The sequence below is a fragment of the Streptomyces sp. AM25 genome (assembly GCF_058146165.1).
In genome coordinates this window covers 56,424-102,809 of sequence record NZ_JBKIWN010000034.1, presented here as the reverse complement: position 1 = coordinate 102,809, position 46,386 = coordinate 56,424, and the positions used below count along the sequence as shown (strand labels likewise).

Below are 46,386 nucleotides of genomic sequence, written 5' to 3'. Positions count from 1 at the left end.
CATGATCTGGACTCCAGACAGGACCTAGTGCCGGTGGCGGTCTTCGAGGAGACCGTCCGGCCACTGAGCGCGGCTCCTGGGGAAGAGGTCGAGCAGGCCATGGTCCGGCTCGACGTGCACCAGGCGATCGCCGGCCTGCCCGACCGCCAGCGCACCTGCGTCTTCCTGCACCACATCCTCGGGTGCTCCGCCGAGGAGATCGCCGATATCACCGGCCTGGCCGCCTCCACCGTGCGCTCCCACCTGGCGGCCGGACGCGCAACGCTGACCAGCCGTCTCGGCGCCCCGGCCGACGGCCCCGCCACGTCTGAGGAAGGAACGCTGTGATCGACCGCATCCTGCATGGCATGCAAATCCGCACCCCCGCCGAGGCCGGCATGCATCCCGCCGATGAACTGGACCGGCTGCGCGAGCGGATCGAGCGCGCCGAGCAGCGGCGCGCGGCTCTCGCGCGGACACCGCAGGGCTGGCTCAGGCCCGATTCCCCCGAACTCGCGGGCCCGGCCACCGGGCAGGGGGAGCAGACGGTACTCCGGCAGAGGCGGCACCGCGTGTGCGGTGACGTGCGGGCGTTGTGCCACGCCGTGCTCGCTGCCCCCGGAGCAGGAGCGCGGGCAGGACGGTTCGTGATGTCCGAACACCCCACCGACCCGGTCGGGGCCCGCGGCCTGGGCTGCCTGCTCTACCTCATCAGCGGCGAGGGCGAAGGTGCACGGTTCTGGTGGCGCTACGCCGCCGGCATCGGCGACGGCACAGCCGCCTACCTCACCTTCCTCGAAGCCCTCCTGCGCGGGGAACACCAGGAAGCGGCTCACTGCTACCACGCTCTGCACGCCGAGGAGTTCCTGTGCGACGACGACTTCGAGGCCGTCCAGCCGAAGACCGGCCCGGCCGCGTCCCCCAGCTCGGCCCCGGGCCCCGACCGTGCCGAGGACTGGGTCCCCGTGCGCTTCGAGGGATGCCTGCACGACGTCATCGCCGTTGCCGGCAAAGAGCTCACCGCCGCTGCCTGAACCGTCACGTGCACGTAGGTGATTGTGGCGGGGTGGAGTGGTTCCGCGCGCTGAGGAGCAGCCCGACCGCGTCAAGATCCTCAGCGACTGCGAGCCCTTCCGGCATCTTGCAGCAGCCCGGGGCCGCGGCGCCGGCCTGGTCTCCCGGTATCGCACTCGCCGTTGGGCTGGGCGAGCGATGCCGGTGGCGGTAGGGCGGGTGCCGCCGTGCTCTCGCCGCCTGTGCACCCGGCCGTCCTCGCTGCGAGATCGAGGTGGGCGGGGGATCGGCGCGGGCTTCTTCGGCAAGGGCCACCACGTCTAGGAAGTCGTCGACGACTCCATCGACGAGCTCAGCCAGCTTCTCGGGGAGCCCGAGGTCCCGTCGTCGTTTCTCGCCCCGGCAGCGAAGTGCCTGGTCGGCAACGGGCGTCCTCGCGGGGCGCGTTGGCTGTCGACGGGGGCCGGTAATGTGTTGCGGTACCAAACGCCTTGCCGGGACCGTTCGGTGCTTCGTGGGTCATGTCCTCCCATGGGGTCCACGAGCGCTGGGCCCCGGAGAGGGGGTACCCGATGGGCTACGGTCCGGAGGGACACCGCGGCGACAGGTGGGACCGGCTCTACCGCTGGGCCCGCTGGCTCGGCCCGCTCCGTGCGGTCATGCTGACCGTACGGGACTGGTTGTAACCGGAGCCTGCAGCACAAGAGCCCCGGCCTGACGGCCGGGGCCCGGACGCGGTGCTGGTAACGGCCTCGTCCCCGACAGCTTGGCCGGCAACAGGGGGCGGGGCCTCTCGCGCGTCTGCGCCCTTGCTTCCTTTCAGAATGAAAGGGCTTGTCGTTGCAGGACGACGACAAGGAGCGCATCCCATCTAAGCAGCGCGCCTCCTCGATGTCGAAGGCAACCTCGCCACCCTGAACAAGATGAGGCTGTCCGCCCCGCCGGGTCTAGCCGGCGGCTTCAGCTTCCCCACCTGCTCTGACACGGTCGAGGACGGTCTCGTGGAGGGCAGCGATGCCGCCGGCTGGCACGGGCAGGGGGCTGCCCTTGAGGGTGTACCACTCCTCCGCGCCGGTGTACTGGATCGCGATGTGGGCGTGGCCGCCGGGCAGGGCGGTGGTGGCGACGGTGAGGTCACCGGTGACCACCCCGACGGTGCCGGTCTCGGTCATCACCCCGCCGGGCCCCGTCGTGACGTTGTCCACGTGCTGTTCGGCGGACTGCTTCACTGCTCGCACGTGTCCAGCATGTCGGCCAGGGCTTCCTGTTCGGGCTGCGTGACGCTGAGCCGGTAGAGGCTCTTCACGTGGGTCCAGGCCCGAGAGTAGGTGCACCAGTACGTGTGCAACGGTGGCTTCCACTGGTCCGGGCTCTTGTCGCCCTTGCTCCGGTTGGACGCCGCTGAGACGGCGATCAACTGCGGGTTGGTCAGGTCGTTGGCGAAGGCCTTGCGCTGGTCGGTGGTCCAGCCGTCGGCCCCGCTGCGCCAGGCGTTGGCGAGGGGGACCATGTGGTCGACGTCGATCTGGGCGGCGGAGTTGAGGACCTTGCCGTCGTAGGGGCTGGCCCAGGTGCCGGCGGTGGCCCGGCACTGTTCGTCGGTGGTCACGTTCTTGCCGTCGCGGACCAGGACGGTCTCGCGGGTGTCGCAGGTGCCCTGCTGGCGGATCCAGTGCGGGAACTTCGCGCGCGAGTAGCCGGTCATGGCGTGCGGGGCTTCGACGGTGAGGTCGGCGAGCTCTTGCCTGGCAACGTCGGCCGACGGCGGCTGCGGCAGATCCCGCTTGGCCGGCAGGACCGGGGCGGGAGCCGCGGCGGACGCGGGGCCGGCCGCAGATGCGATGACGGCGGACAACGACAGAACGGCAGCAGCGGCGACGCGACGCCATCGGATACGAGTGATCACCCACCAACCGATACTGCCCACAACCGCCCGTGCCGGGGATTGTCACCCGGATCACGGCGCGGCACACCAAGCCGTTGACCCGGGGACGACCATCTGGGCAGCGGCCCACCCCGACGGCGATGACCACCCTCGGGGTTGAGATCCACCGGCGGCCAGCGCCGCCCGCGGGCGTTGAGTCCCGGGGGCGGCGGGATCGGAAGCCGCCGCATCAGCGCGCGCAACCACCCGGAAGGCTGGGAGCCAGCGATGGGGCCCACGCGCAATTCGGCCGCCGGCGGGCAGGGCGGGCGCGGCGTGGGGGGACGTCAGTGCCCGATCCAGAAGGCTCCGCCCAGGGACCCGAGAACGGCCGTGCCGAGGGCCAGGAGCCGGGGGGAGAGCTGCTGCACGGTCAGGTGCAGTCCTCCGATCCGCAGTTCGAGGAACGGCACCGGCTCCGGACGGGCGGTGCGTGCGGGGGCCTGGGGCTTGCTGGGCATGTGCGTCTCCGTTCGCTTGGCGGCCCGCCGGATGCGGGCTCGGAACCGAGCGTCGGGAAGTCGCGAGCGATGCGGTAGCGGCAAGGGCCCTTGCCCGTGGACTGGCAACGTTCCGGCGCCTGCAGGAGTCCCGGGGAGAAAGCGCTGATGCCCCCTCGCTGGTGGGGTGCCTTTGGAAGGATGGTGGCGGGAAGGCTGATGCGAGATGAACGACTGTGCGGGGGGCCGCGGCAGCACGGGACCGGACGCTGCCCGTCGGTACGGGGACGCGCTCAAGAAGCACTTCCAGCGGGCTAAGGCCTCCCAGGCCGCCTTCGCCCGCGCCATCCCCATAGATCCGTCGGCCATCACCCGGTTCTTCCAGGGAGAACGAATCGCGCCGAAGGACTTCCTCACGGCCCTGGGCGCCTTCCTCACAGCACGGAACGTGCCGTTGACGCAGGAAGAGCTGGACCACCTGGACGAGCTGCGGATGACCGCTCTGCAGACCAGCCCGAAGCTCAAACACCAAGTCCAGTACTGGAAGGAGCGGCACGACGCCCAGGAGCATGAGGCACGGGCACTGCGCCAGCAGGTGCAGAACCTCGGCGAAGGGCCGGCGCAGGCCGTTCCGGAAAACGTTGCCGGGGCGGCAACGCCAGTCGCCCCGGCCAGCGTGCATACCGACGACGCGTCCGAGACGGGCGGCGAAGCCGTCTCCGAGGCTTCCTCGCGGCAGGGGGACACTCCAGTCACGACCGGCGAGGACTTCGAGGGTCTTGCCCGGCACGGCAGCGTGGACGACGTGCTCAAGACCTTGTCCGTACTGCACAGGCGCGGTCGTTGGGACTCCAACGACCTTGTGAGGAGCCTGGGGCAGTACCGTCCGGTGGACGAGCTGCCCCACCTGCTGGCCCGCCTGCGGGTCGGCGAGCATTTCGAAGATTCATGGCGGGTCGCCTGGGCAGTGGGCGAGCACCGTCCGGTGGACGAGTTCCCCGCAGCCATGGCCGCCCTGCCGGAGGAGAACTCATGCGTCACGCTGGGTGCGGCAGATCGCCCCGTCGAGGATCTGCCGGCCTTGGTCCAGGCCCTGCGCAGGGCGGGAATGAGTTCCGAGGCCGAGGATCTTCTCCGTACCATCGGTGGCTACCGCGACCCTAAGGACGCCGGCGCGACGGTGGCGGCGCTGCGGACGACCGGGCAGGATCCCGATCTTTATCTCTACCTGGACGGCATGGCCTCAAGCTCCGACGAGGCTGACGTCGCGGAGAGGATCGCCGGGCTCCGCCGAGATGGGCATCAGGTCGAAGCCGATTACGTCGTCAGCGTTGTGCCCGCAGAGCAGCGTCAGAATGTCCTGCGGAAGGTACGGCCGGTGCCCGACAACGCCCGGCGGAAGAAACAGCCGAGACCCGGCACCACCTGGCGCAGGCTCGCCCGCGGCATGGTCCAACTCGCCCGTGGCGCGGTCCTGCTGGTTGCATACGCCGTGCCGGTGCTCACCGTTGCCGTCATGGCCGCCGCGCTCCGGGACGGCGCCCCGGGGATGGGGCACGGGATCATCCTGCTGTACGTGGTGCTGGGATCTCTTACCTGGGGTGTTCTGAAATGGCCCTTCGGCTGGATCGTCGACCTCGTGACGTGCTTCAGCCCGCCGGTGTCTCAGTCGACAGACAATTACCTGCACCTGCTCGCCCTGGCAGCCGGGCTCTTCTTCCCCGGCTCGCTCGGCCCGGTCAGCGCCCTGGGCAACGGGCTGGCGCACTTCCTCCTCAACCTCGTGTGACCGCCCCTGCTCCGGCGGGCTCCGCTGAGTTGAGCTACCGGAGCAGGTCCTCGGTAGTCGCAAGAACCCCGCCGAGAACCTGCTGCTCACCAACAGTTAGACCCATTGGATCCAACAGGCCCGAGGGGGCGTACCGACCGTTTTCCTAATGCGACAGTTTTGGGCGTTTTCCCCTTGTTCGATCTGAACAAGGGGGCCGTAGCTTCGGGGGTTACCTGTCCTGCGGGCGGAACCCCTCGACACCGGCCGCGGCGGGGTCGGGCGCCGGGGCGATGTATTCGGCTACTGCTCGCCGGGCCCATGCGGTTGTGCCGGGGCTGCGCCGCGCCTCGATCTCGCCATCGAGCTGCTCGTTGGCGATGCGTTCGGCGTCCGGCGGCAGCAGGTGCCGGTCCATCAGGTTGTCCAGGGTGTGACGGACCGCTGTGCGCTCGGGGCCCTCGGGCAGGGCGCGGCGGGCGGTGTGCAGGGCACGGGCGATGGCGGCCTGCCCGACGGCCAGGAAATCGCGGTACGTCTGGCCGCCCTGGGCGAGACGGGCGGCGGCCTGGTCCCGGGTGAGGCCTCCTCGGTCGGCGATGGCGTCCACCAGGGCGTCCTGTCGGTCCTGGCGTGCCGCGTCGATCCGCTCGGTCCGTTCCGACCAGGTCGGCTCGCGGAACAGGTTGTGCAGCTCGCGGCCTTCCTGGGTCCAGTCGTGCAGGTCCCGGTCGGGGTGGCGCGGTCCCCAGTCCTCCGCCCACTGGTACGGACCGCCGGCGCCGATGCCGAGCGCGGCCGCGATGTTCGAGGTCTGCCAGTCGGTCCAGATCAGCGTGCGCCAGCCGGTGCCGGTCCACACGATCAGCGAGGAATGCGGCGGGTTGCCCGTGCAGTCGTACCAGGCGGGCTCGGGGATCTCGGACCTGCCGGGGGAGGCAGGGCGCGGACCCTCGGCAGTGGAAGAGCGGGGGCGCTCGGGAGCATCGGGGGCCGGGAGGAACGACTCCACGGTGAGGGAGACGATGCCGTTGTCGGTCCCGTGCTCGACGACGTCGGCGCGGGCGTAGGGGCCGCGGTGCGCGGTGTAGGCGCGGGCGATCTGACGGGCGTCGTCCCGGCTCGTGCACCAGCCGACGGTCTGCCAGTCCGAGGTGCCGCCGCCGTAGTCCTCGCCCACCACCTTCTTGCCCTCGTGTCCGAGGTCGAGCCAGACCGTGACCTGCCAGCGCAGCCCTGGCGCCGGCGTGAACTCCTGCGGCGGGTCCACGATCTGACCGGGTGCCTCCACCGGCCAGCCGGTGTGCGCCCAGATCCACCGGCCCTCGTGCGCCCACGCCCACTCGGGCATCGCCACCACGCTCACGGTGCCGTCGGCCGCACGCACCGGCACCGGCACACGCGGCCCGCGATTGGTCGAGCTGTAGCCGGAGCGGTGCGGCCCGTACTGCGTCTCGCGCAGCACGTAGCCGTCGACGGCCGCTTCCACCGACGCCCACCGCCGCCACTGCGGACGGACGCCCTTCTCCTGCGCCCGCATCCGCGCCTGGACCACCTCCGGGTCCGGCTCGGCCAGGCGGACCGGCAGCGGCCCACCCGCGGCCGCGAGCGCCCGCAGACCCTCGACGACCAGGCGCTCGCCCTCGGGCAGCACCTGGTCGTCGAAGAATTCGAGATGAGGCGGAAGTTGGTGACCGGTGGCCTCGCGGCGGAGGGCGGCGGTGTACTTAGCGCCGGCACGGGCATCGGCGCGGGCCCGCTTCGCTGCGGTCGACTGCTTCTTCGGCACGACGTCTCCCGGGCCGGACAGGCCCCACGCTCCTCCGGCCCATCCGTCAGGGGCCACAGCAGGAGAACGAACAGCACAGCACGCTCACGGGCGAGCTGGATGGTGAACTGCGCGGGCCCCTGGAGACCTTGGCCGCCCCCGTTACGGGGCTGCCCGCGGCGTGGGCGCGGGCTGAGCGGCGACCGGCGGTACGCGGCTAGCCGGGTGGTGCACCATTAGGGTAGTGGGCGGCGCTGACAGGGCGCCGGACCTCGAGCGCACGAGCGGTACCCCCTACTGCTCAGCGCCCGGCCCGCTCTCCCGGGCCAGAGGGGCGAGCAGCCGTGCCAGCTCGTGGAGTCCGTCGCGGACGATCAGGTGGTCAGCAGCAGGCAGGCGGGCCGTACGCCCGTCGCTCAGTTCGGCCTCTTGATGCGCGGTCTGCTTCGTCAGCCGGACCGTGGCCGCCTGGCCGTCGTCGAGCAGCAGCTCCGCCGTCACCGACTCGACCACCGGCAGTCCCTCCTTGAGGCAGCTCTCGATCAGTTCGGAGTTCCGCGCGTTGAGGTCCCCTGTCGGCACCTTGGCGGCCATGTGCTCGTGCACGTGGAGGGAGGCCCGGCGCAGCCGCTCCACGACTTCCTCCCCCTGGGCGAGCTGGTCGTCGGTGTCGGCCGCCACCAGCTTGGCGAACTCGGACAGTGCGATGGCGAGCTGGGCGCCAGCCTCGCCCAACGGTTCACGCTCGGGCCCGGTGGCTGCAGGCATCAGCACGTCGCAGGCGTGCTGAGCGAGGCCGCGCAGTGCCTGCGGGTCCAGGGGTGCGTAGGGCTGAAGCTTCCCGGGCTCGGCCGAAGTCTGATAGGTCGTCATCGGTGTGTCCCCTTCGTGGTGGTGGATTGCCAAGCTGCTTACCGCGTGCCCCGGACGGAGGTCACGCGGCCGGAGTGGATGCGGTGGGCCTTGCGGCCGGCGGGCGACTGCAGCAGCGCGGCCGCGGAGTGCTCGACCATCGCCGTGTGGACGCTGACCGGCGCGGTGACCCGTACCAAGTGGCCCTGCCCCCGGCGGATCGTCTGCCCGGCGGCCAGCGCCTGGCGGACCACGTCGTCGACGACGGCGGCCAGGTGCTCGGCGACTAGGCCGGGCACGTCGACCACCACGACCGGATCGACCTCGACGGCCTGGTCCTGGCCGTCGGTGACGTCATCGTTCAGGAACTGGGTGAGGTCGGGCGAGGTGCGCGCTCCGGCGGAGTCAAGCGCCCGGCGGATCACCTTGGGGTCCACGTCGTAGTGACGGGCGAGCGCCTTCACCGCGCTGCCGCGCTCGTAAGCGGCGACGATGTCGGCGGCCTGCTGGGCGCTGAGCCGGGCGGGGCGCCCGAGGGTCTTGCCTTCCGCGCGGGCGGCCGCAACCCCGTCCCGCGTGTTCTCACTGATCATGTCCCGCTGGAACTCCAACACCCCGGCGAGCATCGTGACGAACAGCTTCGTCATCGGGTCCTCGGAGGTCAGGTCCATGCCCGCCCAAGCGCCGGAGGCGATGCGCAGATGCAGCCCCCGGCGCCGCAGGACGTCGCGGACATCGAGGACGTCCTTGACCGAGCGGAAAAGCCGGGCGGCGTCCGCGAGGCGCACGACGTCGCCGACCGCCGCCTCGTCCAGCAGGTGCACGAAGCCGGGCCGTTTGAGCGGGTGCAGACGATTGGAGGTTGCCGGGTCCTTGTAGGCCGGGGCGCCGGCGTTGAGGTAGGACGCGAGGTGGTGCTTCTGGCGGAGGTTGGTCTGCTTGTCCGTCGAGTGCCGCAGGTACAGCCGGTCAACCACGGCCGCCGTCCTTGTCGAGCGGGGTCACGGTCCCACCGATCAGGCGCTCGGTGGCGTCCATGGCGTGGGCCTTGCAGGCGAGGAAGGACCCCCCGGCCGTGTCGGTGACCTTGTGGGTCAGCGGCTCGCCGCACGGGACGCCCAGCCGGTCGTAGTTCCACGAGCGGTGGCAGTCCGGTTCCTGGCACTGGGTCCGGCCGCCGCTGGTGGACAGGGTGTTGCTGTGCTCGGGACAGACGCCCCAAGGCACCGCGCACACCGAGCCGTCGCGCACCGCCCGGACCCGGGCGAGTTCGCTTGCAGTATCCGCCAGGGCCTCGCTCACGTTGGCGATCTGCCCGGCAACGAAGTCCATGCGGAAGACGAGGTGCTCGTCCTCCTTGCTGGCACGCAGCCGTCGCTCGACATCGCGGATGCGCTCCTGCAGCGCGCAGGCCTCCGCCATCAAGGCTCGGATCTCGGCCGGGGTCGGCTCACGATCGTCGGCGGCGGGCTCGCCATCGCGGGCGCCGGCCTCCCACCGGTCGAACCCCCGCTCGCGGACGTGCTTCCAGGCCTGCTTGGTGCCGATGACGCCGTCCGCCCAGTCGAGCGCCGACTCGATGTCGGCGTTCTCGTCGTGCGGGTGGAACAGCTTGTGGCACTCGATGATGTGCTCGCCGCTCTCGCGGTCGCCGGTCAGCTCCCAGCCGGGCACGTCGACGTCGATCGGGCCGGGGACGAGCGTGAAGCGCGGGAAGGACATGATGCCCCCTCGGGATGGGCCGGGCCGTGGACGGTCCCGGTGGTCGACGGACAGCCTAGGGAGGCAAAAAGGGGAGGCGCAAGCAAAATGCGGTACTGATTGGCTAGCGATCGCATTTCCGCAGGTCGCCCATTGGATGATCCGTTTAGAGGTCATGGACGGCCGTGGGGACCAACGGAACAGCCAGTATCGGTGAGATTGATCTTGGACACCGTGGAGGTGATCCTCTAGCACCGGCCGCCCGTTTCCGATGGACGTTCGCTGAAAGATCCGCGCTCGCTCGTGGCGGGTGGTTACGTCCGCCGTATGCCAGTCGAATTTCTGACCGATGAGCAGGCCGAGGCGTACGGGAAGTTCTCCGAGGAGCCGACACGGCCCGAGCTGGAGCGGTTCTTCTTCCTGGACGACGTGGACCGGGACCTGATCGCGCTGCGGCGTACGAAGCATCACCAGCTCGGGTTCGCTCTCCAGATGTGCACGGTGCGGTATGTGGGGTTGTTCCTGGGCGAGGACCCTTTGGGTGTGCCGTGGCCAGTGGTCGAGCATCTGGCCGAGCAGTTGGGGATCGAGGACGCGTCGTGCGTGAAGCGGTACACGGAGCGGCGGCAGACGGTGTACGACCACGCGTGGGAGATACGCGACGCGTACGGCTACCACGCGTACGAGGACCACGAGATGGGCCGGAAGTTCCGGGCGTTCCTGCATGGGCGGGCGTGGACGGCGCACGCGGAGGGGCCGAAGGCACTGTTCGACCATGCGGTGGGCTGGCTGCGCCGGAACCGTGTGCTGCTGCCGGGTGTCTCGGTGCTGGCGCGGGAGGTGGCGGAGGTCCGTCGCATCGCGGAGAAGCGGCTGCACACCATGGTCGCGAAGGCCGCGTGGCGGGCGGATCCGTCGCTGGCTGGGGACTTGGTGGCGCTGCTGAAGACGCCGGAGGGGAAGCGGTACTCCTACCTGGAGCAGCTGCGCCGGCCGCCGACGCGGACCACGGGCACCGCGATGAAGAACGCGCTCCAGCGGGTGGATGAGATCGCCGCGTACCGGCTGGGGCGGGTGAAGCTGAACAAGGTCCCGCCGAACCGGCTGGCCGCTTTGGCCCGGTACGGGCTGGGTACGAAGGCGCCGAAGCTGGAGCGGACCTCGGAGCCGAAGCGCACGGCGATGCTCACCGCGGTGATGCGGCACCTGGAGGCGAAGGCGATCGACGACACTCTGGACCTGTTCGAGATCCTGATGGCCACCCGGCTGATCAGCACCACGAAGCGGGCCACGGACAAGGAACGCCTGTCCACCCTGCCGCAGTTGGAGAAGGCGTCGAGGATCGTCGCGCGGGCCTCGAAGGTGTTCATCGAGGAGCTGGAGCTGCTGGAGGAGACCGGCTGCGATGTCGACGTGGCCGCACTGTGGCGGGCGCTGGAGGAGGTCGCGCCCCGGGCCGCGCTGTCCAGCGCGGCGGCCACGGTGGTGAGCCTGGTCCCGGAGGACGACGACTCGGCGGAGATCGCCATGCGGAACGCGCTGGCGTTGCGCTACAACACCGTCAAGCCGTTCCTGGCACTGCTGGGCGAGACTTCGGCGCTGGGCGCGGCGACCGGCGGCAAGCGGGTGCTGGCCGGGGTGAAGCGGCTGCCCGCCCTGGCCCGGCGGCGGGTGAGCGAGAAGTCGTTACTGCCGCGCGAGATCGACGACAAGCTGGTGCCGCCGATGTGGCGCAAGGCGGTGTACGCCAACGCCGACCTGCCGGCAGGGGCGGTGGACCGCGACGCGTACGTGGTGTGCGTGCTGGAACAGCTCTTCCGCGCCCTGAAGCGCCGGGACATCTTCGCCTCCCCCTCGCACCGCTGGTCCGACCCACGCGCCCGGCTGCTGGACGGCAAGGAGTGGGAGGCCGTGCGGGAGGATGTGCTGGCAGGCCTGAGCCTGGACGCGGACGCCGAGCAGCATCTGAAGGACCTGGTCGCCGTGCTGGACGCGGCGTGGAAGCAGATGGCCGAGCGTCTGGAGGAGGCCGGCGACGACGCGAAGATCAGCATCGAGGTCCAGCCCAACGGGCGGGCGAAGCTGAACGTGGAGAAGCTCCACGCGCTCGGTGAGCCAAAGTCGCTTGCCTGGCTGCGCAAACGGGTCGAGAAGATGCTCCCGAAGATCGACCTGCCGGACCTGCTGTTCGAGGTGCACACCTGGACCGGCTTCCTGGACGCCTTCGTGCACCTTGGCGACGGCAAGACCCGCATGAAGGACCTGACGACCTCCGTGGTCGCCCTGCTCGTGAGCGAGAGCTGCAACATCGGGCTGACCCCGGTCATCAACCCGAACATCGAGGCCCTCACCCGCTCCCGCCTCGTCCACGTCGACCAGTACTACCTGCGTGCAGACACCATCGCCGCCGCCAACGCCGCTCTGATCGAGGCCCAGGCGAAGGTGCCGATCGTCAAGTTCTGGGGCAACGGGCTGCTTGCCTCCGTCGACGGCCTGCGCTTCGTCGTCCCCGTCCGCACCATCAACGCCGCCCCCTCGCCGAAGTACTTCGCGAAGAAGAAGGGCATCACCTGGCTGAACGCAATCAATGACCAGGTGATCGGGATCGGGCAGATGGTGGTGCCCGGCACCCCGCGCGATTCCCTGTTCATCCTGGACGCGCTGCTGAACCTGGACGGCGGGGTGAAGCCGGAGATGGTCGCCACCGACCACGCCTCGTACTCGGACATGGTGTTCGGCATCTTCAAGATGCTCGGCTACCGCTTCTCCCCGCGGTTCAAGGATCTCGAAGACCAGCGGTTCTGGAAGGCCCAGATGCCTGGCGCCGAGGCGGCGGGCGGCTACGGGCCGCTGGAGGCCATCGCCCGCAACAGGGTGAGTGTGAAGAAGGTGCTTACCGCGTGGCCGGACATGCTGCGGGTGGCCGGCTCCCTGGTCACCAACCAGGTCCGCGCCTATGACCTGCTGCGGATGTTTGGCCGAGAGGGCCACCCCACCCCGCTGGGGCAGGCGTTCGCCGAGTACGGACGCATCGCCAAGACCCTGCACCTGCTCGCCGTCGTCGACCCCATGGACGACACCTACCGCCGCCAGATGCACAAGCAACTCACGGTCCAGGAGTCACGTCACAAGCTCGCTCGGGACATCTGCCACGGCAAGAAGGGCACCATCCACCAGGCATACCGGGACGGGATGGAAGATCAGTTGGGCTCGCTGGGGCTCGTTTTGAATGCGGTCGTGCTGTGGACGACTCGCTACATCGACGCCGCTGTCGCCCAGCTCCGTGCCGAGGGTCACGAGATCAGGGACGAGGACGTGGCCCGGCTGTCCCCGCTCAAGCACCGGAATCTGAACTGTCTGGGCCGCTACAGCTTCACGGCCTCCACTCCGGCGGCCGGTGCCCTGCGGCCCCTGCGCGACCCGGACGCGGTCGAGCTCGACGACGACGAGGACGGCGCGGAGGACTGACATCCGCGGGGCCACCAGGTGTTGGACGAGGACGCCGGGCGGTTGTTCCCCTCAACGCTTGCCAATCTCAGCTGCCTTGGCTGCTATAGCTTCCGGGCCTCCCAGCCTCTTGATGGTGGCCTGCGTCCCCTGCGTGATACGGCCACGACCGATGCCGAGGAAGACGAGGACGCCTGGCTGAGGACCTCTGAAGCGTGAGTGCCGGGAAGATTGCGATGTCAGCCAAGGAGGATAGGAATGGACGATCGGATTGCCGCTGGGCTGGCGGGGACGATCCAGGCGCTCCGCGCGGAGCTCACCGCTGCGATGAGCAGTGGACGCGACGAGGCTATGCGGTTCGAGCTGGGAGCCGTGGAGTTGAACGTCACACTGGCGATATCCCGAGAAGCCACAGGGGACGCCGGGGTGCGGTTCGGCGTCGTGCGAGTTCCTCCCGCTCGGCATCCACCAGTTCGGTTGAGAGCATCGGGGTTCTTTCAGCTGGTGCTGGGTCAGTGCGGGGGTGTGCGTGATACGTGGAGGATGCCGAAGCGTTCCCACAACTCCTCGGCGCGGCGCAGCCGTTCGGTGGTGTGCTCGGGGCGGTGCGCGGCGAGTTGGGCGCACAGGGCCTGGGCCAGGGCGAGGGCGGCGGTGAGGGAGGGGAAGAAGGCGGTGCCTTCGGCGGGGACGGTCAGGACATGATGTGCGGTGCGGGCGAGGGTGGTGGTGGCCGAGTCGGTGATGGCGCACACCGTGGCGCCGCGTTCCCGGGCGGCTTGCGCCGTGCGGACGGTGTTCTCGTAGAGGCGCCAGAGGCTGATGGCGATGACGGTGTCCTGCGGGCCGATGTTGGCGAGGGTGTTGAGAGTGTCGGGCCGGCCGTGGTCGCCGAGCAGTTCGACGGGGTACCCGGCCAGCGCGGCGTTGTGCGTCAGGGCCAGGCCGATCGCGGCGTAGCTGCCTTCGGCGCTGACCAGAGTGCGTCGGCTGGTCACGATTGCGGCCACCACCTGCTGGGCGGTGGCCGCATCGAGGTGCCGGTTGGTCAGGGCGACGGATTCCAGGTCACGGCGCAGGGAGTCGGCGAAGACGCCGTCTTGCCGGGTGTGGTGTTCGGCGGCGATCTCGGGGACGCTGAGTGAGGTCAGGTAGCGGGCCCTGAGTTCGTTCTGGAGGGCGGGCCAGCCGGAGAAGCCGAGTGCCTGTGCGGTGCGGGTCACGGTGGCCCCGTTGACGCCGGCTGCGTTCGCGATCTGCTGGGTGGAGCCGTAGGTGCTCATGCGTGGCTGGGTCGCCAGTACGTCCAAGACGGCCTGCGCCTTGGGACTGAGCGATGTCCGGGAGGCCTGCTCGCGCAGCCACTGCCCGTCCACGGCGGAGGCCGGATCCTCCGGATCCCGTGCTTTCGCCTCGTCCTCGGGTCGCTCCACCGTATTTCCTTCCGTTTCCCGTGTGTGCTGTGCTGGCTCACCGCATCATCCATCGCTGACGTGGCAAGTGCGCCGACTGCGTTGGCCCGTCCAGCGGTCTGCAAAGTTCTGCATCAAGTGTTGCAGATGGCGATTTATGCATTTACCGTTGCATGGCATGTCGCGTTTGTCCGCCATAAACGCCGCCCCGACGGATTCCGTGGCCCCGACGCCGCCGGGGCCACGGTCATAGCCGGGCCGGCCGGCATCCCTGTCCACCTGTTGATTCGCCGGCATCTTCAGGCCGGCCATCGCCGTCCTCGCCGCCAGGGCCATCAGCATCCCGGCCACCGCCCGCTGGAACGCATTGTTTCTGCTCACGCCCAGACGGGCCGCACCACCATTACCGCGCAAGGAGCACTTTGCCCATGACCACCGGCCTTCCCTCCGCTGCCCCGCTCCTGCTGCGCAACGCCCGCATCCTCGACCCCGAATCCGGCACCTACACCGAGGGCGACCTGCTGGCCGTCGACGGCCGGGTCGTCGAGCGCGGCACCCGGCTGAGGGCCCCCCGGCATGCCGAGACGCGCGACATGCGCGGCTCCTACGTCCTGCCCGGACTCATCGACGCGCACGTCCACGTCACCGCCATCACTGCCGACCTCGCCTCGATCGCCACCACCTCCCCCCTGTACGTCGCCGCGCACACGATCAAGATCATGGGCGGGATGCTCGACCGCGGCTTCACCACCGTCCGCGACCTCGGCGGCGCTGACTACGGAATCGCCGCGGCCCAGGCCGAGGGCACCGTCCGAGGCCCCCGGCTCGCCTTCGGCGGCCGGGCCCTGTCCCAGACCGGCGGCCACGGCGACTACCGAGGCCCCGGCACCCACCTGCGGGACGACCACCCCTGCTGCGGCGACGACTCCCGCATCGCCGACGGCGTGGACGCCGTCCGCGCCGCCGCACGCGACGAACTGCGCAAGGGCAGCCACCACCTCAAGGTCATGGCCTCCGGCGGCGTCGCATCCCCCACCGACAGGATCGACTCCACCCAGTACTCCATGCCCGAACTGCGCGCCGCCGTCGAGGAGGCCGAAGCCTGTAACCGCTACGTCGCCGCCCACGCCTACCACGCCCGCGCCGTCAACCGCGCACTCGAAGCAGGCGTCCGTTCCATCGAACACGGCAACCTGATCGACGACCGCAGCGTCCAACTCCTCCTCGAACACGATGCCTTCCTGGTCCCCACCCTGGTCACCTACTGGGCCCTGGCGAACGAAGGCCCCGGCTTCGGCCTGCCCGAAGACAGCCACCGCAAGGTCAGCGAAGTCCTGGACGCAGGACTCGCCGCCCTGGAACGCGCCCACCGCGGCGGCGTCACCCTCGTCTACGGCTCCGACCTCCTCGGCGGCATGCACCGCCACCAAAACGAAGAGTTCCGCATCCGCGCCCGCATCCAGCCACCCATCGACGTCATCCGCGCCGCCACCACCAACGCCGCCCAGCTCCTGGGCCAAGAAGGCAGCATCGGCACCCTCACCGTCGGCGCCCGCGCCGACGCCATCGTCCTGGACACCGACCCCCTCCAAAACCTCGCCGCCCTCGCCGACCCCGCCCTGCACATGCCCCTGGTCATCCAGGCCGGCGCCATCACCCACGACAGACACCCAACCACCTGACCCGGACCGGAACAGCCCTCGCCGTGTTGCCCGACCCCGTCGGACACCGCCGACTGTCCGTCAACGGCCGTGGGGACCAGTGGGGCAGCCGTTAACGGCTGCCCGTCTCACAGGGCATTGGGCATTGCCCCGGCCCTCATTGTGCCTCCGTATAGCAGATGTGACGCACGGTCATTCTCATAAATGGGCAAATGAGAAGCCGCCGCCCTGACCCCGCCCGGTGCCCGGCTTGTCCGGACCCCTGGTTCTCAATCGGATTCTTGGAATGCTTTCTTGAAACCACGTCACACCGGTAGCTTTCGAGGCATGACTGACGAGGGGTTCGACGCGCCCGCCGCCATCGAGCGCCACCCGTGCCCGACCTGTGACGTGCCAGCCGGGTCGGCGTGCCGCACCAATATGGGGAAGACCGCGGCGAAGTACCACACGCGCCGCCTCCAGCTCGTGCCCCGAGTCGCCGAGGAACTCCACGTCCTCACCCCGCCCGACCGCAGCCCCGGCAGACGCTGGGTGATCGGACCCGAACCCGGCGGGGCCGAGTCTGCCGAGCCCGTGCCGCTGGCGGCGGGGATCACGGCGGTCCGCATCGGCTACGCCCGCTGCTCGACGGCCACCCAGGAACTCCAGTCCCAGCTCGACGCTCTGGAGCCGGTCTGCTTCGAGGTGTTCCACGAGAAGGTCTCCACCCGCGTCAAGGTCTGGCCCGAGTACGAGAAGGCCGTCGCGGTGGCCCGCCGCTTCAAACGGCTGCACCCGGACGTCCAGGTCGTCCTGACCGTCCACGAATTCCGGCGCCTCGGCCGCGGCACCGACCTCCTCGTGACCGTCGAGGACTTGCGCAAGGCCGGTATCGCCCTGGAGTTCCTGAGCGGCCCCGTCACCGGCCTGTACGACCCGGGCGACCGGCACGGCCAGGGCGCCATCCTCTTCGGCGTCCTCGCTGCGCTGTCCGGCGCCGAACGCACCTACACCCGGGAGAAGACCCTGGAAGGCCAGGAATCCGCCCGCAAGCGTGGCCGCACCGGCGGTCGGCCGCCCTCCCTCGACGCCGACCAGATCGAGTACGCCCTCGCCCTGCGCGCCAAGGGCACCCCCATGAAGGAGATCCAGCAGAAGACCGTCATCACCCGGGGCAAGCACAAGGGAAAACACCCCAGCCTGCCGACGCTGTACCGCACCCTCGCCGACCCCGCCACACAGGGAACGGACGCATGACCACGACTGTGCGCTTGACCTGCTACGCGACCAAGATCAATCTCACCGATACTGGCTGTTCCGTTGGTCCCCACGGCCGATGGAGGCGCAGACGGCCGATTTTGTCTCCGCCGCTGAATGGATCTGGTGACGGCCTCCTGCGCGCGCGTCCAGCCCGGGTGTCAAATCATGTGACAGCAAACTGCACTCTCTGCACGGTTCCTACTCGACCCCCTTATCCGACGCGATACTCGCTCCGAGGCCCCGTCCGCCGGCGCAGCGCGGGGGAGCACCAGGACATCCGGATGATGTCGCACAACCCGGGAGAAACTCCGGAAGCGGCCCCGCCGCACCTTGCGCAAGGGCACACTTCCCGCAGGGAGCACACGGCCCTCCTCTCGGAGGGCGGAGTCGAACCTGCGGGCCCTGGGAGCGCTCCCTACGTGATGGATTCGTGCCGAAGGAGTTGGCGCGCGACCGGGCCCCCTCGGCGCGTCAGCATGCCCATGCGCACCCGCACCCCGCACCTGCTCGGTACCGCCGCCGCCTCCTCGGTGCCGCCCTCCGCACTCGCCCTCACCGGCGCGCCCTGGTGGGCGCTGGCCCTGGCCTCCGCCCCCGGCGCGCTTGCGCTTCTCGTCCAGGCCGCCTTGCCGCAGAACTCCCGTGACCGCCTGGAGTGGTGGCGCGACCGCCGTCGGCACCGCGAACGCCTCGCCCAGGTCCGGCACGGCCGGCATCCCGCCGACTCGGAGGACTCGGCCGCGGCATAGTCGCCCGTCCCAGTTGTCCGGCGTGCCGAACGCGTGGTCTGCTGCGGCCTCTACACCGTCCGGCACGCTCATTCAAGCCCTCGCGAATCGGTGCACGCCTGTCCGGGCACCGGGCAACGCCCCCTGGTCAGGCCTTGAATGAGCGGCGGCTGCGCTGAAGAGCCAGCCCCGGCCGGTTGACGGCAGGCGAGTCGGCCCTGACGGGCACCGGACGGAAATTCGCGAGAAGTGGATCCTGCACGCGATCCGGACAACGGTTGCCCCCGTCCGACCCGCTCCCGAAGGCGCCACGGTGGCGGGGCCGGACGTCCCCCCGGCGTGCGGACAGGCCGTACGCCTCGAAGGAAGGGAACTGCACATGTCCGGCCTCGTACTGTCCCCGCCGGAGGACGACGGCTCAGCCCAGAGGGAGTCTCCCGGCCGCGACTCACTCGCGCTCGGCGCCGGCGCGGCGTCCGCCCTCCCCGCCATGCTGGGGCTCACCACCCCCGCCCCCTGGTGGGCGGTGGCCCTGTCGGGGATACCCGGCGCGATCTGCGCCGTGCTGTCCGTGATGCTCCCTCAGCGCTCCGCGCACCGGCTCGCCTGGTGGCGTGACCGGAGACGCCACCGCGAGCAGATGGCCGATGCCCGCCGACTCCGCGCCGGTGGCCGATGGGCCGACGGTTCCGTCTCCTGTCGTCTCCGCCACGGTGAGCCGACACCCGCACTGCCGACCGTGCTCGCCCGAAGCAAGGTCTGCGGGCACCGTCGAGCCGGGGTCCGGTCAAGGGTTCGCCCGTCGGCCTGCCCGGGAAGCCTGCAGGGCGTGGTCCGTCCGCCGGTTGGACGGTTCGTCAGGTTGGCGGACACGACGGCATCGATCGTGCTGTCCGCCGTGCCCATTGATATGAACGGGCAGTATCGCGCCCGTTGACGCATGAGGACGTTTCGAACTGTCTGACCAGCCGCGATGCCGTTTTATTGGGGTCGCTACTCAGACCTCAATGGTGGAGCGCGTCGATGGCTGCCACCCCCTGGGGCCGATTGCAGGGGTCCATGCAGCGAGATTAGGGCCTGTCGGTACCTTTCCGTCCGTGGCCTGTTGAGCCGTAAAGGCACATGCGGGAGGCTCTCCATTGGTGGCCAGCTGCTCCTGTCCTCCCTGCGCTGGTCCTGTCCGCGCAGGTCATCGGTGGTCTCGCGAGACCGGTCTCGGTCTCGGTCCGGACCACGGTCCGGACGGTCCACAGCGCGGTCCGGACCGCGTTCCACCTGGTTCTCGGTCAACCTGTCCGGATAACCCCAACACCCTGTCCGCGCAGGTCATCGGTGGTCTCGCGAGACCGGTCTCGGTCTCGGTCCGGACCACGGTCCGGACGGTCCACAGCGCGGTCCGGACCGCGTTCCACCTGGTTCTCGTCGCGGACCGAGACCGGTCTCGGTCCACCTGTCCGGACCACCCAACACCCTGTCCGGACGGCCTTCTCGGCTCGATAGAAATTGCATGCGGCCAGGCTCTGTTCTACGTGCCGAAAGTTGCTCCCCCAGTCGCCCATCTCGCCCGCTCTTGGAAAATAATGTTGCGAACTGGGCCGCCAGAGAAGCAGCTGACGAGACAACAGAAATTTCGAAAACGAGACTGGCAGGAAACCATTGACTGTCAGGAAAAAATAAAACCCCGGAGAGAGTTCGGGGCTGCAGCGGGTCCTAGAAATTTAATTAAATGGCCGCGCGTGGTAGCCTAACCATCAGACAGTCCACATGAGTGGACCCCGTGCCCGCCTGCTAGCGATGACACGGGGTCCGTCTTCGGCGGGACTACCGATGGGCTCACCCTGGCCGGGGTGAGCCCATCAGCGCTTTTACAGCGACCAGTCCCTCCAGGAACGTACCAGGTAGTACGCCCCCCTCAGGATGGCCGCCGCCAGCTTGGCCACATCAGTGGCCCGCTGGAGCTTCGTCCGCGCCGGCTGGGCCCCGGGGGAGCCGTCGCCGACGTTTGACACCGTCAGTCACCTCCCCTCGCCGGATGGATCCAGCTGGAGCACCCACCAGGCGACCCACGGGGAAGTGACCTTTACATTACACCACTCGCGGCGTCCGCAAGCCCCCCACGAATGCCCAACTGCCCCTCCGAGGACGCCTCCTGGGGTGCGAATCCATCGGGGGGCTGCAATAAGAGGCTCGACCCTCCTGCGAGCGCGACGTAGACAATTCCCTCAAGTTTTTCTTTCCCCTGGGGGGGATAGTCGCAGGTCAGGGACGACCTCAATTCTTCTGGGTAACAGGAACCTCGGTACTGGAAAGCAACTATCCAGGGCCCTTGCTCCCATACGGTGGAGGGGGCTGGCCGCCCTCTGTGACCTGGGCAACACACAGGCTTCCTGGGCTGGTTGAGGCCTGGCTCCGATGCGGCCCGGCAGTGCGGGCCGTCCCTCGCGACCGGTGCACAGCGGCACGGCCCACAAGAAGCCCCAGGGGCCCGTGAGGCGGCTGGAGGTCCAGTGCGCTGCGGCCCGCGGGGCGTTCTTGCCGACCAGTCGTCAGCGGCGGAACACCTGGACCAGGGGCTGTTTCTGACAGCGGGGTACGGGCAGGGTGCACATGCCCGCTGGAGGGACCAGCGGGAGGGGAGGGGAAGCACCGCATGTCGAACATGACCTACCTGGGGAACCACAGCGAGACCCTGGCCGACCGGGCGGAGACCAGAACTCGGGAGGAAGAGCGCACCGAAGCGATCGGGGCGGGGCTGGCTGCCATCGCGTTCGCGTTGCTGGAGGTCGCCGAAGCGATACGCGAAGCAGGCTCCCAACACCGGTGACAGCTTCGGCGGTACGGGAGAATCGGGGCGTGCCGACGGCGTACGCCTCGATCACCGCGCTGGACCGGCTCCTCGACGACCTCGACGTCGGGGAAGCGCGCCGGCGCCAGCTCGACATGGTCCGCGGCGAACTGCACCGGGCCCTGCTCCGCGGTGCCCTGCCGGTCCAGCCGCGGACAAGTCGGCGGTGCACATCGTGCAGGGGTGTAGAACCTCACGCGTAGCCATAACGGGATGAATGACCAGCACGCCTAGCCGTAACGGCCCCTGGCCCTCCTCCGACGTACGGGCTCAGCGCGAGTGGCAGCAGTCTTGGCGGTGGGTCAGCTTCCGGCGGTCTCGGCCTTCCCACCGTACAACGGCACCTGCTTGAGCGGGTCGCGCTTTCCGACCCCGTGGCGGCGGTCGTAGACGGTGTCGGCGACGTGGGAGTCGCCGGTCCAGCGGCCGGCGAAATTACGCTCGGCGAGTGGCACGTCGGCGTCGATCATGTCGCCGTTGGCGCCCGCGCGCCAGGAGTGGCTGGAGACCTTCTTGCCGTCGATGTAGGGCACGCCGGCCTGCTCGGCGAGGTGCTGGAAGCGCTCGTTGAGGGAGCCGGGGCGCATCCGGGTGCCGCGCTTGCGGTCGGCGGGGTAGGTGACGAGATTGCCGCCGCGGGTCAGGGCGCGGAAGAGCGGGTCGTTGGGGCCTGCGGCGCCGAGCTCGGCGAGGACGGCGAGCCAGGCGCGGGCGCGGCGCACCAGCTGGAGGTCCGCGCGGTCCTCGATGAATCGGCTCGAGCCTTGGCCGGCCTGGTCGGTCTTGGAGGTGGCCGTGGTGACGTGCAGTCCGGTGTCGTAGACCTTGACGCGCTTGATGAGCTGGTCGGCGAGCTCGGATTCGCGGTGGAGGTTGGAATAGGCGAGGGCGGCGAGGAAGGCATCGCGTTTGCCGATGTTCGTGGACTCGTCGATGGCATCGATGATGCGCAGGTTGTACGCGATGGTGACGGCGGCCGCGCGGTCGACGGTGCCGCCGGAGCGGGCCCATTCCTTTCGCCAGGCGCGGAGACGGCCCTTGATGCGGGTGTCGTCGGGCCGGTAGTCGACGGGCTGCCAGTTCTTGATCCGGCTCATGTACTGGCCGACGGTGTCCGGGACGTACGCGCCCGTTTTACCTTCGCGGACCAGGTGCAGCCCGTAGGCGGTGTAAGTGGCGGTGGTACACGGGTAGGCCAGCCGCGGCGGGTCCTGCGCCGCACACCATGCCTCGAACGCCTTCACCGTGGAGTCCCGGTTGACCAGGGTGTTCTCCGCGAGGTCCTCGTCGGCCAGGTCCTCGAGGTCTTCCTCCGACAGCCGGAAGTCGGCGTCGGTCCACGGCGGCCGCCAGTCGGCGCGCTGCGGCAGCTGGCCGGGGCCGAGCATGGTGTGCTGGGTGATCAGGTAACGCGGCCCGGTGTGGGCAGCGCCGAGCGGTCGCAGGGCTGGCAGGACGTCGTCGGCCGGGAGGAGCTCGGCGTCGATGGGCTCGCTGTCGGTCGTCACAGCTGTCTCCTTTGTCAGCTGGGGGGTTAGAACCTGTCGAACCTGTCCGCGAGGCAGTCGTCGCACATGCCGCTCTCGTCGGGCACTATGAGGTCGTTGCAGCACCCGCACTCGGCGAGTTCCTCGAAGGAGCCGCCGCAGCCAAAGCACAGTGATCTGGGCGTCCCGGGCGCCGCCGCCACCAGGACGTTGTCGAGGATCAGCGTCGGCTGGGCGCACTGCGGGCACCGGTAGGTGCCGGCGGGGTCCTGATCCCGCCCGCGGGCGTAGTCGGCAATCGCATCTGAGACGGTTGGCCAGAGCTCGTGGCAGAAGAGGCAGTTGGGACTGTCCTCCTCACCGAGGAGCATGGCCCACTCGCCGCAGTGGGGGCATTCCACGGTCTGGTACTGGAGGGCCTCGAGCTCGCCGCGCAGGCGGTTGCGCCGCTCGGTGAGGAAGGACTGGATGCCCCGGACGGCCTCGCCGACCTTGTCGAGGCCGAGGCGGATGCCGCGGGCTTCGTCGTCGGTGAGCTGGGGGAGCAGGTGGTTGTGGACGAAGGCCAGCAGGAAGTCCAGGACGGTGGCGGCGCGTGCCTCGACGGCGCGGACCGGGGCGGTCAGGCCGTAGTGCTGGAGGGCGTTGCGGGACTTGGCCAGAGACTTGAGTCCCTTGGCGGCTTCTTCGCTGATCCGGAGGCCGGCGATGTGCCGCAGCCGGTCGACGGCGGCTTCGGTGGTGCAGCTTTCGAAGTCGCCCTGCTCGAAGCGCTCCCGGGTGGCCCGGCCCGGGTCCTTGAAGACCAGGCTCCAGTGCTCGCGCTGCAGGCGGGCCTTGAGGAGGACCTCGGCTGCGGCCTGGAGGTGGAGCACGGCGTACTTCACGTCGCGGGGGAGGGGGGTGCCGTCTCCGGCGAGATGCTCGACCACGCTGACGAGGTAGTCGACGCCGTTCTCGACGGGCGGGAAGTCGATCTTGTGGTGGTGGCCCGGCATCTCTGAGGGCAGGACCGGTCGCGGTGCGGGGAGGATGAGCGGTTCCGCGTCGGCCGGATCGAGCCAGACCGTGACCGATGTCGGGTCATCCGTCTCGTTCATGCGCTTCTTGCCGTTGTGTCCGCTCACGCGCCCCCCTGCGAGTGTCATGCCCGCGCCGTTTCCGAGTTGGCGGTTATTCCTGAAAGAATACCCGGCTACCCGTCAGTAATCGGTGAACAGGGGCTGGTTGAGGAGGGCGAAACCTTCAGACGGCCCGCTGACGGTCTGTCGGGGGCGTCCGCACCCGATCACACCATCCTGTGCGCGTTCGGCCGCGAGAGGGCCGGTTCTGCGGGTCGCTTTTCTGGCCGCCTGGGCGAAAAATCATTCAGCGCCCAGTGTGCCGGAGTCCGACGGCAGCTTCCGCAGAGCACCAGCGGGCGTGACATCGCTGGGCGGCGCCGGCGCCCGGGACGGACGGGCGCGTCCCACTTCGGCGTCAGGCAGGTGTGGACGCTCGAGGACAGTCCGCGGCGCGGAGAATGCCGCACGTCGACCTGGTATTGCCCCGTCAGGAGCTTTTTCCCTCCAGGGGATTGAGGAAAAAGAACGCGCGCCCCATGCATACATCAGTAAAAGGGCGCGCGTTGGAATTCAGGAAGCTCGGGGCTGCTTGGGATAAGCGCCGTAAGCGGCGGGATCTCCTCATGCAGCAGATTCCTTTGACGTCAGGTCCAGCACCTTCGGCAATGGCTGACCCCACGTTGCCCACTGTTCCAGCTGCTCGGACTCAATGAGGTGAATGGTCTGACTCTCGGCGAATCGCCTGGCGGGCAGGGAGAAACTGCCGTTCGTCATCGCAATCACCACGTCTGCCCCGTGTACGGGACGCGCAGTGCCATTCAGGCGTTGCAGCACGGGAGAGCCGACCGTGGCATTTCCCGTGGTGTGCTTGCACTGAATCACAACGATGTCGCCACCAGGGCCCTTAGCGATCACGTCGGCTCCCAGGTCCCCCGCTCCACCCCGGGGGCGGATGACGTTGTATCCGTCCCGTTGCACCAGGTCGGCCGCCAGCCGCTCGAACTCGGTGTGGTGCATCGCGCTGACCTGCTCCAGGCTGACGCTCGCTTCGGACCGGATGAAGGCGATGCGTTGCGCATCGAGCAGGGCTATTCGGTGCAGCTCATTCCGGTCCTTCCTCAAAGCGGCCTTGATGCGTTTCCTAGCCTCCTGGTGCTGGTCCCACAGCGGCATGATGCTCTCGAACAGGGAAGGAGAAGGCGAGCGCTTCGTCTCTTCGTAGATGTCTACAGGGTCGTCGCCATAGCCGCGGCTCATGAGCTTCCAGGCTTTACGGCATTCCAGTCTTGCTTGCTCCGCTTCACGCAATTCCGGCTGCAATATGTCGAGCAGTCGCCGGGCTGCTGCCCGGCAGGCCCTGGCGATGGGTTCGGGCGTGTCATCCAACTGCGCTGTCTGGCGGCGCGTGGCCTCCGACACCTCTCGTTCAAGCTGCTCGGCGCGTTCGGCGATGTTGTTCCATACGGCCTGCGTGAACACACCTTCTTTTGCCCATATCCAGGCTGCCAAAAAGTCGTCAGCAGTCGCCTTCCCGAGTTCATCACCCATGAACCAGCGGAAATCTTTGTCGGCGTAGCGGTGCGGCCGTACCTTGCGGGCATCGTTCACGATCACGCCCCGACCTTAGTGACCACCTCTGACAGCCACGCCCCGCCCGCCCACCGACACTGGCGCCCAGGGCGAAAATCCACAGACGGCCCGCTGACGGCCTGCCGCACCTGCCCGCATCCGATCACCCCGGCCTCCGTGTGTTCGGCCGCGAGAAGGGCCGGTCTGTGGGTCGCCTTTTCTGATGGTTCGTGAAGAGGGTTATTTTTTGCCCGGGTTCGGCGGCAGCTCGCGCAGCACCAGGGTGCGCGACATCGCCGGCGCGGCGCGCCGAGCGAGTTCACGCCGCTTGCCCGGTGCGTCCTCCGCCCGCAGCGCCACCCCGAGCAGCTCCATCCACCGCGCCTCGGCGGCCCGGGCGGCCAGGACCCCGGCCACCGCCTCCTCCACGGTCGGCGGGTGGTCTAGGGGTAGACCACCGGCAGCTGGCGCCGCATCCGACACCGACTGGTCTACAACTGGACCACCCTCCTCGGGGGCGCCCCGGCCCGGCGGGTCGTACTCCTTGTGTGAGCCCCAGCGGAACGGCCGTTCGCCGGTGAGGAGTTCCTCGTGCGCGTCGACGGCCTTGCGCAGCCGGGTGGCGTACCAGTCTGTGTGATGGTCTTCGACTTCCCAGTCCCGGGCCCGCGGCCACCTATCGGCCTCGAACGCGGCGAGCATCGCCACGTACAGCGGGTGCCCCCACTGCCGCGGCCTCGAGCCGCAGTCTTGCTCGCACACCGCGCACATCGTCGGCCACGGGTCCCCGGGCACCCCCTGCGGAAAGTCCTCCGAGTGCACCAGCACGGCCAACACCCCGGCCTCCGGGCGCGCCGCGTCGATCAAGACCTGCATCGACGGGCCGGGCAGCCACGTCTGCACCAACGTGCTCCCGCACTTCGGGCAGTACGGCACCGAGAGGTCCAGCCCCCGTCGGTGGCGCACCGTACTGCCCTCGCTCGCCTTCCGCGCCGCCGACTTCCTCTTCTTCCTCCGAGCGCGCCCGCGCCCAACTCCCTTAGCCACCCCGGTCATTCAACACCACCACCGCACCTGTGGCCCCGTCAGCGATATCCGTCCCGGTGCGCTCGCCGGCGCCGATGTCAGTGGCGGCACGTAAGTTGCCCGTTCATGAACACCAGCACGACCCTCACCGCTGCCGAGATCCGCGAACGGTTCCCAGCACTCGCCCGGAACATCGAGCGCGCGAACCAACCGCTGGAGGAAGTCTTTGCTTTGACCTTCGGCTCGCCAGACAATTGGCCGGAGAGGAACGACCAGGAACACAGAACAGAGGAACCGTTCCTGGCGGATCACGGTGATCCGCGGTTCGAGCACATACGCACGGTGCGGGAAGATGACCGGCTGAGGGCGGCACGGCTGGCCCGACCGCGCTGGCACGTCAGAGATGTATTCCAGGACGAGGCCAGGAACTTCACACCCTGGATCGCCGGAAATCTGTGGATGGTCGAGCGGGCCGCCACAGGGATCGACGAACTGGGCGGCCTGTCCCTGGTGGAGACGGAGCACACCGTCGGCAGGAGCCGTATCGACGTCCTCGCCCGGGTCGAGCGTTCCGGCAAGCGACGCCGCCACGTGGTGATCGAGAACCAGCTCACCCCCTCAGACGCCTCGCACCTCGGCCGTCTCGTCAAGTACGCCCAGCTCGTCGACGCCTACGCGGCGATCTGGATCTGTCCCTCCTTCACCAGCGAGGACCTCGACGCCATCGACGCCCTCCACCGCCACATGCCCGCGCGCTTCGCGGCCGTCCGGTGCGTCGCGACCCAGGCCGAGGGCCCGGACACGGCGTATGTGGACTTCCTTCCCGCGCGTGAGGACCGCCCGCACCGGGACATCGACGACTTCCCGTACGACTACCCTGGCTGATCCCCGGCCGGCCGCTTGCACCGCGGACCCTGCGGAGCACTCTGTGCGCAGCGATCGGTTCCCAGGGGAGTGTCTGATTAGCGGCCGCCACCGACAGCCGTAGCGAAAACGTGCCACCCGTCGGCGAGAACGAGGGCCCGCCCCGGCGCACTCACCCACTTCCCGGGGCGGGCCCGGTCGTTGACCGGTACGTGACGACACTGCCCGTACACGACGTCAAGGTGCTCCTGACCGAGTTCCACGCCGGCGCTTGGACGCCCACCGACGCGGAGAGGGAGCTCGCCGGATCCCTGGCCTTCAGCGGTCTGTCCCCCTCCAGCCTCCGGGCCGGACTGCGCCAGGCCCCGCCCGGCCGCCTCCCGGACGTCCTGGCCCCATGGACCACCGCCATGGAGACAACCGTCGAGATCCCCTCCGCGGAGCTGCTTCCCCTGCGGAAGCTCCTGGACGCCCTCGCGCCGCTGCCGTGACCGGCTCGGTCACCGCCCGGATGCGTGACTTCGCGCGCCGTGGCCCTCACGGTGGTGGGCATGCCGCCAAGGAGGACTAGTCCCACTCCACGCATCATCTGGCAAAACGTGCTGCGGCTGGCCCGCCGCATCGTGGGCGAGTACCCGCCGAGGAGCGTCACCCTTCGACAGGTCCACTACCGCTGTGCAGCGGCCGGAGCGATCCCCAACACCACGTCCGCCTACAAGCGGCTGTCCTCGCTGATCGCCCAGGCGCGCCGGGACGGCACCTTCCCGGACCTGATCGATTCCACCCGCGAAGTGCACCGCCCGCAGGCCTTCGCCGACGTCGCTGACATGCTGCGCTGCATGCCGGACTCCTTCCGTCTGGACCGCAGGCGCGGGCAGCGGGTGAACCTGTACGTGGCGGCGGAGAAGGACACGCTGCGGGTGCAGTTCACCGGCTGGCTGGAGGACTACGGCATCCCCGTGGTCATCGCCCGCGGCTTCTCCTCCCAGAGCTACGTCCAGGACGTCGCCAGCGCCGTCCGGGCCGACGGCCGCGATTCCGTGCTCCTTTACATCGGGGACCTGGACGCCTCCGGCGAGGACATTGAGCGGGACTGGCTCGAGCGCACCGCGTGCTGGGACCGTGTCGAGCGCGTCGCCCTGAACATGGCTCAGGTCCGCGAACGGGACATCCCGGCCGCGGTGGGCAAGCGCACGGATTCCCGGTGGCCGGCCTTCGCTGCCCGGCACGGGCTGGACGTCAGGTATCCGGTGCAGTGGGAGGTCGAGGCGCTGGCACCGGAAGTGCTGAGGCAGCTGGTGATGGCCGCGGTGCACGTGCACTTCGACCGGGCAGTGTGGGAGTCCGTCGTGGTGGACGAGGACGAACAGCGCGAGCAGCTATGCCGCTTCCTCGCCGGGTGGCCCCCCACGGCCGGGTAGCGGCAGCCCGGGGCGGTTCTACGTGGGCTGTGTGCCGTGGCCGAGGCTGCGCCGGCGACGAAGCGGCGGGGGCGCCTGGACTTCGGTGTCCGGTCGCTCGATGTGCTGGCGTAGGGCGGCGGTGGCGGCGGGGATGGACGCGAGGAGACGCGCGGCCGTGGGGTCGAGGGCGGCCAGCGCGGCCACGAGTGTGTCGATGGCCTCGGTGGTGTCCTCGACGGCGGCCGCGCTCCATCCGGAGGGTTCGGCGGCGTCGGCCAGGGCGCAGGCGGCTTCCGCAGCGGTGTCGGCGAGCTCTTCGACGCCGGGGGCTGCCTGGTCAGGGAGGCGGAGAGCCGGTTCGTCGACCGGGGCTATCAGGGATTGGATCCCGCGGCCGAGAGCCCGGCCGTAGGGGTGCGCTGTGGTCACTGGGGCAGTCTGCCGCATGCGGGGTTGGCCAGCGGCTGGTCATCCCGTCACTGAAGCAGTGCCTCGAAGGGCCGCCGGGATGCTGGCGTGCTTGTTGTCGCTGTGAGACAGCGGGGCGGGGATCGCTGTCCAGACCGGTGAGGTGAAGGTGGTCATGTCGGCGCCGTACTTCGCCAGCGTGCGTAGGAGGCGCTGCGGATTGCCGTCCACGCCATGGATCACTTTCACGGGTCTGCGGGTGGTGTCGGCGAGGGCCTGCGCCTGGTCCATCGTGGCGGTGACGATGTGCGCCAGTCGACCGTTGATCAGGTCGGTCCCGGTGCGCTCCGGGCCGGTGCGCCCCACCACCACGTGTACTTCCCAGCCGCCGGGCCGTCGGCGGTAGTCGACGATGACCTGCACCAGCCACGCCGCGGCTTCGGTGTCCGTCAGGTCGTCCAGGCCGCGGCCGGCGCGCAGCTGGTCGAGGCGTTCTTCGCTCGGGCCGGGCTGTGCTGCCGTCTCGGCCATCCATTCGGTGAAATCCGTCATGCCCCGGGCAACGACCCACGGGGTGCCCCGGTCGCCGTTCATACGGCCGTTCGGGTGCCTGGCCCGAGACGGGCGTGGTCGGTCGCCTCCGCACTGCTCGAACCTCAGGTGCGGGTGCCGGACTTCGTCCGGTCAACGGGTTCGGGCTGGCCGGGGTCACGCGTGTGCACCCGTTGGGGTGGGGGTTTAGAGGTTGGTGACGGTGCCGGTGGGTGAGGTGCCGTGGTTGCGGGCGCTGGTGGCGATGGCGTCGGGGAGGAGGGTGGGGGCGAAGTCGGCGAGGAGGGGGTGATGGGCGGCGACCTGGCGGAGGACGGTGCTGGGGGTGACGTTGCTGTCGAGGCGGCCGCCGGTGCGGGTGGTGATGAGGGGGCCGGGGGTGGGGCCGAGGCGGTGGGGGAGGTAGGCGTCGATGGCGAGGACGAACAGCGGCGGGAGGGCCTGGAACCGGGTGCCGCCGCCTTTCTGCCAGACCTTGGCAACGGTGTTGGTGCCGCGCGGGCGGAGGTCGTCGGTGTCGAGGCGGACGATGGCGCCGGGGCGGAGCCCGGCGAGCATGGCGTAGACGAGGGTGCGGTTGCGCGGGGTGACGGGGGCGTAGAGGCCGTCGGCGGCTTGCATGAGGGCGGTCATGTGGGTGGCGTCGACGACGGGGAGCCCGGGTTCGTCGCGGACTTCCGGCCGGAGGCGTTCGTCGAACGGGTTGTGCCGGCACAGGTTCTCGGAGGCGGCCCAGATGTAGAAGGTGTGCAGGGCGTTGAAGTACCGGCTGCGTGAACGGGCGGCGCCGCCGCGGTGGTCGAGCCAGGCGAGGGCGTGAGCATGGTCGGCGTGCCAGGGGTTGATGCCTTGTCCGGCGGTCCAGTGGAGCCAGTCGGCGACGTCCTGGCCGTAGTGGTCGGGGGTGGTGCCCTGCATGGCGCGGGCGGTGCCATCGCGCAGAGGCCGACCGTAGCCGCGGGCGAGCCAGCGGTGCAGGTCTTCGAGGCCGGGGACGTCCACCACAACCACCATGAATCTTTAGATAACAGCCCTACCCCGGTCACCCTACTCGGCGCGGGGTGCGGTGGTGCCCGAAGTGCGGGGCGGAGGGGCGCGCGCGTGCGGGCTGGAGGATGGGGGGCCGGGCTGTTATCTAAAGATCGGGGTGAGGGGTCGCCGTAGCATCACGAGCAAGACCGACGAATATGGCTTGTACTCCTTCTGGCCTGCTGGCGTCCGCTTTACCGTGCCCGTCCAGAACCTCGGGTGCCAACCCCGCTGATGGCATGTCAGGGCTGCGTGACGTCTGGTCAGTCGGGGTCTCGTGGCGGGCTGGCGTGGTGGCTACTCTTATTTTTTGATGACAGTCACACGGCCGTAGGGGGGGCGGATGACGGGCATCGAGGTGACGGTCGGGTTGGTGTTCGCCTGGCTGGTGCGCAAGGCCCGGCGGGTGGGCGGTCGCGCGGACGCCGAAGTCGACCGTGGCCTGGACGCGGGGATGGACCGGCTGCACGACCTGGTCAGCCGCAAACTCGGCGCGGACCCGGCGCTGCAGAGGGCGGAAGAAGAGGCCAAGAAGGCCGTGGAGGCCGGGGAAGAACGGCCGGAACCGTCCGAACGCACCCGGCGTCGCCTGACGGACTCCCTGGAGGACGCCGCCGAGCACGACCGGGACTTCACTCAGGCTATGCAGGAGCTGGTGGCCCAGCTGCAAGAACACCCCGCAGGCGGCGGGGTGGCGGCTTCCTCCGGTGGGCAGGCCGTCGGCGGGGATGTGAGCATCCGCGCCGACCGCGGGTCGGCCGCCGCGCTGAACATGGGGGACGTGAGGATCGGGAGCACGGGAAACCCTTCAGTGCCGGGTCTGGAACAGGGCTGACCGCATCCGGCACCCGTTTACGCCCGCTCGTCGGCCCTGGCGGCAGCGCGAACGGTCCCGGCGGCACGGTCATCTCCGCGGCGGACAGTGGCATCGCCGCCGGGTCGGTCAACGAGCTGTACCAGTACCGGTACGAGTACGCCGCACCGCGCAGCCCGGCCCCCTGGCCGCACCAGGTCGGGGTAATCCCGCCGCAGGCCGGCTCCTTCCGGAACCGCGCCGAGACAGCCCGGCTCCGGCAGACGCTGACCGGAGGCGGCACGACAGTCGTGGAGTCCGCGCGCGGCATGCCGTTGGGCGGGGTGCTGGCCGGGATGGGCGGGGTCGGCAAGACCCAGCTCGCCGCCGACTACGCACGCACCGCCTGGGACAAGAACGAACTGGACGTGCTGGTGTGGGTTACCGCCGCCAGCCGCAACGCCGTCGAGTCCGGCTACGCGCAGGCCGCCACCGAGCTCCTGGCCGCTGACCCCTCCGATCCGCAGGTGGCCGCCAAGGGGTTTCTGGCCTGGCTCGCCCCCGTGCCCGGGCGGCCCCGGTGCCGGTGGCTGGTGGTCCTGGACGACGTCAGCGATCCGGCCGACCTGAACAGGCTGTGGCCGCCAGCCAGTCCGCACGGCCGCACCCTGGTGACCACCCGCCGCAAGGACGCCGCCCTGACCGGCAACGGCAGGCACCTGATCGAGGTCGGCCTGTTCACCCCCGCCGAAGCAGCCGCCTACCTCGCTGACGCCCTCGCCGCCCATGGCTGCCAGGAACCCGACGAACTCGCCGCCCTCGCACGGGACCTGGGCTGCCTGCCTCTGGCCCTGTCCCAGGCCGCCGCCTACCTCATCGACGCCGGCCTGGACTGCGCCGCCTACCGCGCCCTGCTGGCAGACCGCACCACCGCGCTCGCCGATGTCGCCCCTGACGCCCTGCCCGACGACCAGACCTGCACCGTGGCCGCCGCCTGGGAACTGTCCCTCGACCGCGCCAACACCCTGCGCCCCATCGGCCTGGCACGCCCCATGCTCCAGCTCACCGCCTTCCTCGACCCCAACGGCATCCCCGCCACTGTCCTGACCAGCCCACCCGCCCTGGCCCACCTCGCCAACCACCGACCTCCCCCAGCCTCCCCCGGCCCGCACCCGACCAGCCCGCCACCCGTCACGCCCCAGGAGGCGCGCGGCGCGCTGCGGGCCCTGCACCGCCTGAGCTTGATCGAGCACACCCCCGGTACTCCCCACCAGACCGTCCGCGTCCACCAGCTCATCCAGCGCGCCACCCGCAACACTCTCAGCCTCGACCAGCACAACCGCCTTGCCCGCACCGCCGCCGACGCCCTGTACCAGGCCTGGCCCGAGATCGAACGCGACACAGCCCTCGCCCAGGCCCTGCGCGCCAACACCACCGCCCTGACCACCTGCGCTGACAACGCCATGCATGGGGCCGATGGCATCCATGAAGTGCTCTTACGCGCAGGCCGGAGCCTCGGCAGGGCTGGCCAGGCCAAAGCCGCTGCCAATCACTTCCAGTCCCTCGCCGACGTCGCCCAGGACCGATTCGGCCCCGACCACCCCGACACCCTCACCACCCGGGACAACCTCGCTCGGTGGCGGGGGGTGGCGGGGGATGCGGCCGGTGCCGCAGAGGCCCTCGCCTCACTGCTGGAGGACATGCTGCGAGTGTCCGGCCCCGACCACCCCCACACCCTCGCCACCCGGAACGCCCTCGCCCACTGGCGGGGGGTGGCGGGGGATGCGGCCAGCGCCGCAGAAGCCCTCACCGCATTGCTCACCGACCGCGAACGGGTGCTCGGCACCGACCACCCCGACACCCTCACCACCCGGTACTACCTTGCTCACTGGCGGGGGGTAGGAGGGGATGCGGCTGGCGCCGCAGAGGCCTTCGCCGGATTGCTCGCCGACCTCGAACGGGTGCTCGGCACCGACCACCCCTACACCCTCGCCACCCGGAACAGCCTCGCTCGGTGGCGGGGAGAGGCGGCTGTTCAGGAATCGCCGGCACTCGCCAACGCCGCGAATGCACCAGGGCTTCCCCAGCCCGCGCAACCTGCCGAGTAACCACATCACCGCAGGTCAGTCATATCCGTTGTTTTCGCGGCCGATAATCCGGCTACCCCGTCGAATCGTTCGGGTCGAGGGGGACTGTCAGTGGCGGGTGCGACTCTGTACAGGCCACCGGCTGCCTGGCCGAGGAGAACAACATGCTGACCAGCTACAAAGTCCACTGGACCCCCACCGACGGCGCCCCGCGACGCACCTCCGTGGTCTCCTACGACCTCCCCTCCGCACAACACCAACAGACACAGCTCGAGCGCGAGGGAGCCCTCGACGTAGAGATCGAACAGATCACCCTCAGATGACCGACCCCGACGACCAGACACCCCTCCCCGACGCCGAGCAGTACCACGTCACCGTGCACTTCCACGGCGTCGACGGGTCCATCGAAGGCACGTGGAACCGCGGCGCAACCGCGCTCGACAAGTACCGGGACTGGATCGGGACTCACGGAAGCGTCCCCGGCATCACCATCACCCTCCAAGCCGAGACGGACGGCATCCGGACCACCGTCAAGCAGTGGACCGTCGAGCACCCACAGCGCTGACCCCAGACCGCCAGCCGGGGCCGACAGCAGGGCAACGCTCCACTGCTCACAGGACCCAGTTCGCGGTGAGACAGGCTGTCGTGTAGGGGACATCCGTATAGCCAGGAATGGCCGTAATCCTGGCGAGGAAAGTTATGCGGGTACCCGGGTAACTCGGGGTGCACTTCGTCAGCGGCTTGCCACCGTTGTTCCAGCTGGAACCGTCGACGAATGCACTGCAACTCGAAGGAGGCTGCCGTGCAGCGTCGTAGGTGGTTTCGGCATGTTCCCAGTGCCACGTCCCACGCCCGGAATACCTCAGGCAGGACCCAGTGGCCACAGCAACTGTGCCCCTGACCTTGATGTCCGCCACGGGAGCAGCACCGCAGAACCCATCGAGATCCTTGACGTAGTACGGGGCGCCCAGGGCACAGATGTCCGTCCGCAGCTCACAGGTGACCTGGCCGACAGGCCCCTTGTAGGTCACGTTCACACACCCCGGAGGACTCACCGGGCCCCCTGTGGCGCTGGGCGTGGCTTCCGACGGGTGCCCCGAGTCAGCAGGACCCGAACCCGCCAGCACGCCCAGACCGATAATCACCGCTACCGCGGCCAGCACCTTGCTCGCCTGCCCGGCCTGCCTGACCCTGCTTTTCTTCGCAGGCAGTTCTCCGGAGATCTGGGCCAGTACGGCGGCATCCGCATCCAGTTGCTCATCAGCCCGGCGCAGTGCCTGCTCGATGTCGTCCCATCCGCCGGGTTCCGTGAAGAGGGGTGACGAAGTGACCGGCAGGTCAGGCGGGCGGCCACCGAGTGCGATGATTTCCGCAGCCAGCCGTCCGGCTTCGGCACGGGCCCGGGTCACAAGACGGACGGCCTGGGCGTAGCGCGCCTGTGCCTGGCCGAGCCGTTCTTGGGCCCCGTCCTGCTGTCGGCGGAGCCGGGCCAAGTGGTCCCGGCGTGAAGCCTTGTCGGTCTCACTGCCGAGCAGCGCGGATACGTGGCCGGAGTCCAGCTGGTTGACGGTGTGCTGGAGCTGGGCGAGCATGCTCAGCAAGATCATGATCATCAGCTGTGAGTTGCCGCGGACTCGTTCGAGCTCCGCCACCCGTTCCCGCGCATCGTCCAGCTTCAGCGCCAGGACGAGAGGAACCATCGCCCCCGCCGGCTGACCCTCGCCGGCCTCGGGGTCACGCAGCGGGGCCGGGTTTCGGGCCTCGGAGAGCAACCGCCGTGCCCGTTCCAGAAAGATCTTCCGGGCCCTGACGTCGGGTGTGGTCGCTGCCAGCAGGTCTTCGACGAACCGCTCATCGGGTACCGCTCCGCCGACCCCCGCACTGATCTGGCTCTTGCTCACGTGCATCTGCTGCCCGAGCTCTTCGAGCGTCTTGCCGGAGGCGGTGATCCGCTGGCGCAGGAACACCGCCAGGGCGCGGGCCTCCTCGGTCTGGGCACGGATCGGCCCCCACGGGCGCCCGCGCCGCCTGCGTTTCGCCGGCTCGCCCATTGTTCTTCACCCGCCCGTGACAACCCCGCTTGTCCGGACCTTAGCTGCGCGCATCCCCCGAACAACGGCGAACAACCGTCTCCCACTCCAGAGTGTGATGGCACAAGCCCCGCGCTCCGCCAGCGGCGCACAACCCTGGAGGCCCCCGTGCTCACCCACCTCCCCGCCGCCTCACTCGCACGCCTGCACCGCGTCCTGCTCGTCGCGCTCGTGGTCCCGGCCCTCTGGCTGATCGCCCTCGCTCTCCTGCCGGCCCTGGCCGTCCTGCCCTTCTTCGACGGGGGCACACACCGGGCAGCACAACTGATCGCCGCCGTCGGCCACTACACCCGTACCCTCCTCACCACCTCACGATGACGAGCATGGGCACCGCTGACGTACCGGACGATGTGGCTTCAGGGCGACACCGGCCACACGGTGCGCAGGACGACGATGCGGCGTACCCCAGCGTCCAAGAGAGCCTGGGCTCGGTGGTTTCCATTGATGTAGCCGCCGCCGTCGGAGGGCTGAATCGCGCTCACCGTGCTGAACAGGGAGTCCAGCGCTTGCCGCTGCCACCGGTCCGCGCCGGCCGCCACGGCGCACGCGTCGGCGAAGGCGGCCATGTCTTCGGCTGCGACGCCGGCGCTTTCCGCTTGGGCGAGGGCCGCGATCGCCAGGCGGCTCACCTCGTGCCAGTCACCGCGGTGGTACCAGCAGCAACTGCGCGTGCTCCGTGTGGGCACGGCCTGGCGGAACCACCGCCGCCACCACGGGGTGCCCGTCGGCATGCACTTGGGGGCACGAAACGGGTTCGGGGTCGACAGCCGACACACAGCCATCACCTCGAACCGCTCCTGCGGTTCCGGCACCGGCTCGGGCGGCACATAGCCAGAGCCCCGGTCCCTCGCCACAGGCCCACCGACCAACTCCTCAAGCTGCGCGGCCGTGATCGCCTGCCACCCTGGACCACGCAGCCGGTAGGGCTCGGTCTCGTCGAAGGTGACGAGCTCGAATTCATCCTCGCCCTTGAATCCGAGGTCAACGTCCGTGAGTTGACGCTGCACCCACACCGGCGGCAACTCCTCGGCAGAGCAATGGCGCTCCCAGACCGCCGCGGCGAACGCCTCGGCGGCGTTGGTCAGGCTCGTCCCCTCATACGCGGTCTGCGTCGCCACGGCGACCGGCCGCTGCCCGGGCGCGGTGAACAACTGCAGCCGGAACGACGCCACCCCACACATCGTGGAGACCCGGAACATGTGGTCATCCACGGTGCAGCTCCGGGGTGCGGCGAATTGCAGCATCACTCGCTCCGCGGGCGACGCCTGCCTGGCCGCTGCCTCTGACCGCACGGGGCTCGGCTCCACCGGGATCTCGTCCATCCCCTGATCATGCCGTGCCGCTCACAGCAGGTCAGCGCGTAACTAGGCCGTCAGTCGCGTAAGTGGCCAACCGGAATACGGCAGTAGGGTGCGCGGCATGGGGAAGAACGACTCCGCCGCGGCCCCCGGCGACCAGCCGCTCCCCGCCGCCGACCGGTACTACGTCGTCGTGCGATTCACGGCCCCGGCGGCCCGACCATCGAGGGCACGTGGGACAACGGCAAGAGCGCCCTCGACAAGTATCACGACTGGATCGGGACGCACGAAGGTGCTGCGCGCTGTCCTCTCCTCAGACTGCACCCTGCCGTCCCCGGGGCTGTTGCAAACGAATTAGGCAGGAATTCCGTTGGGCCCGGCGCTGGTGTCGGCACGGTGAGCGCGCTCAAGCAGCGCGGCCAGGAAGGTGGCCTGGCGCCAGTCGAGTTCAACGGCGACCCGGATGCACAGGGGATCGTCCCAGGGGCCGACGCCGAGCGCTTCGAGAGCCTCGTGGATCCGCTGGTGCGGCGGGATGAGATCGCGCGCGCTCGGCACCGGGAAGAGCTCGTCGACGCCGGGAATCTCGACGGTGTACTGGGCCATGCATGCCTCAACGCAGGCGGATAGGACCGGTGACGGCCGGTCCCACGGGCAGACCCGCAGGATGCGCCGAACAGCCCAACCGGCTGCCCCGAGCCCGTCCGGCCTGGATCAGCCCCGTTCCTGCGGCGCGGTGCGGCAGTCTCAACGGGGGTCCGGGCTGATGCTGTCGTCGATCCGGTACCGGGCGCCGGTGCTCTGGCCGGAGGGCAGGGAGGGATCGACGAGGGCGACGAACTGGACGAACTTGCCGTAGAGAGCCCTGCAGCGCGCCGAGCGTGCGAGACCGTCTGCGGAGGTGCCGTCCTGCAGGGTGTCCAGGATGCGCACGAGGTTGTGCCCGGAGAGGGTGACCTCCTGCATCCCGGCCTCCGTCTTCTTGATACGCCCGGCCGGCAAGTTCGGATTCGGCCTGATCCGGTTGTAGATCCCGTAGTTGTACGGACCGCGCACGCCTTGGCTCAGTTCGCTGGTCTTCCATTCGGGCTCCCAGACGCTGAACGCCACGCGGGCGATGAAGGTCCAGGTGTCCTCGTGACAGACCAGCGTCAGGTACGACACCCCGGCCGCCGTCTTCAACACCGCGTTGTGCTCTTCCACGGCGACGGAGTTCTCCTGCTGGGCCTTCAGGCGCGCAGCGCGGTCTTCTTCGCGCCACCGCTTCTCCTGGGCCCACTGCTCGGCGCGGATGGCGCGCTCCTGTTCCTTGCCGGCTATGTACTGCTCGCGCAGCGCCTTGAGCATCGCTTCTCCCGGAAGTCGGTGTCCTGATCGAGCCGGACCCGCATCATCTGGTTCCGGTGAGTCAGAGGAGTATGCATGCCTGCCGCTCCTGCACCGACACTGGGCCAGGACCGGCAGGCGTGCGCGGGACGTGCCCGACGCTCACGGGCCCTGTCGGCACGCACCTGGTGTACGGGCCCGGGTGCGCAGCGTCGAGGCGAAGGCGGGGAGCCACCGGTCCCGTACCTCGCGGACGGATCCCCGGAGAGCGGCTGGCGGCGTAACCGGCTACCAGCGGCCGAGGGCCTGGTTCAACTCCCGGTACCAGGCGATCCGGCGTGCAAGGTGAGGCGCCGGCGGCGGTCCGAGGGCGACCACGGCATCGGTGACCTCGTAGGTGAGGCGGTAGGCCAGGACGCGGGTGGCGAGGTCCATCCACTCCTGGGTCTGTTCCGCAGGGGGCACCGGGCCGAGCACCGTCACGAACCAGACGGGCAGCAGGGCCCGGTCCCGGACGGCGTCGGCCAGACGGCTGCGCAGGATCCAGTCGAGCTTCTTCTCCGCCTTCTCGCCCGCGTTGAGGATGCCCTGCTTGCCCTCGCGCGTGGCCGCGTCCTGTGCCAGGGCCTCCTGCGCCTTTCCGGCTTCGGCGGCCAGCCGGGGCAGCTGGGCGCGGCAGCTGCGCTCGAGGCCGAGGGCCGCGGCGAAGTCGGTCGCGGCCTGCTGGTGCCCGCGGGCCGTGCGAGGAGTGCCGGCGAGGATCCCGGCTGCGGCGATGACCTTGTTCTGGTGCTCTTTCAGCTTGCCCAGGGTGCCGTTGTAGTGCTGGACCGTATTGCGGTGGGTCTGGCGGTGCCAGTCGTCGAGCAGAGCGGCGCGGGCTTGCCGGCCGCGTTCTGCCGCCTGGGCGAGCTTGCGCTGCTCCGGGGTGGTGGTGTCCAGGTCCGCCTCGGGGATGCCCGCGGCTGCGCGCAGGTGGGCTTCGAGGGCCTGGATACGGCCGGTCAGCCGTTTGACGGCCTGGTCGGTGTCTTTGATGTGGTCGCGCAGGTCGCTGCCGACCTCCTCGGCCGTGTCTTCGACCGTGCTGATGCTCTCGCGCAGGCGCTGCAGTTCGTAGTCGAGCTCGTCGACGTCCCCCAGTTTCCTGTGCAGTGAGCTGACGTCGTCCTTGAGGGAGTCGACCTCGAAGTCCAGGTCGCGGATCCGGCGGCTGTAGTCGTCGCTCATGCCTTGCCCTCCTTTCCGGCGGTGGCCGGTCCGGCGTCTGCCGCAACGCCCGTCGCCAGCCACCCGAGGAGGACGAGCACGATGAACCAGGCTGAAATGATGCTCAAGCTGACCAGCGCCGTCATCACGCACACCACGTGCATGCCGGCGGTGACCAGGCGCTGGCGGCGGTGTTCTCCAGCGGTGACCTTCTGGAACGAGCCGATGAGGGTGGCCAGCAGGTGCGGGATGAGCAGCACCAGCCACCACGCGGTGTGGCCGAGGACGAAGACCAGGACGATCAGGAGCACCGCGACGGCCAGCTGCCCTCGCCAGGACCACAGCACGAACCGCTCGCTGCGCTGTCGCTGCGGCTCGGCCAGCCGGGTCGGCATCTGCTTCTCGAACTCCAGCAGGTGGGTGGCCTCCGCCACCAGCTGCTCGTACTCCGCCTCGAACCGGTCATCCCCGGCAGGCAGCCCCGTCAGCCGGTCATGCCGCTCCTGGAGCGCCCGGCGCAGAGCACCGTGCTGGTTGTCCAACTCGCGTTCCGTACTGCTCACTCGTACCCCCACCCTGCGGTGTGACGACGTAACGAACGGACCCTGCCCAAGGGCACAGGAAGCCAGCCCCCGCAATTGACCGACGGTAGCGGCCCCCACCGACAGCCGCCCGCGCCAACCGCTGCAGCGGCCGGGGGGATCGGCCTTGCCCGGGCCGTCGATTGCGCCGGTCAGCGTGCCCGGGAGCAGCGCGCAGGTCACGACTGCGGCAGACCGCAGGCGGCCATGCGTCATGCCACGGGCGACGCCCCTGCGCGGGAGCGTGACCTGGGCATGGATCAGCGCGGTGCGGCTGACACGCCGTACCGCGCTGATGGCGGGGGACCCTCGCGGCAACGCGGTCCGCCCGCAGATATCTCCCGGTGTCGAGGTTGGAGCCACAGACCGACGGGATCGTGAGCTGCCCTGAGGCCGCGGGGCGGGCAGGACAGCCACAGCCAGGATCTCCATCCCGCCCCCCGGTCTCAACCGGGAGAGGGACAGATTTGCGGTTTCCCACCGGGAAAAGAGGGCCTGGCCTGCGGCGGACCGTGACCTCAAAATCTCTGGTTCATTTGTTCCTCACGGGATACGGGTGCGGGAAAACAGCGACTGAAAGCCTGCGCGATTCGGAGGATGTCCCCACCACCTGCCAACATCGGTGCAGGCCCACCGGGGCGACGGCAACCGCCTCCCGGGCCAGTCGAGTTGGAGCCACACCGTACGGAGGATCCATGTCCCGTTTCCCCGAACAAGCCGCCGCATGCATCACCGGCGACCACGTGCCGCTGACCGCCCCCGAGGCGACCGTCATCGTGATCGTCCTCGTGCTGGCCGTCGTGCTCGCCACCGCCGGCATGCCCGACCTCTCGGCCATCGTCCTGCTGGTCAAGTCCCTGGACACGGCCGTGCGCCTGGTCGTGCGGCTCCGCCGGATACCGGCAGCCCACGCCCGGGCCCTGCTCGGCTGACCGTGGGGCGATCCGAGAAACCCGTCGCTCCCTGCTCCGGGGAGCTGAACGTCTTGGTGCGCTGGCTTCGCCGCCGGCGCACCGAGGCGGGGCTCACCTACGACCAGCTCGCGGCGAAGACGCAGAACCTGCCGCAGGACGGCCAATCCCGGCTCACCTGCAGCGCCGACACTCTGGCACGAGCCGCCTCTGGGACCCAGATACCCACGCGGCGCGTCGTCATCGCGTACGCCGCAGCCTGCGAGGCCAGCACCGACCAGGCCGAACGCCTGTGGAAGCGCGCTCGCTACGAGGCCAGCCAGTCCAAGGCCGGCGCCGATCCGGTGCCGTACGTCAGCTACGTCCGGAACTTCGCCGAACTGCACGCCGCGCTCATGGAGCTGTACCGCAAGGACGGCTCCCGGCCCTACCAGGAGCTGGAACGGGACAACCGCTGGCTCCCCCACAGCACCGTCGCCCGCTTCATCAACCGCACGACCTCACGGCGTCCCACCCGCGAGTTCGTCATGGCCTTCGCCGAAGTCTGCGGCGCACGCGGCCGGACGCTCGCCGAGTGGGGCCAGGCATGGGACCGGGCCGAGGAACAGCGCCTCGGCGGCCCCCGATGGGCCGCCCGCCGGCCAGCCCTACTGCACACCCCCGCGGACGAACTGGTCTACGTCGACCGGCGCCGACTCCCCGACGGACAAGATGTCTGGAGCATCGGCACCGATCGCACGCAGGAAGCCGTCGAAGAACTCATCAGGAAGATCGATGCAGGCGGCGTGATCTTGCCCGTACGGGACATGGAGGCAGCCCGCCGGATCGCAAAGCACTCCCGGAACGCCGCGGAACGGCTCGCATCCAGAGCAAGCCCCCGTTTCCACGCTCAAAGGCCTCCCACCTGAACCACATTGGCCTGCAGTCCAGCGCGGGCAGCAGCTACCGATCACGCGACGCCGACCCAGCAGTGCCCGACCCGGGAGATCGGGCTCGCCCGAACCAGGCGGCCCACTCTCAGCACGGCGCGCGAAGCGGGTAAAAGCCCGTCATACGGCCTCCAGGACAGCACACCCAGCCCTAGCGTGACACCGTGAGCGACTCAACCCCCCGGACCCCCCTGGCCAAGTCACTGACCGACCTCCACCAACAGTGCGGACGCCCCCCGATTCGCCATCTGGTGACGAAGCTGCGGCACGAGGGCGTACAAACGGGTCCCGCCCAAGTACTCGGATGGTTCACCGGGGAGAGCGCCCCCGGCCCGCACGCGCTAAGGGTGCTGGTACAGGTACTGACCCGGAAACCAGCCACGGACGAAGAACTCAAGCGATGGGAGCGCCTCCGCCAAGCGTCCGGGCCATCGAGATCCGACGCCGCCAGGCTCCCTCCCTCCGACCTGGTCGCGCTAGTGGAAGGAGCAGCCCTCGCTGCTGCGGGCGGCTTCGGAAAGAGCGTGATCAGCCAGTGGGGCACCACCGTAGCCAAGGCGGTCGAGGAGCGACTGCGGCACATGCGGGCAGCCCGGCGGCGGAACCGCGCAGCGCTGGCCCACCTCGAACCCGAGCTTCCCGACGACGCACTACTCGCCCTGGCAGAAATAGACCTGACAGCGCCTGACGTAGCCGGCCGGATGCTCGTATGGGACCGGGAACAGGACCAATGGCAAGCAGTCCCCCGCCCGCGACGATGGCAACGCGTCCTCAAAGACCGATCCTCACCAGAACCTCCCCGATGAACGCACGAACCACTGCGCCGCCCACGGACAGACATGACGGCGCGGCATCACGGGCGCCGCAGCCGCGCTGAATATCCAGGGGCGCGGCACGGACGGAGGTCTGTCAGTGGGGGTCCGTACCCTCTGCAAGTCATTCGCTCCGCACACAGAGGTACACGTGTTTCCCCACCACATAGCCGAGACAGATCCCGCCTGGGAAACCATCGACACGTACCTCGACAACTTCCGTGACTACCCGGGCAAGTCCAAGCAGGGCTACGTGTACGTCGTGGAAATCGAAGGCGCACGCCGGCGTCTCAAGATCGGCTGTACGACCGGACCACGACGACGGATAACGGGCCTGCGTGATGAGGCCCGGAATATCGGTGACCGCCTGGTCAGAGCCTGGGTGTCGCCCCTCCATCTGGGGTTCCGGGCCACAGAGAAGAGAAGCCTCGGGCAAGCCCGAGATGTGAGCCCCTCGTTCACAAAGACCAGCGAGTACTTCCCTCTTCTGTCCTTCGACGACGCCCAGGTCATCGCGGCCTACCACGCGGAAACTGCAATCCGATCAGAACCGCTCGCGGCGAAGCGCGCTGAACGCGAACGCGCACAAGCCAGACTCGACTTCGACAAGAGGATGGCCGCGCGGCACGACAGCCACCGCACACCAGACGAGACCCATCCCAACGAAAAGGCCAGCGTGGCTCTGCCCCTCGCGGCGGGCGACTACATACCGATGCCCGCCCAACTGCGAGGCCGCCTTTACCCGCACAGCAACACGAAGGGCCCCAGCCGACGGCGCCCGCTGGCACTGCTGTGAGGCCGGCCTCCAGCCCGAATCCGCCCCGCCGATACCCCGGTCACAGAACGGACCGATCAGCCACCGAATTCGGTGGCCGTCGGCCTCAGCCGGACGCAGTCATGGGCTGGTGGCAGCGCGAATGCGTTCGCGGGTCTCGGTGGCGGTCCTGGCTCCCGTGGTGGCGAGTTCGGTGTCGAGTTCGCGTAGGCGGTCGGTGACGCGGGTGGAGTTCACTCGGCCCAGTAGGTGGAGGGCGGTGGCCGTGGTGTGGTCGGCCGCTTCGAGCTGTCCGGCCTGGACCTGGGCCCGGGCGAGCGCGATGTGGTCGAAGGCCCGGCTGCGGATCCGTTCGTCGGGGCGTTGCGTGGTGCCTGCCTGGATGAGTTCGATGGCGCGGGGTGCGCGGCGGGGGTCGTGGGTGGCGGCGATGGATTCGCACACGCCGGCGGTGACTTGGTACTCGGCGTCGTCGAACCAGGCGGCCCAGCTGGGTACCGGCTCGCCGCGGTCGGCGGCCAGGGCGTCGTCGGCGGTGCCGATGGCCCGGGCGGATTCGGGGAGGTGGCCGAGGACGGCGTGGCAGCGGGCTTCCAGGGTGGACAGGAAGGCGCGGAGGCGTCCGGGTGGGAGTTTGCGGGTGCCGTACTGGGCGGCCTGGACGAGTTCGAGGGCGTCCTCGGCGCGGCCGAGGTGGTTGGCCTGGCGGCTGAGGCAGTTGAGGAGGTGTCCGGCGATTCCGGCGCCGGTGGGTCCGGCTTGTTTGGCCGCTTGGAGGCCGAGGAGGAAGTAGTTCTGGGCTTCGGCGTGGCGGCCGACGTCGTGGGTCATCCAGCCGGCGACGGAGGCGAGGTCGGCGATGGCGACGAAGAGAGAGCGGCCGACGTCGTCGGAGGTGCGGCCGTTGGTGGCCAGGAGGGTGACGTCGTGGAGTTGGCCGACGACGGCGCGGCGGGAGAGGCCGCCGCCGTGCGTGCTGTCGAGGACGCGGAAGGCGTCGGTGGCGGCCTCGATGGCTTTGACGTCGTTCATGCCGATGCGGCCGGGGCGGATGGGGTCGGGCAAGGGCTCGTCGGGGAGGTGGAGCCAGGGCTGGACAGCGCCGATCAGCTGGGAGCCGGTCAGCAGGGGGACGGTGGGCGGGGCACTGTCGTCGGTCAAAGCGTCACTCCGGGCGGTGTCGATGATGGCCGCGACGACGGCGTCGGCCTTCCAAGTGGCAGTGGGACCGGCGGCCGGTGCGCCATGCAGCCCGATGTCGGCCAGGGTCAGGGGCCGCGCCAGGTGGCATAGACGGGTGAGGGCTTCGGCCAGGAATTGGGGGACGGGGTCCCGGGGGTGCTCGCCCTTGGTGATCCACCTGCGGACGCGGGAGCGGTCCGGCCGCACGTGGTGATTGCCGTGAGCGCGGGCCACTTTGATGACCTCGACAGCCACCGTCTCGTAGGCGGCGCCGGAGACGCGCGCCCAGTACTCCAGGGAGACGTTGCGGCTGTCCGGTCCGGTCACCAGGGGCCCCTTCGGTCAAGGGTGCATGGCTGTCGCAGGACGATGGCGCATCCGTCAGCGTACCGCCGGGGCCAGGGGCAGCCCGAGTCCTGCGGGCGCTTCGCCACAGTTCGCCACAGCGCGCCCCATGCGGTGGCGCCCGGGCTTCGCCCGTATCCGCTCCACGCCGGGATGTCGCTTCGCCACGGCGATCGGGTGTGTCCTCTCCCCCGGGCTTCGCCACCGGCCCGTTCGCCTGGCCCGCCTTCCGCCTCCGGGGCGGTGGGCGCCGAGAGTTCGGAGGGTCCATGTCCATTCTGGTCTTCGCTCCCCACCCCGACGACGAGGTACTCGGCTGCGGCGGCAGCATCGCCGGACACACCGATGCCGGCCGCCTCACGCGGGTGGTGTTCCTCAGCTCCGGCGAGCACGGTGTTCCCGGCCAGCATGGTCAAGACGCGGCCGCGGTCCGGGAGGAGGAGGCACGGCGGGCCGCCGACGTCCTGGGCGTGCCGCAGGAGAACGTGCTCTTCCTGCGGCTGCCGGACGGCGGGTTCAACCCCGTCCAGGCCGACCAGTTCCACACAGTGCTGAAGCTGCTGCGGGAGCTGCGGCCGACGGTGGTCTACCTGCCGCACCACGGCGACGGATCCTTCGATCACCGTCAGGCCCGGCGGCTGGTGTGGCGGGGGCTGGAGATGTCCGGCAGCCGCAACTACCCGGCGCTCGGCGAGCCGTACTGGGTGCCGGTGGTGCTGGGCTACGAGGTGTGGCAGCCGCTCGCCCGCCCGTCGCTGATGGTGGACATCGACGCCGTCGCAGAGCGCAAGGAGCAGGCGCTGGCCTGCTACGGGTCGCAGGACAAGGGCGCGGGACAGGCCGATCACACCGCCGCCGGCGCGCTGGCGATGGCCCGGTGGCGGGGAGCCGCGACGATCGGCGGCTGCCGGGAGGCGTTCGCGGTGGAGCGGATCTCAGCGTCGGCGGTGGCGTGGTGAGCGCCCGGGGAGCCCGCGCGGCCGCGGCCGTGGGCTGGGCCGGTGCCGCGGCGGTGGCGGTCCGGGGTGTGGGCGGCGCCGTGCAGATGGCGCAGTCGCTGGCCTGGCTCTCCGCGACCGCGCCCCGCTCGCAGACCACCGTCGGCGGCGTGGCCGCGGTGCGGTTCGCGCTGGTGCTGCCTCTGCTGCGCGAGCAGGCGGTCATCGAGGAGTCGGTGGCGTACTTCGAGAAGATGCTCGCCGCCTGGCCCGAGGCGGTGCTGCTGGTCGTGACCACCGCCCGGGAGGACGCCGAACGGGCCGAAGCCGGGCAGCGCGTGGAGGCGCTGGCGCAGGCGCTAGCTGACGGGACGGCCCCGGCTCAGGTGGCCGCGCGGTTCGCCGGCGTACTGCCGCGCGAGCAGCTGACGGCGCTGGCCGAAGAGCTCTCCGGGCAGCCGTACGAGGCGTGCCGGGACCAAGTAGGCCGGGAGTTCTCCGCTTTGCCGACGACAGCGGAGCTGGCCGAGGAGCTGTGCGGGCAGGCGCGGGCGCGCGGCGCGGACGTGCGACACCTGCGCTACCCGCACACCGAGGGGGCCATGGCCCACCAGGTCAACTACGCGGCCCGGCAGCTCCTGACGGACGTGGCTCCGGGTGAGCGGGGGCGGTGGTGGATCGGGCTGTACAACGCCGACTCCCGCCCCCACCCCGACACGCTCGCCGCGGTCGCGGCCCGCGCCGCTGACCCGGCGGCGCGCATCGTGCAGCAGTCCGCCCTCTTCACCGGCACCCTGGCGGGCATGCCGCCGGGCCCCGGCGGGACGGTGGCCGCCGGAGCGGCGTTGCTGCAGTCGCGATGGACGCTCGCGCGGGAGATTCCCCGCCTGCGCCGCCAGGCCGCCGCCGCCCGCGCCGGGGCCCGGCCGC

The 46,386-nt window shown here is 69.8% G+C and carries 47 protein-coding genes and 1 pseudogene (1 of these 48 cut by a window edge); 24 read left to right on the top strand and 24 right to left on the bottom strand.

All coding sequences use genetic code 11. From position 1 onward, the window contains the following. Positions 1 to 327 (top strand): RNA polymerase sigma factor (locus ACLHRZ_RS32060; RefSeq protein ID WP_490422103.1); only part of this gene is annotated, 327 nt, incomplete at its 5' end. A 20-nt stretch (positions 328 to 347) separates the two neighbouring features. Next, positions 348 to 1,013 carry a hypothetical protein gene (locus ACLHRZ_RS32055; protein WP_490422102.1) on the top strand — a complete coding sequence of 222 codons (666 nt, stop codon included), beginning with the start codon at positions 348 to 350 and terminating at the stop codon, positions 1,011 to 1,013. A 927-nt stretch (positions 1,014 to 1,940) separates the two neighbouring features. Here ACLHRZ_RS32055 and ACLHRZ_RS32050 read toward each other — a convergent pair. The 3 genes from ACLHRZ_RS32050 to ACLHRZ_RS32040 all read right to left on the bottom strand — a co-directional run bounded on the left by ACLHRZ_RS32050 (position 1,941) and on the right by ACLHRZ_RS32040 (position 3,378). After that, a complete protein-coding gene (locus ACLHRZ_RS32050) occupies positions 1,941 to 2,165 on the bottom strand; it encodes a hypothetical protein (protein WP_490422107.1) in 225 nt (74 codons plus the stop codon). Between the two features lie 53 nt (positions 2,166 to 2,218). After that, the gene (locus tag ACLHRZ_RS32045) at positions 2,219 to 2,896 is read right to left on the bottom strand and encodes an HNH endonuclease family protein (protein WP_490422106.1); all 678 of its coding nucleotides are present in this window, start codon (positions 2,894 to 2,896) and stop codon (positions 2,219 to 2,221) included. Between the two features lie 308 nt (positions 2,897 to 3,204). Continuing rightward, positions 3,205 to 3,378, bottom strand: a complete 174-nt coding sequence (locus ACLHRZ_RS32040) for a hypothetical protein (RefSeq protein ID WP_490422101.1) — start codon at positions 3,376 to 3,378, stop codon at positions 3,205 to 3,207. 433 nt (positions 3,379 to 3,811) lie between these two features. Between ACLHRZ_RS32040 and ACLHRZ_RS32035 the strand changes: the two genes are divergently transcribed. Continuing rightward, positions 3,812 to 5,146, top strand: coding sequence for a cell division protein ZapB (locus tag ACLHRZ_RS32035; RefSeq protein WP_490422100.1), 1,335 nt, complete (start codon positions 3,812 to 3,814; stop codon positions 5,144 to 5,146). Positions 5,147 to 5,357: 211 nt separating this feature from the next. Here ACLHRZ_RS32035 and ACLHRZ_RS32030 read toward each other — a convergent pair whose 3' ends face one another. The 4 genes from ACLHRZ_RS32030 to ACLHRZ_RS32015 form a co-directional block, all read right to left on the bottom strand. Beyond that, positions 5,358 to 6,914: a hypothetical protein gene (locus ACLHRZ_RS32030; protein WP_490422099.1), complete on the bottom strand. Its 1,557-nt coding sequence runs from the start codon at positions 6,912 to 6,914 to the stop codon at positions 5,358 to 5,360. 273 nt (positions 6,915 to 7,187) lie between these two features. Beyond that, the gene (locus ACLHRZ_RS32025; RefSeq protein WP_490422098.1) at positions 7,188 to 7,766 is read right to left on the bottom strand and encodes a hypothetical protein; all 579 of its coding nucleotides are present in this window, start codon (positions 7,764 to 7,766) and stop codon (positions 7,188 to 7,190) included. Positions 7,767 to 7,804: 38 nt separating this feature from the next. Continuing rightward, complete coding sequence (locus tag ACLHRZ_RS32020; RefSeq protein ID WP_490422097.1) at positions 7,805 to 8,722, bottom strand: recombinase family protein; 918 nt, start codon at positions 8,720 to 8,722, stop codon at positions 7,805 to 7,807. Further along, positions 8,715 to 9,467 carry a hypothetical protein gene (locus ACLHRZ_RS32015; RefSeq protein ID WP_490422096.1) on the bottom strand — a complete coding sequence of 251 codons (753 nt, stop codon included), beginning with the start codon at positions 9,465 to 9,467 and terminating at the stop codon, positions 8,715 to 8,717. The genes ACLHRZ_RS32020 and ACLHRZ_RS32015 overlap by 8 nt, the downstream gene beginning before the upstream one ends. A gap of 306 nt (positions 9,468 to 9,773) precedes the next feature. Here ACLHRZ_RS32015 and ACLHRZ_RS32010 point away from each other — a divergent pair, with 306 nt between their 5' ends. Both ACLHRZ_RS32010 and ACLHRZ_RS32005 read left to right on the top strand, forming a co-directional pair. After that, positions 9,774 to 12,914 carry a Tn3 family transposase gene (locus ACLHRZ_RS32010; RefSeq protein WP_490422095.1) on the top strand — a complete coding sequence of 1,047 codons (3,141 nt, stop codon included), beginning with the start codon at positions 9,774 to 9,776 and terminating at the stop codon, positions 12,912 to 12,914. Between the two features lie 237 nt (positions 12,915 to 13,151). Then, positions 13,152 to 13,328 (top strand): annotated as a pseudogene (locus ACLHRZ_RS32005) (trypco2 family protein); the annotation flags it as partial. Positions 13,329 to 13,405: 77 nt separating this feature from the next. On the opposite strand, the gene ACLHRZ_RS32000 reads toward ACLHRZ_RS32005, so the two are convergent. Together ACLHRZ_RS32000 and ACLHRZ_RS31995 are read right to left on the bottom strand one after the other, a co-directional pair. Continuing rightward, on the bottom strand, positions 13,406 to 14,326 hold the full coding sequence (locus tag ACLHRZ_RS32000) for a MurR/RpiR family transcriptional regulator (protein WP_490422094.1): 921 nt from the start codon (positions 14,324 to 14,326) through the stop codon (positions 13,406 to 13,408). 45 nt (positions 14,327 to 14,371) lie between these two features. Further along, entirely contained in the window at positions 14,372 to 14,686 is a 315-nt protein-coding gene (locus ACLHRZ_RS31995) for a hypothetical protein (protein WP_490422093.1), read from the bottom strand. 47 nt (positions 14,687 to 14,733) lie between these two features. Between ACLHRZ_RS31995 and ACLHRZ_RS31990 the strand changes: the two genes are divergently transcribed. The 4 genes from ACLHRZ_RS31990 to ACLHRZ_RS31975 all read left to right on the top strand — a co-directional run bounded on the left by ACLHRZ_RS31990 (position 14,734) and on the right by ACLHRZ_RS31975 (position 18,870). Further along, on the top strand, positions 14,734 to 15,987 hold the full coding sequence (locus ACLHRZ_RS31990; protein WP_490422092.1) for a metal-dependent hydrolase family protein: 1,254 nt from the start codon (positions 14,734 to 14,736) through the stop codon (positions 15,985 to 15,987). Between the two features lie 306 nt (positions 15,988 to 16,293). Continuing rightward, on the top strand, positions 16,294 to 17,202 hold the full coding sequence (locus tag ACLHRZ_RS31985; protein ID WP_490422091.1) for a recombinase family protein: 909 nt from the start codon (positions 16,294 to 16,296) through the stop codon (positions 17,200 to 17,202). A gap of 485 nt (positions 17,203 to 17,687) precedes the next feature. Beyond that, positions 17,688 to 17,954, top strand: a complete 267-nt coding sequence (locus ACLHRZ_RS31980; protein WP_490422090.1) for a hypothetical protein — start codon at positions 17,688 to 17,690, stop codon at positions 17,952 to 17,954. Between the two features lie 358 nt (positions 17,955 to 18,312). Beyond that, entirely contained in the window at positions 18,313 to 18,870 is a 558-nt protein-coding gene (locus tag ACLHRZ_RS31975) for a hypothetical protein (protein WP_490422089.1), read from the top strand. Between the two features lie 928 nt (positions 18,871 to 19,798). On the opposite strand, the gene ACLHRZ_RS31970 is transcribed toward ACLHRZ_RS31975, so the two are convergent. Further along, the gene (locus ACLHRZ_RS31970) at positions 19,799 to 19,942 is read right to left on the bottom strand and encodes a hypothetical protein (protein WP_490422088.1); all 144 of its coding nucleotides are present in this window, start codon (positions 19,940 to 19,942) and stop codon (positions 19,799 to 19,801) included. Positions 19,943 to 20,583: 641 nt separating this feature from the next. Here ACLHRZ_RS31970 and ACLHRZ_RS31965 point away from each other — a divergent pair. Beyond that, positions 20,584 to 20,757, top strand: a complete 174-nt coding sequence (locus ACLHRZ_RS31965; RefSeq protein ID WP_490422087.1) for a hypothetical protein — start codon at positions 20,584 to 20,586, stop codon at positions 20,755 to 20,757. 29 nt (positions 20,758 to 20,786) lie between these two features. Next, positions 20,787 to 20,981, top strand: a complete 195-nt coding sequence (locus ACLHRZ_RS31960; RefSeq protein WP_490422086.1) for a hypothetical protein — start codon at positions 20,787 to 20,789, stop codon at positions 20,979 to 20,981. Between the two features lie 99 nt (positions 20,982 to 21,080). On the opposite strand, the gene ACLHRZ_RS31955 is transcribed toward ACLHRZ_RS31960, so the two are convergent. From ACLHRZ_RS31955 to ACLHRZ_RS31940, 4 genes are all read right to left on the bottom strand, one after another. Next, on the bottom strand, positions 21,081 to 22,286 hold the full coding sequence (locus ACLHRZ_RS31955; RefSeq protein WP_490422085.1) for a site-specific integrase: 1,206 nt from the start codon (positions 22,284 to 22,286) through the stop codon (positions 21,081 to 21,083). Between the two features lie 26 nt (positions 22,287 to 22,312). Further along, on the bottom strand, positions 22,313 to 23,392 hold the full coding sequence (locus tag ACLHRZ_RS31950) for a hypothetical protein (protein ID WP_490422084.1): 1,080 nt from the start codon (positions 23,390 to 23,392) through the stop codon (positions 22,313 to 22,315). A 558-nt stretch (positions 23,393 to 23,950) separates the two neighbouring features. Next, positions 23,951 to 24,943: a restriction endonuclease gene (locus ACLHRZ_RS31945; protein ID WP_490422083.1), complete on the bottom strand. Its 993-nt coding sequence runs from the start codon at positions 24,941 to 24,943 to the stop codon at positions 23,951 to 23,953. Between the two features lie 195 nt (positions 24,944 to 25,138). After that, positions 25,139 to 25,864 (bottom strand): hypothetical protein, encoded by a 726-nt coding sequence (locus ACLHRZ_RS31940; RefSeq protein ID WP_490422082.1) that lies wholly within the window; start codon positions 25,862 to 25,864, stop codon positions 25,139 to 25,141. A gap of 186 nt (positions 25,865 to 26,050) precedes the next feature. Between ACLHRZ_RS31940 and ACLHRZ_RS31935 the strand changes: the two genes are divergently transcribed. From ACLHRZ_RS31935 to ACLHRZ_RS31925, 3 genes are all read left to right on the top strand, one after another. After that, a complete protein-coding gene (locus tag ACLHRZ_RS31935) occupies positions 26,051 to 26,809 on the top strand; it encodes a hypothetical protein (protein ID WP_490422081.1) in 759 nt (252 codons plus the stop codon). Between the two features lie 191 nt (positions 26,810 to 27,000). Beyond that, the gene (locus ACLHRZ_RS31930; RefSeq protein WP_490422080.1) at positions 27,001 to 27,279 is read left to right on the top strand and encodes a hypothetical protein; all 279 of its coding nucleotides are present in this window, start codon (positions 27,001 to 27,003) and stop codon (positions 27,277 to 27,279) included. A gap of 108 nt (positions 27,280 to 27,387) precedes the next feature. Next, the gene (locus ACLHRZ_RS31925; protein WP_490422079.1) at positions 27,388 to 28,209 is read left to right on the top strand and encodes a hypothetical protein; all 822 of its coding nucleotides are present in this window, start codon (positions 27,388 to 27,390) and stop codon (positions 28,207 to 28,209) included. Positions 28,210 to 28,227: 18 nt separating this feature from the next. Here the strand turns inward: ACLHRZ_RS31925 and ACLHRZ_RS31920 are convergent, their stop codons facing one another. From ACLHRZ_RS31920 to ACLHRZ_RS31910, 3 genes are all read right to left on the bottom strand, one after another. Continuing rightward, complete coding sequence (locus ACLHRZ_RS31920) at positions 28,228 to 28,620, bottom strand: hypothetical protein (protein ID WP_490422078.1); 393 nt, start codon at positions 28,618 to 28,620, stop codon at positions 28,228 to 28,230. Positions 28,621 to 28,659: 39 nt separating this feature from the next. After that, positions 28,660 to 29,151, bottom strand: coding sequence for a hypothetical protein (locus tag ACLHRZ_RS31915; protein WP_490422077.1), 492 nt, complete (start codon positions 29,149 to 29,151; stop codon positions 28,660 to 28,662). Positions 29,152 to 29,337: 186 nt separating this feature from the next. Then, positions 29,338 to 30,165, bottom strand: a complete 828-nt coding sequence (locus tag ACLHRZ_RS31910) for a tyrosine-type recombinase/integrase (protein WP_490422076.1) — start codon at positions 30,163 to 30,165, stop codon at positions 29,338 to 29,340. 358 nt (positions 30,166 to 30,523) lie between these two features. Here ACLHRZ_RS31910 and ACLHRZ_RS31905 point away from each other — a divergent pair, with 358 nt between their 5' ends. The 4 genes from ACLHRZ_RS31905 (at position 30,524) to ACLHRZ_RS31890 (ending at position 33,625) form a co-directional block, all read left to right on the top strand. Beyond that, positions 30,524 to 31,015, top strand: a complete 492-nt coding sequence (locus ACLHRZ_RS31905; RefSeq protein WP_490422075.1) for a hypothetical protein — start codon at positions 30,524 to 30,526, stop codon at positions 31,013 to 31,015. Between the two features lie 269 nt (positions 31,016 to 31,284). After that, complete coding sequence (locus tag ACLHRZ_RS31900) at positions 31,285 to 33,081, top strand: tetratricopeptide repeat protein (RefSeq protein ID WP_490422074.1); 1,797 nt, start codon at positions 31,285 to 31,287, stop codon at positions 33,079 to 33,081. A gap of 143 nt (positions 33,082 to 33,224) precedes the next feature. Next, entirely contained in the window at positions 33,225 to 33,383 is a 159-nt protein-coding gene (locus ACLHRZ_RS31895; protein ID WP_490422073.1) for a DUF8636 domain-containing protein, read from the top strand. Continuing rightward, positions 33,380 to 33,625 carry a hypothetical protein gene (locus ACLHRZ_RS31890; RefSeq protein WP_490422072.1) on the top strand — a complete coding sequence of 82 codons (246 nt, stop codon included), beginning with the start codon at positions 33,380 to 33,382 and terminating at the stop codon, positions 33,623 to 33,625. The genes ACLHRZ_RS31895 and ACLHRZ_RS31890 overlap by 4 nt, the downstream gene beginning before the upstream one ends. Before the next feature lie 46 nt (positions 33,626 to 33,671). Here the strand turns inward: ACLHRZ_RS31890 and ACLHRZ_RS31885 are convergent, their stop codons facing one another. Then, a complete protein-coding gene (locus ACLHRZ_RS31885) occupies positions 33,672 to 35,111 on the bottom strand; it encodes a hypothetical protein (RefSeq protein ID WP_490422071.1) in 1,440 nt (479 codons plus the stop codon). Between the two features lie 147 nt (positions 35,112 to 35,258). Between ACLHRZ_RS31885 and ACLHRZ_RS31880 the strand changes: the two genes are divergently transcribed. Further along, positions 35,259 to 35,468 (top strand): dTMP kinase, encoded by a 210-nt coding sequence (locus ACLHRZ_RS31880; protein WP_490422070.1) that lies wholly within the window; start codon positions 35,259 to 35,261, stop codon positions 35,466 to 35,468. A 38-nt stretch (positions 35,469 to 35,506) separates the two neighbouring features. Here ACLHRZ_RS31880 and ACLHRZ_RS31875 read toward each other — a convergent pair whose 3' ends face one another. The 5 genes from ACLHRZ_RS31875 to ACLHRZ_RS31855 form a co-directional block, all read right to left on the bottom strand. After that, the gene (locus ACLHRZ_RS31875; protein ID WP_490422069.1) at positions 35,507 to 36,472 is read right to left on the bottom strand and encodes a hypothetical protein; all 966 of its coding nucleotides are present in this window, start codon (positions 36,470 to 36,472) and stop codon (positions 35,507 to 35,509) included. 330 nt (positions 36,473 to 36,802) lie between these two features. Then, on the bottom strand, positions 36,803 to 37,054 hold the full coding sequence (locus ACLHRZ_RS31870) for a hypothetical protein (RefSeq protein ID WP_490422068.1): 252 nt from the start codon (positions 37,052 to 37,054) through the stop codon (positions 36,803 to 36,805). Between the two features lie 141 nt (positions 37,055 to 37,195). After that, a complete protein-coding gene (locus tag ACLHRZ_RS31865; RefSeq protein ID WP_490422067.1) occupies positions 37,196 to 37,795 on the bottom strand; it encodes a hypothetical protein in 600 nt (199 codons plus the stop codon). A gap of 267 nt (positions 37,796 to 38,062) precedes the next feature. Continuing rightward, positions 38,063 to 39,004 carry a hypothetical protein gene (locus ACLHRZ_RS31860; protein WP_490422066.1) on the bottom strand — a complete coding sequence of 314 codons (942 nt, stop codon included), beginning with the start codon at positions 39,002 to 39,004 and terminating at the stop codon, positions 38,063 to 38,065. Beyond that, positions 39,001 to 39,546: a hypothetical protein gene (locus ACLHRZ_RS31855; protein WP_490422065.1), complete on the bottom strand. Its 546-nt coding sequence runs from the start codon at positions 39,544 to 39,546 to the stop codon at positions 39,001 to 39,003. Before ACLHRZ_RS31855 ends, ACLHRZ_RS31860 begins: the two co-directional genes overlap by 4 nt. 713 nt (positions 39,547 to 40,259) lie before the next feature. Here ACLHRZ_RS31855 and ACLHRZ_RS31850 point away from each other — a divergent pair. The 3 genes from ACLHRZ_RS31850 to ACLHRZ_RS31840 all read left to right on the top strand — a co-directional run bounded on the left by ACLHRZ_RS31850 (position 40,260) and on the right by ACLHRZ_RS31840 (position 43,012). Continuing rightward, the gene (locus ACLHRZ_RS31850) at positions 40,260 to 40,496 is read left to right on the top strand and encodes a hypothetical protein (RefSeq protein WP_490422064.1); all 237 of its coding nucleotides are present in this window, start codon (positions 40,260 to 40,262) and stop codon (positions 40,494 to 40,496) included. A gap of 56 nt (positions 40,497 to 40,552) precedes the next feature. Beyond that, a complete protein-coding gene (locus ACLHRZ_RS31845) occupies positions 40,553 to 41,383 on the top strand; it encodes a helix-turn-helix domain-containing protein (RefSeq protein ID WP_490422105.1) in 831 nt (276 codons plus the stop codon). A 984-nt stretch (positions 41,384 to 42,367) separates the two neighbouring features. Continuing rightward, a complete protein-coding gene (locus tag ACLHRZ_RS31840) occupies positions 42,368 to 43,012 on the top strand; it encodes a GIY-YIG nuclease family protein (RefSeq protein WP_490422063.1) in 645 nt (214 codons plus the stop codon). Between the two features lie 99 nt (positions 43,013 to 43,111). Here the strand turns inward: ACLHRZ_RS31840 and ACLHRZ_RS31835 are convergent, their stop codons facing one another. Beyond that, positions 43,112 to 44,500 (bottom strand): NsdA family TPR-like regulatory protein, encoded by a 1,389-nt coding sequence (locus ACLHRZ_RS31835; protein ID WP_490422062.1) that lies wholly within the window; start codon positions 44,498 to 44,500, stop codon positions 43,112 to 43,114. 287 nt (positions 44,501 to 44,787) lie between these two features. Between ACLHRZ_RS31835 and ACLHRZ_RS31830 the strand changes: the two genes are divergently transcribed. Further along, positions 44,788 to 45,477: a PIG-L deacetylase family protein gene (locus tag ACLHRZ_RS31830; RefSeq protein ID WP_490422061.1), complete on the top strand. Its 690-nt coding sequence runs from the start codon at positions 44,788 to 44,790 to the stop codon at positions 45,475 to 45,477. Next, a protein-coding gene (locus ACLHRZ_RS31825) for a hypothetical protein (protein ID WP_490422060.1) crosses the window boundary here: on the top strand, positions 45,474 to 46,386 show its 5' portion. It continues 647 nt past the right edge of the window; 913 of the gene's 1,560 nt are visible here — the first part of the coding sequence; it begins with the start codon at positions 45,474 to 45,476; the stop codon falls past the right edge of the window. The genes ACLHRZ_RS31830 and ACLHRZ_RS31825 overlap by 4 nt, the downstream gene beginning before the upstream one ends.

Excerpts from the sequence above, each read along its gene's own strand:
- ACLHRZ_RS31860 (WP_490422066.1), bottom strand. The coding sequence starts at position 39,004 with ATGAGCGACGACTACAGCCGCCGGATCCGCGACCTGGACTTCGAGGTC.
- ACLHRZ_RS31850 (WP_490422064.1), top strand. The coding sequence starts at position 40,260 with ATGTCCCGTTTCCCCGAACAAGCCGCCGCATGCATCACCGGCGACCAC.
- ACLHRZ_RS31830 (WP_490422061.1), top strand. The coding sequence starts at position 44,788 with ATGTCCATTCTGGTCTTCGCTCCCCACCCCGACGACGAGGTACTCGGC.
- ACLHRZ_RS31885 (WP_490422071.1), bottom strand. The coding sequence starts at position 35,111 with ATGGGCGAGCCGGCGAAACGCAGGCGGCGCGGGCGCCCGTGGGGGCCG.
- ACLHRZ_RS32050 (WP_490422107.1), bottom strand. The coding sequence starts at position 2,165 with ATGACCGAGACCGGCACCGTCGGGGTGGTCACCGGTGACCTCACCGTC.
- ACLHRZ_RS32040 (WP_490422101.1), bottom strand. The coding sequence starts at position 3,378 with ATGCCCAGCAAGCCCCAGGCCCCCGCACGCACCGCCCGTCCGGAGCCG.
- ACLHRZ_RS31980 (WP_490422090.1), top strand. The coding sequence starts at position 17,688 with ATGCGCACCCGCACCCCGCACCTGCTCGGTACCGCCGCCGCCTCCTCG.
- ACLHRZ_RS31890 (WP_490422072.1), top strand. The coding sequence starts at position 33,380 with ATGACCGACCCCGACGACCAGACACCCCTCCCCGACGCCGAGCAGTAC.
- ACLHRZ_RS31975 (WP_490422089.1), top strand. The coding sequence starts at position 18,313 with ATGTCCGGCCTCGTACTGTCCCCGCCGGAGGACGACGGCTCAGCCCAG.
- ACLHRZ_RS31990 (WP_490422092.1), top strand. The coding sequence starts at position 14,734 with ATGACCACCGGCCTTCCCTCCGCTGCCCCGCTCCTGCTGCGCAACGCC.
- ACLHRZ_RS31865 (WP_490422067.1), bottom strand. The coding sequence starts at position 37,795 with ATGCTCAAGGCGCTGCGCGAGCAGTACATAGCCGGCAAGGAACAGGAG.
- ACLHRZ_RS31985 (WP_490422091.1), top strand. The coding sequence starts at position 16,294 with ATGACTGACGAGGGGTTCGACGCGCCCGCCGCCATCGAGCGCCACCCG.
- ACLHRZ_RS31965 (WP_490422087.1), top strand. The coding sequence starts at position 20,584 with ATGTCGAACATGACCTACCTGGGGAACCACAGCGAGACCCTGGCCGAC.
- ACLHRZ_RS31935 (WP_490422081.1), top strand. The coding sequence starts at position 26,051 with ATGAACACCAGCACGACCCTCACCGCTGCCGAGATCCGCGAACGGTTC.
- ACLHRZ_RS31875 (WP_490422069.1), bottom strand. The coding sequence starts at position 36,472 with ATGGACGAGATCCCGGTGGAGCCGAGCCCCGTGCGGTCAGAGGCAGCG.
- ACLHRZ_RS32015 (WP_490422096.1), bottom strand. The coding sequence starts at position 9,467 with ATGTCCTTCCCGCGCTTCACGCTCGTCCCCGGCCCGATCGACGTCGAC.
- ACLHRZ_RS32010 (WP_490422095.1), top strand. The coding sequence starts at position 9,774 with ATGCCAGTCGAATTTCTGACCGATGAGCAGGCCGAGGCGTACGGGAAG.
- ACLHRZ_RS31910 (WP_490422076.1), bottom strand. The coding sequence starts at position 30,165 with ATGGTGGTTGTGGTGGACGTCCCCGGCCTCGAAGACCTGCACCGCTGG.
- ACLHRZ_RS31915 (WP_490422077.1), bottom strand. The coding sequence starts at position 29,151 with ATGACGGATTTCACCGAATGGATGGCCGAGACGGCAGCACAGCCCGGC.
- ACLHRZ_RS32055 (WP_490422102.1), top strand. The coding sequence starts at position 348 with ATGCAAATCCGCACCCCCGCCGAGGCCGGCATGCATCCCGCCGATGAA.
- ACLHRZ_RS31905 (WP_490422075.1), top strand. The coding sequence starts at position 30,524 with ATGACGGGCATCGAGGTGACGGTCGGGTTGGTGTTCGCCTGGCTGGTG.
- ACLHRZ_RS31870 (WP_490422068.1), bottom strand. The coding sequence starts at position 37,054 with ATGGCCCAGTACACCGTCGAGATTCCCGGCGTCGACGAGCTCTTCCCG.
- ACLHRZ_RS31895 (WP_490422073.1), top strand. The coding sequence starts at position 33,225 with ATGCTGACCAGCTACAAAGTCCACTGGACCCCCACCGACGGCGCCCCG.
- ACLHRZ_RS32025 (WP_490422098.1), bottom strand. The coding sequence starts at position 7,766 with ATGACGACCTATCAGACTTCGGCCGAGCCCGGGAAGCTTCAGCCCTAC.